This window comes from Natronincola ferrireducens (assembly GCF_900100845.1).
In the GTDB taxonomy this organism is placed as follows: domain Bacteria; phylum Bacillota; class Clostridia; order Peptostreptococcales; family Natronincolaceae; genus Natronincola_B; species Natronincola_B ferrireducens.
Genome location: NZ_FNFP01000010.1, coordinates 1 through 52,814, shown reverse-complemented (window position 1 = coordinate 52,814; position 52,814 = coordinate 1). Strand labels below are relative to the sequence as shown.

The window sequence follows — 52,814 nt, the reverse complement described above, 5'->3', positions numbered from 1 at the left end:
CATGACCGGCACTGATAACTATTAATGGATTCATTCTCTTCACCTGCTTTCTTAAAAATAAAATAACACCCCTGAGGGTGTTATTGGATCATGTTTTTTCTATATTCATGTTCGACGTTTTTGTCAGAAATTTTCGCATACACTAAAGTAGTAGATGGATCTTGGTGTCCTAATACCTGTTGTACAGTAACTAAATCAGCACCTCCATTTAACAAGTTTGTAGCAGTCGTATGCCTCATCAGATGGGGATAGACTCTCCTAGATAATGCTGCTAAATTAGCTAATTTATTGAACTCTCTCTGAATACTTCTCCTACCTAGTCTTGATATAGGGTTTCTTTCTGTTACAAACAAAGCTTCGCAAGTATCTAATCTACTCATAAGATACTTTTGGATGTATACTTTAGCTTTAGGACTAAGATATACAACCCTTTGCTTGTTGCCTTTGCCTATAACTTTAAGTTTTAAATTCTGCCAATCAATATCTTCTTTATTTAACTTCTCTACTTCTTCCAATCTACATCCAGTAGAATAGAAAAATTCAACAAGGGCACGTTGTCGATAAGTTTCACAAGCATCTCTAATCTTTTCTAATTCTTCAATAGTTAAAGCATCTCTTAATCTCTTCTCGACTTTAATTGTTTTAATTTTGTCCATAGGATTTTTATCAATGTATTCTTCGCTTTTTAGCCATTTAAAAAATCCTCTTAGATAGTTAATTTCCGTTGCTAGAGTTGTATTTTTCACACCAGTTTTAGAATATGAGGCTAAGTACATTCTGATATCCATAGCATTGATATCTTCAATATTCTTCCTCATATAATGGGCAAATCTGTTTAAATGCCGGCTGTATGCCTCAAGCGTTCTCTTTGCCAGTCCATCAATTTTCCTAGTTGCTAGATATAACATGATCTTATCATGCATATCATTAACAATAACAAGCTCTCTAGACGTTGAGACAAGTTCATAATCATATAAAACTTCTTCAATAATGGATCTAACCTTCTGTTGATCTACTATGCCATCGTACTCTAAGTCAATTTTCCCTACGATTCTAATAATAGCTTCTTCTTTTTTCAATACAATCTCCCCCTATGTTCTTCACATAGGAGACTAAATTTTTATTGATTAAATTGTAAAATGATGGTATAATATAGGCAAATCTCCTATGTGAGATGGTATTGAAAAGAGCCGGTTAACTTTGTCCGAGTTGCGGCTCTTTTCTCTGTTTTTGATACTACCTATATTATACCAAACATATGTTCCGAAAACAACCATTTTAAGAAGATTTTACCATTAATTTATGTCGCAAAAATTTCCTAATCCGACTTAAAGATAACCTAAGTCCTTTGCTATTTGTTCTAGTAATTCGTCTTTATCTTTAGCTAATAAACTCTTACCTTTAAACTTTTCTTTTTTAGCTTTCTTTTGTTCTTGTTCTAATTTTTCCTGCTCTATTTGAGATTTAGTCTTCCACTTAATCTTCATTAACTTCACCTGCCTCAAATAAGTGCTTTTCTTCTGCATCATAAAACCTAATTACAGTTACAGTGATTACATCGCCTGTTTTTTCTGCTGATACAATAGGGTTAATAGGTAATATTTCAACAATTATTTCCTCTGCTATGCCTTCTGATAGTCCTGTAAAATCAAATATTTCTGTTGATTCACCAATAGTCACTGTTAAAACATCATTTTCTATTACATATTCTGCTTTCATCTCAGCTCTTTGTGGAGTGTGATTTAAGCTAATCATTACTTCCACCTCCCTGTTGCTAACAAATGCTGATCAATATAATTACCAGCAAAAAAATCAATTTCTCTCTGAAATACACTGCATATACAGGTCGAAGGCGTAGGTACAGCTCTTGTAGATCCTGCAATAACAAAAGAATCAGAAGTCTGTGTTTCCGAACCTAATCTAGCTGCTGTACCACCTGTCATATGTACAATTATATTGTTATCTACAAACAATGCAGGAAATGTCCATGTGTTTCGTATGTCAGTTGCACCACTACTACCGTTTATAGTGTTTAATCGAAAATCTTTAATTGAGCATATCATTGTCCCATCATCAAACTTAATATATTTTCCATTTGCATTACTTCCGCTTTCTTTAATATGTTTAGACGCACTTTCTGCCTTATGCGCATCAGCGTCGGCCTTGGTTTCGAAAGCAGGATCATGAAAATCATTGCCATGTGGTTCCATTCCTGAAACTCTCTTCCAAACATTGTCTACAAGAAATTCAAGTTCTCCTTCTTCCACTCTAATTCCATGAATGCCTTCATTTTCAATTTTTTTATTAATATGTCCCTCAGTTTTTGATTCAATGAAATCAAGTCTATCTCCAAGTGTGGTAAATGTCATACCTTCTAGAAAACTATACCTAGCAGCAACGATTTCAGGATTACTGTCTCCAGCTGAAATAATTAGATTATCTAAAATGGTTTCTAGTCTTTGCATTTCCCTACGATAATCAGGTAAAGCATTGCCTGACACATGGGTTTCAGCATTATTAATGCTATCTCTAACCCTAAAGCCGAATAACTGACTGGTACATTTCATTTCTTCACCAGTATAAACAGCTACCTCAGCAAATACATTTCCTCTCTTTGCAATTATATCTACATCAAGAACAATCTCTATCTGTCCCTGTGCTGCATTAGTAATCGTTGCATACTGCTGATACCTTTCATCATCCTCACGCTTAAAATATAGTACTACGGTTGTTCCGGATAGCGTATAAGGTTCTAGGGTGCCATCTTTAACAAGAGTTATATTGAGTTTGTTGCTGTTTAAATCTTGACTCACTATTTCAAAAGGGAGAACCTTGAGAGCCTCCATAACACCTAACGTTAAATTAAATTCCTTCATACTATCACCTCTATTCTATCTTCCCAAGTATAATATATGTTCCACTGACTTCTACCATCAGGACCCTATCACCTACTGTAGGGCTATAGCTACTTAATCTTTTATATCTTTTTAATGTTGGGGTAGTCTCACCAGCAAAAGTGACACGTATTCCTTGGGCATTGATATTAAAAACTGTAGCTGTTTTATACGTAGTCATAGATATACCACCTTTCTAACTGTATGCCTCATCTCCCCACCTACCTGCAGGTCAATTTCCCATGATGTCTCCTGGTATATATCGCTTACTCCAAGGGGAGAGTATTGTATTTGAAGTGTATCTAAGTAATCATGCATAGGCATAATCGCTGTTGGAAAAGTTATATGGCTATAGATATTTGTAGCATTAATAGCAATTCTTCTAGTGTAAGAATCGAGGGCAGATTGGTCTGCTATATCCTCTAGTCTCCTGACATCAGCCAATCTCCTCCCCCTCGATTCTGTTGATGTAATACTATTAGGATTATCATTCACGTATATAGACCTTAAAGGCGGTTTATCTGGGTTATCTACAAACACTACAAACACATTTTTTACGCTGTACAAGTCAATATCTTCAGAAGCTCCAGCAACAATCACCGATTTTTTATCTGTTCTATAGACATAATCAATCGGCTTTGCGCTAGGCTCAATGTAAGGTTCTGATACATAATTACCCTCAACATCTACTCTTAAGGAGTAATAATTTAATTCCTCTAGAAGCTTATTAATAATATCTAGCTTTGTAAGCTCTAAATCAAATTCTTTATCTGTTAGTGTAGTTAGTGTAGTTGGCGTAATTTGTATAGAAGTCTCCCCAGCACTCATAATTATTGAAGATATGGCATTGACATAATTCTCACCTGCAGGTATAAAATAACGCTCTTCAAAGCTATCTTCCTCTAAAATCTGTAGTTTATCATAGGCCTCAATCTCTCTAAAAATGACATTCTTATCATCTTCACGTTTAGGAGAATTTAATAAAAAAACCCCCATAGGGAAACTGACCGTTTTCCCCATAGCGGTTATATCTATCCAGGGCTGGATCCTATCATTAAGATAATCTACTGTATTATCCTCAATCATTGTTATATTTGCACTTCTTTTAATTTTAGCTAGACTACTATAGCTAATCCTTGACCTCTGTACTGTATCTAACCATCCTTTTTCAATTTCATCTTTATCTAAGAGTCTATATCTAAATCCTTCCTGCCTATTTGAAGCATGCAGAATTTCTTTAACTTCTTCCTCACTATATCCGTTTCTTTCTAAGGAAAGCACTATACCGCCTCCTCATAATTAACTACCTGCAAGTTAAAAGATACTACATATAGGTCCATATGAGGGATTTCATCTTCAATGTTGATTCCACCTAATATAGTTACATATTGCTTTCTCCCCCTACTATCCCTATACAGCAAAGTTTCTTTCATCTGGTGAAGTTCATCTAATGCTAGGAGGTCTTCCTCCTTAATGGTAAACCGTACATTCATGCTATAATCTTTCTCGTCTCCCCACACCATACAAGGATGATTTCTTCCAGCATATCTTACTAGTTTTTGCTGTATATTCTTTTTCTCACTTTTACTTGGGTTCCAAGTTAATGTTACATATTTTGATGTATTAGTGGTAGACATAAGCTGACTATCTACCATAGACATTCTTCTCGATACTGTATCACTATCGCTATATCCTACTTCATCTATAGACCGTACCCTATAATCATAAAATACATCAGGAGCTATCATGTAGTCATTATGACTGCCATTTAAAGGAATATTCTTTGCTATTCTTACCCAGGCAGTGGTACCCGTTTTTCTTCGCCATACTTCATTTGTTACTCCACTTACAGGATTAATTATTTTGATTCTAATACCAAATTTAGTTGTATCCTCTGTTGCAATAATATTTGGTTGATCTGTTTGCACGAAGTCAATGTATATTTGTTGTTCTACCCATTCAGACCACAAAGGCACAGCATTTTTCACTCTCAGTCTAATAGTATAGGTTTCATAGTTTTCAAGAAATGTTTCTATTTTGTAATTTCTATGCTGCGTATTCCTTTCCCCTGTCTTAAAAACTAACTGTGAATTTTTAATAATCTCTAATTCAAAAGATACTTGGTCAGGACTACTCCAAGTAATCAAAGGAGCTGGTGTAGGAAATGTAGTGCCACTTGTAAAGATAGGATTTTGAGGGGGTATTGTGTAGGTCCATAATGCATATTCTGACCAAGGAGTAAAGAGATTAAAATATGAACTCTTAGCCCTTACGCGCCATTTGATCAATCCACCTCTTAATGAGATAGGGAACGCATATGACATATTACTTGTCACTTGGAAGACAGTTGTATAGGTTATTCCCCCATCATTACTATACTCCAGTTCAAAGGCTGTAGGTCCATCATCTTCATTGTATGAATTATATGCCCATGTAGCAGTAGGAAAGATGTTAGTTTGTATACCATCTGGATTTAAATTTTGTGGCCTTGTTGGGAGAATTTGTGTCCATGTAAATTGGGCATTTACCCAACTAGACCAAAGATTATCAGAATTTCTCGTTCTCACTCTCCAACGTAAGGATCCAGTAGTTAACGAAGCATAAGAAAAGGTATAATCCGTCCTTGGAGTAACTTCTGTTACTTTAGTCCAACTTTCTCCGCCATCTTGGCTGTATTCTAATTCAAAAGCTGTCTGTGTATCCTCGGCAAACGCTGGCCTAAATTCCCACTGGACTTTGATTTCTTTTTCTCTTTGTAAAGCAATGTTGTTCGGCACTAAATTTGTTGGAGAAACGGGTTGTATGTAATCAAAATCAACTTCCAAAATAGGCGGATTTGCTGAAGAAAAACCTCCTACCCCTCCGAAGCCCATATATGTGTAGTTATCAAGATGATGAAATATGATGATGTCCGTAGGTGTAACACCATTCACAAAATCTTTAATTAATCCAGTTAATACTACATTCACATATTGACCTACATTTGATGTTGCTATATTTCTTGTATCGTAAATAGACCAGGATATACCACTGCTGCTGTTGATTGACATTATATTTATGTTGCTTGTTACATGTCCTATCCTTAATGTTAACAGCTCAGTTAGATAATCTAAATGAAATTTTAATGTTGCTCTGTTAATTACTTTATTTTGAAGTTGTGTTAATCCGTTAAATCTTATGAATCCTCTAAATACTGCATTTTTTACACCACCACTTTGATAGGCACCACCTATTTGTACCTGCAAAGCTCCATACGCACTATCATAAGTGTACCGCCTATCATAATGATTATTTTCCCCTGTGGTTATCTGCATAATTGGCATCTAGTCTCACCTCCTTGCGCATTACACTGGAACCTCACCCATTCTTGAAAACCTTCTGTTATCTTCATATGCTTTTTGCATCTTTTCAGTAGCGGCTATCATTCTATCAAACCTTACTAGAAGTCTTTCGTATCTTTCATCATATTGAGATTGATTAAAATTATTATTGTCATCACTTAACATTTGTTTAGATTCTTCATTAGTAAATACTTGCGCTCCTTTTGGCAGATTTACTATTTCAGGCCCTTTTTCTCCAACCAATGCTAAGCCACCTGGATGATTTCTTGTTCCTGTTGCATAACTCGGCATATTTGGTACTTGGGGCATTTTAATATTTCCAACGCTATCTCCTACACTTTTCATAGATGCTTGCAAATCATTACTTCTACCCATAATTGTACTTATAACTATACCTAATGCTGTAAGTGCAGCTACAACAAGTAATATAATGCCAAGTGTCTTGTATACAACAGGATTGAATCCAGTAAAAAAGCCAGTTAGCGTGCTAACTGCTTTCCCTACAGTATTTAAACTGCCAGTTATATTGCCTACATTTTGCATTAACTTACCAACGATTGCTAGTATAGGGCCTATGGCTGCTACTAGCATAAGGGCTACAACAACAACTTTCCTAATTGGTTCTGGAAGCTTAGAAAATAAGTCGAATAGAAAACCCACGATATTTACCATCGGAGTTAGAATATCTATCATGTCACTAAGTACAGGTGCTATACTGCCCCCTATAGTTAACGCAACATCTTTTAGTTTATTAAGAAAAATTTCTATTTTACTAGTAAGAGTTTCATACCGCTGTTGAGCTTCCTCTGTAAGTGCTGTATTTTCTTCCCATGCCTTTGTTCCTGTTTCGATTGATTTTGTAAATAAATCACCAGCACCAGAAGCCCTTAATAAGGCATCTCTCATTCTTACTTCCGATATGCCCATATCATCAAGTACTTTTATAGCACTTCTGCCCTGTCCTTGCATATTTCCTAACCCTTCAATAAATGCTATTATGGCAGTTGTTGCATCCTCTTTAAACACCCTCTTAAATTCTCCTGCAGACATTCCTGAAACCCTAGCAAAATCTCTTAATTTATCTCCACCTTTTTCTACTGCCAACTGCATTTCTACCATTACTTTCGAAAATGCTGAACCCCCTGCCTCTGCTTCAATACCTACTGAACTAAGAGCGCCAGCAAACGAAAGTATTTGTGCCTCTGACATTCCTACTTGTTTTCCTGCTCCAGCAAGTCGAAGCCCCATATTTACGATTTCCGATTCCGTAGTAGCTAAATTATTACCTAGCGCAACTACAGTAGAACCTAATCTGTCAAACTGGTCTTGTGGCATTTGAGTTATATTTGCTAATCGAGCTAACGATGTTGCTGCTTCATTAGCACTCATATTTGTAGCTTGGCCTAAATCAATCATTGTTCTTGTAAAACCTAATATTGACTCTGTTTCAATACCTAATTGACCTGCTGCTTCAGCTACTCCCGCTATTTCTACGGCAGAAGATGGAATTTCCTTAGACATATCTCTAATACCTTTTTCTAATGCTTTGAACTGCTCTTCTGTTGCCTCTACAGTTTTTCTAACGCCTGTAAACGCATTTTCAAAATCCATGAAGGTCTTTGTGCTAATAGTTCCTAATGCAACAAGTGGTACCGTTATAGCAGCTGTCATTCCTGCTCCTAGTGTGTACAACCCTTTCCCAAATTCCTCTATGTTTATGTTATTTGCTTTTAGTTTATCTGAAAAACCTTCTATGTTATCAGCTGCTTTTGTAAAAAAATTATCTTGCTGTCCTAATTCTGCATTTATGTCTTCCAGTGATTTTTCATATTTCATCAACTGAGTTTCAGCATTTTTTAATGCTATTGTTTTATTAGCTATTGCCTTTTCATTTCTGACTTCTGTATTCTCAAGTTTCTCTAGTTCTTTTTTAAGAATTGCAACTTTATCTGCCTGTATTTTTACTTTGTTTGCATAAGCTTCTTGTTTCACCCCAAGCTTATCCATACTATTCCCTGTTTGACTGGCCTGTTCGCTTTGCTTTCTAAATTCAGCATTAAGGAGTGCCATTTGCTTGTTTACATCAGGCACCCCTTTTTTTACTTCGTCATAATTAAAATCTAAAATGATTGAGCGCCTGTAATTCTTAAATGAGGACATTTTACCACCCCTCTATCTGTTTCATTGAGGTTATATCCGCTGATTCTTCGTTTTGTCCATTTACGGCCAAATGAATATCAATTAAGCTAAATATTTTTGCCAATGAGCTATTCCAAAAACTTTTTTCGCTCATTTTCATGTGGACACAGTAAATATAAAGGAGATTCTCCCAGTCTATTTCATGTTCTGGAGAATCTCCTTTATAAAATCCTTTTTAAAAGCTCCTATATCCTTTTTATTCATCGTTTTACTCAGGTTGTTTGTAAATTCTTCAATAAGCTCCATTATGATGTCAAATGGCATCTCTACAGTAAGTGCTTTAACTTCATCTAACGTTATGCTATCATCACACACCTTCATCCCCGCATATATAATTTTAGCACCCGTTTCGTAGGGTTGTGTTTGGATTTTACTTACTACCTTTAATGCACCATCAAACTCTTCGTCAAGAGTTGCTACAGATGCAGCACTAAATAAAATATCTTTTTTTGTTCCATCAGCAAACTCTAATTCTATTCTTTCCACTGGTTTTACACTTATTTTTCTAGCCATATTCATTCCCTCCAAATAAAAAAACACCTCATTTACACGAAGTGTTTCTATTCAAATTTACCTATTAGATCTATATTTTTATAATCTACAACTACTAAGTCTTTGAATTTCTTCCAATTCACATTTTGCCTTTCTTCTTTCGTAGAAGTAAACATGATATATCTTGAAATCCCCTTATTTCCTTTTTTATCTATTGTTTCAACATACCCTATTATTCTTATTTCATTAATGTTTGGATACTTTTCAGCTTTCTCAGCTATTTCAACTACATACTCCGCAAACTTCCTTATTGCATGTTTTTTATCAATTATGGGTCTAACAATAATCTGCACTGTTAGAAAATCTGGTTCCTGATTAAGCACTCCCGTTAAGTTCACAGATTGCACATTTTTCTTCCCTACTATAGTTTTAATCTCATCTTCCATACTATTGTTGAAAAAACTCACAATATCAGGGATGTAATAAAAAGATACTATTACACAAGCTAATATAACTATAGTTAAACATCCTATTTTGATATTTTTCCTATCTTCAATCTGTCTAGGAGTAACATTGTTAATTTTTTCCTTATTTTCCATAGTGCCTTAATAGTCCCCTTTACTTTTTAACAATATTTTACAGCTTTTATTGTCAAAAGTAAAGGGGCTAAGCCTTACTTACTCTCCACCTGTTGTTCCTGGAACAGAACCAAACCAAGCAGCTGCCATTTCTGCAGTAAATGCATCATCTGCACTATCAGCTAAACGTTTAATCTCACCATCATAATCCCTTGGCACAAACTCCACTGTCACAGAATCAGTGCTGAAATTAATATTATCGGTTGCTTGCTGCACAGTACTGGCATATGGTTGCGCTCTACCCTTTAATAGCCATACATACTCCGATACACCTTCAACATCTTGTGGCACTTCATAACCTATAGCGATCCATGGAGCTACATCTTTTCCGCTTTCGACTAAAACTCCATTTTCATAAGTGTGTCCACAAATTTCTGCCTTAGCATCAATTGGTATCTTAGTTGCATCAATAACTGCAGTTATACCTGTTAATTTTGTCACCACTGACTGCTTTACACCATCTCCATAAAGCGTGCCTGTAGCAAGAGTCGGGGTTAATTGTATCTGCATAGCCTCTGATAATTTCTTTACTTCGCTATAGGATACTCCTGTAGGGGTATCTGACTCCAGCTTAGCATAAACAAGTTTCCTAAGATTGACTCTATACGCCTTTTTCATAGTCTATCATTCCTCACTTTCTCGATAATAAAAATTAAATACTAAAAAACAATGATGTAGTTTTACATCCTCTTCAAAATTCTCATCAGCATGTGAAAAAAGAAAGCCAGCTGATTTCATGGCTGACTTTACCTGTTTCTTTATATCTGTAAAATTGTTTCTTGACCATATATCTACTTGACAAGATATGCTTCCTGTCAATTCTTCACCGTCTCCATAAAGTATACCCTGCTCATTAAAGAAGTGATAACTTATGCAAGGAGGATTTTTCGGTCTGAGTTGCCATAACACTGGTATATTTAGAGGACTTAGAATAGAATGTACATGATTTATTAAGTCCATTTAGAACCCTCCTCTATTCATCTCTTCCTCAAATATTTTGTTAACTTCTGATTCAGATTGTGCTATTGCTTTATCCATGAAATGGGTTGCATCACTTCTATAAGTACCATCATTAACTAAATGCCATTTGGTACCTGTGCGCTTACCTCCCTTTATTCTAGCTACCTTGTACCCATATTTATCTCTTACTACATTAGCCTGTACATCATCGGCCATATGTTTATGTCCTGCTCTATTTGTAGAAGTCTTTATGCTGTTTAGTTGATCCTTGATATTCTTCTTGATTACTTCTGCAGAACGTTTTAGATAGTTTTCTTCTACTGCCTCTGCAGATGATATAATTCCTTCTAGAAAAACGTCTATAGTCTCACTATCTGTCATTCTGATTTTAGCTGCCAAATACATCACCTCTAAAACACCTCATTAGAGAAGTGCTCATATTTTATTTATTGACAACATAATCTTTCCTTTGACGGAATGTATTTTAAATTTGTATCCTCTACTTTCTGTTGTTTTGCCAAAGGCAAACTTTCCATTAAACATTCCTAGTCTTTCTAACACGCTATTTCTCCACTCTTGATTTTGTTCCGCATAGCTATCTATCGCTAAAGATATCACCTTTAGTATTTGGATCGAATCTTGAACTGTTTTACCTCCGCCAATAATTATCATGCCAGCAAGTAAATTCTCTTCTTCATATGAAGTCATAGCGATATCTTTAGTAATAATTAAAGATTTGCAATTTCCTTTTTCATCTGATTTAATTTCTTTTATTTCTAAGTCACTACCTATTTTTTTAATATTGGAATTGAACTTTTCAATAAATTTTTGTAATTGCATGAATGTATCTCCTTTTTGCTATAATTATATCCTTAGCTTTCAATGATTTCAATATCTTTGCCATATATGACTAGGTATGTCCTCTTAATATCCAAAGGAGCTATTGATGTGATTTCAAAATCTTTGTTGTCAAAATTTATTAACATGTCAGCTGCAATGTCTTTTCTGTACCTAATCACAAATTCTGCATTTGTTTCTACATTAGCGGCTTTTGCTGACCATAATTTTTTCCCTTTTAAATAGTCAACTTTTGCCCATACGGTGCAATAATCATCATAGTCAGTTAGGTTTTGTACAGGGCCATCTGTTTCTTTTTTTTTCTTGAAGTTAATTCTTTCCCTCATTTCTCCTATTTTCACGATGCTTCACCTGCTTCATCTTCGCTATCTTTATCATGATAATTTAATTGAGTTAACATCATACCTACTATCCCTCTTGTGCTCTCTCCTATTTTATCAACTGTCATTCCCTTGTTTTCAAATAAATCAGCAACAATAATCATGCATATTACTTTTGCTAATTGATTACTTTTAAATGTTTTACCAGTAGCATTTTGAATGAACTTTTCAGCTGCTAGTATTAAGATCTGTAAATATGAATCTTCTTCATTATATTCAATCTTCAAGTGCTCTTTTATTTCCTGTAATGATACAATCAAGGTTTTCACCACCTCATTAAAAGAATAGAGGGCTTTCGCCCTCTATTCTTTTATTAACCTGCTGCTTTCTTTGTCAGTAATAATACACCATTTTTATCTCCTAGCCTACCATCGCAAATCATAGTAGATTTACTAATCCACTCATCAGTATTTTCATCGAAGTAACGCTTAAATGTCATCTGCATATTGCTGTTTACAATGTAGTCGCTTAAGGTGCATACTATACCAATTACTTCACCAGCATTTGCATCGTCAATAGATGGTAGGTAATCTTCTACAGGAATAACCTCTTTACCAAGGAATCTTTCTTGCTGAATACCATCTAACCCATAAGTAGTACGTGCTACTGGTTGTCCTTGCCCATCTACCATACCCACGATGTATTTATTCCAATCTAGATCATTTAAGATAATAACTGCTCTATTTCTGTATTTACGTGGAAGCTTAGCAAGTAAAGCAGTCCAGTCTTGATACTTTGTTATTTCATCTGCAGCAACTTCAATTTTTTGTGCTGCTGGTATCTCCGTATCTTTAGTGATTCCTAATGGCTGACCTTCTCCACTTCCAGAAATAATTGCTTTTTCTAAGCCAATAACCATAGCCTCATAGATGTTGTCAGTAACAGTTTGTTCAAACACTGATAAAGAAACAGTATCAGCTTCAAGGGTAACGGCAACACGAATTTGTAACTTATGATAGGCGAATACTACCTTGCCGGTAACAGTTTTCTTTTGTTTACTTGCTACATTACCTTCTGCTATCCAATTTGCTGTAGGTTTTACGCTTGCAACTGGAAGTTCTACCCCACCCTTGATATTGGTCTTTGTTACCCTAGACCAAATCATTCCATAGTCTTTCATCTTTTCAATGATTTTATTAAGAATGGTTGTAGGAATTACGGCTCCAATATCTCCAGTTCCAGTGGTTGCATCTGCTCTAAGCTCAAGATTATCTGATTTTTTACCAGTTAGAACGAAGTCCATAAAAGCTGACCTGTACTCTGGTGTATCAAATTTTCCTACAGCTCTTTGTTCTTGCTGTGCCTGTCCTACCCCATATGTTCCAAGAACATTCACTCCACCTATAGGCTGATTTCTTTGTTCTCCTTGCTGGTTGTTTTCTTGATTATTCTCTGCTCCCTCGTTTTCATCTGGAAGAGAGTCAATCATGCTTCTTAATTCTGCTATCTCACCATTGATAGTTTCAAGTTCAGTATTAATACTTCTAAGCTCCTTAACGTCTTCTGTAGTATTAATTTTAGTTCCTAACTCTGTTTTTCTTGCTTCCTTTGCTTGAAGTAATTTTAATAATCTTTTTTTCATTGATATTCACCTTAACCTTTCAATAATATTTGCGCTTTTAACTTTAATACTTCTAACTGCCCGCCTTTAGAGTTCTCCAACTCCTGAGACCTAGCATTCTCCAATACTATTAGTGCATTATCCAATGCATCTTGGTCACGAGCATTTATATCTGTACCGGAGTAAGCTGGCATATTTACCGGGCCCACTTCGTATACTTTGCGAATTTTTATAATGTGCCTCGTCGGCATATCAGAATCTAAATCTGTCCATTTGGCATCAGCAATTTTAAATATAAAGCTCATACCATCAATATCTCCTCGGCTAACTGCACTATAAAGACTTTTGGCTTCAGTATTTCCTTCTGTATCAAGTCTAGCTTTTACTAGCAAGCCTTTTGAATCAACAGATAACTGCATAGTCGAATTCCCATTATTTCTCCGACTTCTTGCCAGTGGGATCTTTCTAAGATCATGGTTGACACACATAAGTACATCATCAAAATCTGTTCCATCAAATGCCCCTCTTTCAATAACCTCATAAAAATAGCCGCCTATATTTGTCTTTTGCTCAAATACGGCGGCATGCCCTTCTATCGTTTTTTCTTCATCGTTAGCCCTAAAATCTGCTATTCCATAACTTCTTACTGCAACATCTTCATTCTTAGGCAGTTTATTCTTCTTCACCTGCGTTGTCCTCCTTCCTTCTCGTACCAGCACGTTTCATTTGATAATCATTTGCTAGGGTAACATCTATATAATTTAAGCTCATGTTTCTAACATGTCCTCCCTCGTAAGGTGGATAACCAAATAGCTGTAGTAGTTCATTGTTTGTTAATGCCCCTCTATTACCTAAAATATCAGCAACAGCAATCTTGTTTTTGGTGTTAGTGAATAGTAGCATTTGCGGATAGAATGCAATTTCATTGCCAACATCAATCTCTCTTGGTGTAAATATTGTTTTACTAAAAGCCTGCCCTAAGCTTATGATTAATGGCTCCAATGTTTTCTCATAAAAGGCCTGATATTGTTCATCAGTAAAATCACCAGATATTATTGGAACCGACACACCGTAATAGCGCAATACTTTGTTTTCCAAGAATTCTAGCGTTTCTTTGTCTATTAGCTTAGGATCTACCTTTAGGTCTATATATTCTCCTTTGACATCCATAGGAAGTATTCCAGTTTTTCCACTAGCAATTGCATTTTCAAATCTTTGTCTCTCAGCTTGTTGTTTTTCATCATCAAGCATAGTATTTATTTTTAAAATGCCTCTAATTGATAAGGAGGTTTTGATTGCTTTTTCCAAGCCTTGAAGAACAGTATCATTTATTTGAAGCACTTTCAGTAGTGCTTGATTATCTGGTTGTCCATCTGCTCCCCCACCCATAATATTATTTACAGAAAATTTTTTTCTCAAATGAATGATATCTGAGTATGCCAACGTAAATTTATCTCCATTAGCAAATACCATGTCTGTAAATAACTTTCCAGTTGCATCTTGAAGAAAGGTGACACCCGTGGGATTAAGTGGATAAAAGGCTACATACTCCTTAGTTCCTATGTTTTTTTCGTTATATTTAATCCGGTACACAGGATATATAAAGCAATTGTAGTTCATATACAATAACCAAATAATCTTTTCTATAAAATCTCTAGTAGTCATAAGTTCATTTGGAGCAAATTTAAACAGCCTATTCAAGCTACCTTTAACGGTTATTTGCATATTGTCATTATCAGTTCTAATGTGTTTTGGGGTTAACTTGCTGCACTCGGTGGCAATAGCATCAATACACATTTGCACTACATCTGATGTATAAATATTTTCGCCAAATTGACTAAATACTGGGCTGTATCCATCAAGAAATTTAGCATATCGCATTTCACGTGCTGTTTCTTTGCTTTTCATAATACTTTGTAAAAGCATCCGCTATCACCCTCTTCCTGCCATAAGATAAGCAAATGCTATACAGCAAATACCTAGTACTATATATCCTGCTGGGTTATAAATCTTAAATACACCTGTCGAGATTAAAGCAATTCCACCTATAAATAAAATATCGTCTGCAAAATTTAAAATCTTTTTCAATTTATTCAACTCCCCACCTCCTATGCAGTCCTTTTCACTAATTCTAAAAATTCTATTTTATGGTCTATATACACTCTATAGCAGATCATCATAGTTACTGCTCCATCGATTTTGTTTTCATCTTTCCCCTGCACTTTGATTGGCATCATTTCTTCTTTTGAATTTACATTCATTCCTGTATTCTCAAGGCATGATTTATCAATAGGATGATTATTATAGACAGCTTTTTTGCTCTTTAGATCTGCCTCTAGGAGTTTCATTGGCTCCGACATGCTTCCCCAGCTTTGGTCTACTTTCTTCATATCGAATCCGTACTCTTCCATTTCTTTCTGCCAATAGATAGCTGACCATTTATCAAAGCCTGTCTTGAAAAATCTAATTCCATAGTTTTTAAATAGACTATAAAACCATTGTGTAACTAACCTGAAATCATTCTCATTTCCTTCCGATAAGGTAATTAATCCTTCTCTAACCCACTCTCTGTATTTCCTTTCCTCTTCCTTGTTAAGATTGTCCAACTTCGATTCTGGGATGAAATAATGCTGTAGAAAATATTTTTTATCACTTCTGGGCTTCATCAGAAGTGCCCTTGCACTACATAAATCGCCAGTTTTACTTAGGTCTCCTGCACCTATAGCGAAGCAATTTCTAAAGTCTTCTATGTCAAATGTTTCTGTGTTTTCAATATCCTCTGCCATTAACCATGCAGTGGCATTATTTTGTTTTATATTAAAGTCTTTTGATAAAACAAATACTCTTGTAGCTTTACTAGTTTTAGCTTCTTCTATCATTTGCCTTAGAAATGACCATTTTTTTATTGTGCCTAGTCCTGGATTACTCTTTACCCATGTTTCTTCCTTCTGCCATATCTCTTGCTCGTTGTCTTGAGTATATAGCCATATCCTCCAACGAGGTCTATCTAATTCACCATTAAGCACTTGCCTGCCATCTTTTAGCCGGTTATCTAGATATCCGTCATTAATTACACCTTCTGTTGTAAGTTCAAAGTATAAAGGTTCGTCCTGGGTAGATAAAGCCTGTCTAATAGGCATTACTGATGTATTGTTTTTCATTTCATGCACTTCATCAACTGCCCCTACCCCTATATTTCTTCCTTCTTTAGCACCAGTCTTAGCTGATATCTTTTTTATAGTTCCTTTATTTTTATATGAAAACTTTCCTGTGCTTTTAGGCTTTTTAGGGTTTCCAAAGAATATCCCTTTTACATTTTTTCTAGTAACCTTCTCAAGTGCTTTACTTTCTTCCCTCATAGCGTTTATAGCTTGGAACATCAAATCAGCCTGTTCATAATCATTGCTGGAGCATAATATCTTAATCCCCATAGGACCACAAAAAAATTCAGCTAGACATATAGCTGAAACTAATGGTGTTTTGCCATTTTTTCTTCCTACTAGAAAAAGCACATCTTGAATCAATCTTACTAATCTGCCAACTTCATCATCATAGATTTTGAAGATATAGATTGATTCTATAAAGGCTTTTTGAAAGAGTTCTAATATAAAAGGCTTCCCAGCAAAAGGAGCCTCAAAGTGCTTGCATTTCGTTTCTATAAATTTAATCCGTTTATGAGCATCAGCTAAATCTACAGTTATTAAAGGATCGTTAAAGTCCAATATTATTCTGTCTAATTCCATCATTAACTCGTGCCCAATGATAATTTCCCCAGATTTGCACCTATTGATATATTCAATAAGCCAAGAGTGCTCTCCATATCTTTTTTCATTTAATAACATAGCATCACCTATTCAAATTCATCTAGATCATCGTCTTCTTCAATGATTCCCTTGCTTAGTACTCCATTGAGGGCTTTAATCACTACCGCATATGAGTTAATATTCTTAAGATACTGCCTAGCGGTCTCTATTGGCTTCTGCATCTCTGGATTAGAAGGATGAATTTTAACCATGCCTGTCTCTGCTAAAGATTGCTTCAGTACATAATTTTCTGCTTTCAGAAAGGCGGCATCTTCGATAAGCCCTTCAACTAATTTCTTTTTAGACTCTTCAACTTCTTGAAAAATCTTGGTCAGTTTCTCAAGTTCTTTTTTATAAATTTCCCTTTTAGGCATATTTTTAGAGACCTCCTTCCGATTTCGATTTTTTTGCTGTGTGTGTAAACTGTGTCGTTTACTCGGTCAGGACGGATTTCCCTCGATTGGTTTATAGGGGGGAGTCACTCAACAAATCGTTCAAACCATTTGTCGATATAACTTTTCCATTCGTCCTTTCGATACTTTCTTTCTTCATCTACTTCTAGTCTACTTATACATTCTTCCTTACTCACATTGCAGAAGATAAGTTCAGCACCTAAATCATTAGCTAACTTCTCACGCTTATATTTATCTGCATAACCGCCAATGATCCATGCACTGTTCCATTTACCATAGCGAGTTTTTATATTATCTATTAATGCATTATGCATTGCCCTAACATTGTTTAATAAATTATCTGGTTTATCATAAGCAGGAAGTAATGATACTGCTGCATAAAGCCTATCCATATCAATTATTAAATCTCCACGTGCCATATATTCTTCAACGTAAGATGATTTCCCACTTAATGGTGGCCCATAAACAATATATACTCCACGCTCTGGTTTATATCCAAAGCGTTTATGGATCTTATTATGGCAATCATGATGAACAACCATGACATTATCTGGGTTCAGTGATATGGAAACATCATGTACATTTTCAGGAGTTAATTCTATTTTGCTATGATGTAAAGTTAATTCAGCTGGCCTTATAACAAACTCATTACAATACTCACACTTCAAACCTCGTTCATTAATAATAGCCATTCTGAACTTCTGCCATTTTTCAGAAGCATAAAAGCTTTTTAATATAGCATGCTTTGCCATGTTACCACGCCTTTAATTCATCATTTTTTATTTGTACTCTTAGTCTCTCAACTCTTAGTTTTTGTTCCTCAGTAGTTGTATCCCAATTAGCATGAAGCATCTCATCGTAACGCTTTAACATGTTTGTTAGTTGCCCCATTGCTTTTGATTGAGCATTTAAGAAAGTAGCATGCTTATCCCAAGCTTGTTGAATCTCATATTCTTCTTCTCTATAAACTTCAACAATATCAGGATTTGATTTAGTGCCCAGATTTTTAGATTCTGATTTGAGCTTTTTTAATTCTTTTGTCTTATCTTCTTTATTTTTTACAAACATTATCTTTTGTGCTCTAATAATAGCAATCCATTGTGTCATGATCTGAGCCCAAAGTATTTCTAAAGGAGTTTCGCCTGCTTCTTCCGCTTCTTTAATTAAATTTCTAGCTTTAGCAGGATAATATTTAGAATACCATCCATATGTTCTAGCATTTTGATTCTCTTGTGGTGCTCCTCCACCTTTATTTCCTACTGCATTTTGATTATTGTAAGGAGCTCCTACCTTGTTGAGAGACTTTCTCCATTTGTCTTTTACTCTCCAGGTGTTTATGTTTGATACTTTTTCATTTAATATTTCTGCTATCTCTTTTGATGTTATATTTCCATTATGGTTTTTATAAAGTTCATGAGCTGCATCTCTGTTAGGACTTCTTTGTCTACCCATGATTTGTACCTCCAATAAAATAAGATTTATTTTATATCTTAATAACCTGCATTATAATATTATTTTTATATTGTTTTATGAATTAATTGAGTTTGTCTCAACCTACTTTTTTATACTAAAATAGGGTGAATTTTATTTTAGTCGTACCCTGTTTTTTATGTCTATCTTTTAAAACCTTTGATATTACACTATTTAAATCACTTTTTTGCCCTAATTTTGAATGTCTTATTTTCATAGGGAATCGTACATTCAAAATAATTTTTTCCTACTTCTTATATGCTTTATTTTTGTACCTCAATGTGCATGTTCAAGGAAATGAAACATTCGAAGAAAAAATATTATGATACCCTTATTAAATTGTTTAGAGAATCACTATACTTATCATAAGTTTCTCTATCCAATCCTAAATATACTTTTGTTTCTTCTGTGCTGCTATGCCCTAACATTTCTTTCACTAGAAGGAGATCATATTTACTCTCAACATAAATTGAATAAGCGAATGTTTTTCTCAGTGAGTGAGCTGTTATATTTTTTAGACCAAATTCCTCTCCAGCTTCTTTTAAGATTCTACTAATCGAGCTAACAGTAATGTATTTACCTTTTCTTGAAGGAAACAGGTATTCATAGTCTTTTTTGCCTTTTATATATTTTTTCAGTAAAATTTCTAAATTATGAATTACTTTAACAATCCTGGGCTTAATGTTTTCTTTTCTTATGTTTTTACTGTTAACCTTTTTGCCCTCTAGAATTTCAAAATAGCCATTATTTAAAGCTGTTTTAATATCTCTTACTTTAAGCTTAACGAGGTCTCCAGCTCTATAACCTGTTGATATTCCTAAAATAAAAAAAATATAGTCTCTTTCTCTCTTGTACTTCAAATAATCCTGAATATCCAGTGCTGTTTCTTTGTTTTTTATAGGATCAGCAGGTTTCTTTTTAACCATAATTGTCACCTGCCTTTCATGCATCTAGGCATCATGCAAAACAATTTTGTTCCTGTAAAAGTGCTATATGGACATTTATAGTGTTTATTACTTTTGAGCTTATCCATTTTTCTCTTTTCTTTACGTCTTTCTTCTCTATCAATCTTATCTAAATGCTTTTCAAAAACTCTCCTACTTATTTCTTTCATATTATCATCTCCAAAATTAAAAACCCTGCAGCATAATTGCCAACAGGGTTTTTTGTGGGTTTTGGTGGGTGTTTGAACTTTTCCTCACTATCATACTATCATGGATACCTAGTGCCTACAAGGACAACTTTCGGACACGATTCGGACAACTAATCTAATGCATCCGCTCCAAATAGTAATACTTGTATTTTGTTTATAAATTTGTTCTTATGTCTTCTGACAGTTCTTTCACTTATGTTTAGTCTAATTCCTATTTCTGAATTGTCAAGTTTCTCATCGGTAAAGTACCTAAGTTCTATAATCTTATAATACTCATCATTCTCAACACTCTTTATAGCTCTCTCAATTTTATGGATTAGTCTTTCAGTTCTCTCTTTAGCAGCTTTGTAGGCTTCTAATAATTCTGCGTATTCCTCTTCTTCCCTTTTTCCTGTTCCTCCAGTAGTATAAAAAACGATTGACTTTGACCTATTTTGAGGTCCGTATTTTTGTAGGTATTCAATGTCCTTTTCCTTTTGTTTTACAGCTTCCTTCAAATTTGGATAATTGTATAGAAGTTTCTCTGTCTTTTGAAACAGAGTACTTCCATCGCTTTTTAGTAATCTTGCCTTTTCTAGTTCTTTAACAGTTTCCTGTGCAGTCTTTTTTATCACTTGCTCAATATTTACTTCTCTCTTTTTAGCTGCTCCCATTTTTATCTCTCCCTTCCTTAAAAACAAATAGACACTATCAATAATAACCCTATCGATAGTGTCCGCTGGATATCCAGTAGGACTTAATATGCTTTTTTTCTGTCTCTTAATGTGTAATCCATCTGCAGGTTCCCATTATGATTGGAAATCTCGATGTTGATATGATCTAGCTTCCCCTCAGATTCAGCCATATTTAAAACTGACTTAATGAATTCATTAATCTGTATTTCTATTTTTTCTTTTTTACTTGATTTCACTAGGATGTCCCCCTTTATCCTATGTTTAATTCTTTAATGCTGTATTCCTGAATCGTATACCCTCCATCCCAAACTTCTACAAAACATCTTGATCCTGAGCTAGTATAATATTTAGCTTCTTTGCCGGTCTTTTTAACTCTGATCCGTTTAATGCATTTGCTGCAGTAAGTCCTGGTTCCTATTACTGTTAGCTCTTTAGTGTTTCTGATAGATTTTTTACAGGTACAACATTTTAATCTTATCCCATGTTATCTCCACCTTGTTTAATAAAGCTTAACAACTTCGCCTATAACTCTTTCAATTAGCTTGTCCCTATTCCCTTTGTGTTCTGCATGGCTTCCATAAATCTCCCACGCTCTAGCCTGATACCTTCTCTTAAACCTTCCCGATATTCAAGAGAGTCTTTATTGATTTTTTTATTAATCCTTTGTGCATTTCTCCTTTCTGCTCTATTCATTTTTTCCTCCCCACTAAACGTTTTTATAATCTTTCAATTTGTAGGTTGTTTTCCTGGGTGTCATTACTTCAACCGCTCTCGATATATAATACAAATATCTTTTTTCTTCTTCTTTGGTAGCCTTAACTTTTTCTCTTTCATCTTTGTTAATATACCTTTCTCCTGGCCAAGGCATAAGCTTTTACCCCCTTATTAACATTGCATCAAAATATTGGAATGCGTAACTAATCTAAGTCTAAATTCTCTCCAAATTTCTCAATGTATTCATCCATTTCACTTTCAACATAATGATTTCCTAAATATTCACAAACCCCTCTATCTTCAAAGTCTTTTTGTGTAAGAATATGTTCTCTATATCCTTTGCCATCATTTGCATCCCAATATCCTAACGAATATACCATGAATGGTTCGGGCATAGGCATCCACGCCACTACTGGATTTTCAGTTAATTCTTTTTTTCTCATTCCTTCCAGAATAAAAAAGTTCTCATTTCCCCCGCCCCACCACATTTCACAAACGCATCCGTTTTTTAAGGTTGCTATTACACTTTGGTGATTGTAAAGTATTCCATCATCACAATACTTTTCCGGTAGCTTTTCACTTACTGGTATCCAATTCATTTCCATACGTCCTTACCTCCTTTAGTTCGCATAATCTAAACTAGGTGCAACATTATTGTTATTCAATCCGCAAACATTCTTCCTTGCCCTGTGCTACTCCATTGCAACCAAACGGATAAATTTTATAATCTCCTTCTTTTACAATCCTAGCAGGAAAGTGTTCGTCTAGCACTCTAACAGTAACCTTCATATCGTTAGGATAATTTAAAAGTAATTTCTGTAACATTCCCACTGTTAACCCGCCACCCGTCCTATAATCTTCAAAAATTTTTTTGCTCATTATTTACTCCTCTCTTAATTAGAATGGTACTCCTTCATCCTCACCATATACTGGCTGAAAATCTTGTAATTCTATATCACTTTCATTAGAGTTGTTAGTTTTTTCTTTCTTCCCATATTCTAAAAACTCTACCTGATTTGCTACAATTTCTGTAACATATCTTTTCTCACCTTTTTGAGATTCATAGGACCTAGATTGTAGCCTTCCTTCGATTCCTACTAACCTTCCTTTAGCTAAGTAGTTTGCACAGCTTTCAGCCACTTTTCCCCATACAACAATGTTGAAAAAATCCGCTTCATTTGTTTTGGAAAATGGTCTATTCACTGCAATACTAAAAGTTGCTACAGCTTTCCCACTTTGTGTAAACCTTAGTTCCGGATCTCTTGCAAGCCGACCAATTAATACAACTGTATTCAATGTAATTGCTCCCCCATCTGTGTTTTTTTTAGGTTTTTAATACCCCTCTATCTGCCTTTGATGATTAATTATATTCTTTTTAACGTATGCTTTGCAGATTTCCTGCCAATCTAATCCCAGCCTATCTACACCTAAGTTTGCAAATATGAAGAATGCAGCCTTATAATTGGACACCTTCAAATTTCTTGTTTCTGATAGTTCAATTTTCCCTACATGATGCAGTAATTCTGTAAATATTCTTGCTGTTGTTCCTATTAGATCATCATCATGTGTAAATAAATCCCCATCTTCCAATCCTAGCTGATTTGCTATGCTTAGAAAAAAGTGCAAACAATCAACATACTCCTTAAGGGCATTGTCGTAATTGTTCTTCTTATTGCTCCAATGTTTAAAAAACTCAGGCAATTCATTTGCTAACTCACCTATTTCCACTTGTAATGCCAATACTGAGTTTGTTAATAGGTCCTGTCCCTCTAATCCTTTCTCCTGGATGATGTGTCTGTCTAATTCCTTTTGCATTGCATATAATTTATCTAAATCCATAATTATCCCCCTTGAATTCTAGGTATAATAACTTCATATCTCCAATCACTTCATGAAACATCCTTCCATTCATGACAACTTCTTCTGTTAAAATTGCTAATCTCCATGCCAGTGAGTCCACGGTTCTCTACCTCCTTGTATAGCTTTTGAAAGTAAGCTTTGAAGGTACATACTCCATATAAAAATCTCCAGTGTTTCCATCCCTTTGTTTTGCCAAAATAACTTCTACCAGTTTGTTTTGTCTCTTTTTTATCTGCTCTATCAGATTGTCTGTAACGATGCTGTCTTTATCCTTGACTGCAGCTTCAATTTCGTTGCGGTTAGGCAGATGAAGAAATATTACATTGTTTGCATCCTGTTCAATGGCTCCTGATTCCCTCAGATCTGCTAATGAAGGTCTTCTTCCATCTGCAGCTCTGTTTAGCTGACTTAGTAATACTACTGGTATCTTGTAGTCAAGGGATATATTTTTTATCTCCCTGCTTAACTCAGATACTTGCTGTTCTCTATTGGCATTTTTGCTACTTGGCTCTAACAATTGCAAGTAATCTATAATCAAAACGTCAGCTTTAGTTTCCCTAACCTTGGCTTTTATTTCTGGGATAGATTTGGCTGTAGTGTTTATAAATAGTGATAAGTTTGATAATAACCCCATCCCTTTAGCTATCCTACTCCAATCTTCATCTTCCAATTTTCTGTTTCTCAATCTCATGCTATCGATGGCGCATTTTGCAGCAAGTATTCGTTTAGCCATCTGCTTTTGACTCATTTCCCTAGATATGAGTAAGACTTTTAATTTTTTAGCAGCTATATGCATTGCTATCTGCAATGCAAAAGCTGTTTTACCAGTAGCTGGTCTTGCTGCTACTACTGTAACCTCTTCCTGATGTAACCCTGCCATTAATCTGTCCAAATCAGGTAACCCAGTATAATATTTTTCTGCTTCCTTAGGATCATAAGTCTCCAATTCATCATAAAGCTTAGAAAATATATCTTGGAGCCTATCCGATACTTGTGATTCTTCAAAACTAATATTATCTAAAGTTTGAGCTAAATTGGATTTTATACTGGTTGGGTCCTCCTCTGTTTTTAATGCCCTATTAAGAGCAGATTTACATTCTTGAATCAACTGCCTCCTTACTGCCTTTTCCTTCAAAATTTTTATGTAGTATTCTATATTGATCGTAGTCGCTACCATTGAAAGTGTTTCGTTTAAATATACCAAGTCTATAGGCTTGATGTTTTTTGTCTCTTCAAAGACTTGGATGTAATCAATAGGCTGATCCTTCTCATGTAAATTTTTCATGGCTTGAAAAATTATCTGATGTATATCTATATAAAAATCTTCATTTTTCAACTTTTGAATCCCAAACCACGTATTCTTATCTAGCAAAAATGCCCCTAGAACAGCTTGCTCCGCTTCTGCGCTATGTGGTAACTGCATCCCCCTTACCTCCCGTTCACATTGTACCTATCATCGGCATCTGCCCCCTGCTGGCTAAACCTACTACCAAACTCACTGTAGTTAATCCATTTCTGACCCTCATCTAACCAGTCTGTATACCCGTTCCCTTGTGTAAGAAATTTATCTAAAGTCATCTTGTAACTGCAAAACCTATAATTTGTATCAGCATAGGCTTGTCCGTACCTTTTTATGGCATCTATAATCTCTTCCTCTGTGTTATTCTTTAGAGCCTTATTAATTGCTTGCTGCATCTTCGAGGTCAACTGTCGATGGATGATAATATTTTGGAGATTATAGGCTTCAAAAATACTATTATTATTAATATATATATTCTTTTCATTCTTGTTTGTGTTTTTTCTTGGTTTTTGCATGGTTTTCTTGTGGTTTTCTTGTGGTTTTTCTGTGATTTCTCTATCTTGATAAATACTGTAGTTTTCAATCTTTATCGTGGTTTTTTTACGGTCTTTTTTTAGAGTGAGCATTTTTTCATTTTGAAGAGTATGCAAAAAATTGCGCACCTTGGTTTTGCTCCACCCCCATCTATCCGACAGCTTAATTTCTGACGTAACAAATTCCCCGCGTTCAACAAAAATGATTTCGTTTCCTAAAGGAAATTGGTTATCTTCGTGATTAGCTTGAAGCATTAAGTCTATCCAAGCTTGTCCTTTAGAAAAAGGTTTTTCCTTCCATGTCCAGTGAAATTGGATCTCCCTATGTAGCTTTATCCACCCTTGCATCTTTATCCCCCCTTTTTATAAAGATGGACTTATTTCTAACCTGCTGACCTAAATAAATTAATTTTCATATGATCACCCTTTCTCTATATTTTGTGGTATAATAATATAAAATAATTTTTTATAAATGTTTTCTAGATAGCCGATACAGTTGCAGCTGTACGGTTATTTTCTTTTTTGACGTATCCTCTTTCTTGGCACTTCTCATTGTGCTCATAGATTAGTTGTTGCACATCAAGAAAATCCCACAACCTCAATTTAAATGTTTCTATTACATGCTCTAGATCAAGCAGCTCATGGCCACAACGACGGATTTCATCTAGCTCTGTTTGACTACAATCATTCTTATCTTTTTTATTTAACATTAATTCTGTTAATTGGTCTAATGCTTCGTGAGCTTCTTTGGCCTCTTGCCTATATTTTGCAAAAATAGCCATAGGAGATAAATCTACATTATCTAAGATTTCATAGCAGTATTTTTGCCCTATTGGACATTCTTCTTTGCAATACCACATACTAAGATGCCGTACTTCATAGACTTCATTCATTCTTTCTGCTATTTCTGGAGCAGGTGTGACTTCACCACTTTCGATTTTTGCTAATGTCCTCTCGGATATGTAAAGCTCTTCTGCTGCCTTTGCTCTTGATTTGCCGGAGCTATTTCTTGCATTTCTATACATGTTTTCACCATCCTTTATGTACTTTTATTCATAGGCACCTGCAGTGCCAAATGTTATACTAGAAGTAGCTAATGTAACCGCCGAACCTTCTCTTCTTGAATAACTTCTCTTAAATAGATTTTCAAATCTCTGACTTTCCCACTAAAACAGTATATTTTAATAAGATCTCCCTTTATCTCAGGTGTCTTATCGAAGAAGATCATAGGGCACCCCCTTCTTTAAATATTTCTAGTAGTTGGCCACTATAGCATCCTGATTTTAGGTTTTTAGCTAGTACTCCATTACTACAATCTTGATTACCATTGATTCCTCTAGTACACTCCATGCAAGCTACCCACCACTCACCACTCTTATTTTTAAAACTCCCTTTTGGCTGCAAGACTATGCCCCCTCTCTAATAACCAGTACAATAGCAGGTCCTTTTTCCTTAATTCTCTTCTGACCATTTTTCACCTGAAACTGCTGATTAGAGTTCATCTTCAAGATACTGCTATTTTTTCTAGTAGCTAGCTCCTTCATTAATTCCTCTGAGCTAAAATTACTTAAACTGCTTGTCTTTTTAATAAACATTGATTATCCCCCTCTGTAATCCCCATATATTCAGCTAACAATTTAGGACTGATATGATAGGTCCATTTACTACTTAGCTTCACTGCTGTTCCTATAGGTAGTAATTGCCTTTGAAGTCCAACTCTTACAAATTGTTGTGATTTTCCCATGATTTCAGCAGCTTCTTTAACTGATATATTTTTTCTGTTAGTTAATGGCATGCTTTTCGTCCCCCTTGTTTTTGCTATTAAATTTTAATTATTAAATGCAAATTAACCCCATGTGCCACTTGAATAGTAATGATACCATTCACCATTAGACAGCCTAACACAAACTGTATTAGATGTATCAACCCATGCTTCTACGATCTCCATGTTTTTCTGTCTTTCAGTACCATTGCAGGCAACATGATTTCGATGCACATTAAACATGTGTTTCTGCTGTTCTTCTGTTAATTTTGATAGTCCTTTAATTTTCATAACGTACAACTCCCCCCTTTTTAGGCTAGTTTCCCTTTGTGGCTTATTGTATCATTTGATATAAAAAAAATATCCTCTATTTTGACCTTAAAATATTCTGCGATACGTTTTGCTACAATAACATTTGGCGTTCTAATTCCATTTTCATAATGAGAATAAACAGCTCTATTAATTCCTATACCTTTAGCTGTCATTTCTTGAGTCTCTTTTTTCTTTTTTCTCAATTCTTTTAATGTCATCTTACTTCTCATACAAACCCTCCTTTGATACGTTTTGTATCTTGATTATATGATACACTTAGTATCATTGTCAACCCCTTTCATAAAAATAAATATACTTTTTGTATCATTTGTTTCTTTTTGTATCAAAATTAGTTAATATTAACATGAGGTGGTATATATGAAATTACCAAGTATATTAAAAGAATTAAGAGCAGAAAAAGGGCTCACTCAGGATGAACTTAGTAATAAGCTTAGTATTAACAGAGCTACGTATGCTCATTATGAAACTGGTAGAAGACAACCTGATGCAGAAACATTGCAATTGCTAGCTGATTGTTTTTCAGTTTCTGTGGATTATCTTCTTGGTAGAACCGATGTAAAAAATCCAGACAAGTTTAAATCTAATTATCAACATAGCAAAGAAGATTTAGAAAAATTAAATGTTCTCACATCTAAAGACGAAAAGGAGATAGAGAAAAAAATAAGCGAGATAAAAGAATCATTGACTAAACAAGATGGGTTAATGTTATCCGGAGAGCCTGCATCCGAAGAAGCATTGGAAAGTATACTGGATGCTCTAGAATATGGTATGAGACAAGCAAAACGAATCAATAAGAAGTACACCCCAAAGAAGTACCGCAAAGAAGATAAAGAATAAAATTTGCATTCTGGGGATTGGGGGATTTACATGGAGATTAAAACTATAGTTAATAGGCTAGTAGAAAAATACCAAACTAAAGATCCTTTTGTATTGGCTTCCTGCCTCAATATATCCACTAATCTATGGCCACTACATGAAAATATACAAGGTCTTTATCAAAACTTTAAAAGAAACAAATTCATTTTCATCAATGACAACTTGTTATACGAGCAGCAGAAGATAGTATTAGCACATGAAATTGGACATGCGGTTCTACATAAAGGGCTAAATGTATGTTTTTTAGAAGCTAATACTTTTTTTATAAAAAACAAATTTGAGACAGAAGCCAATAGGTTTGCGGTAGAATTATTAATTACTGATGAAATGATTTATAGGTTTGAAGGCTATACCGTGGAGCAAATAGCAACTGCTATGGAAATAGATGTAAATATGTTAAAATTAAAGTTATAAGGGGGATATAACATGTCTAAGTTAATGGAAAAAGATGGACAATCAATATTTGAAAGCATCAAGAAAATTAATGAGTATGGTGCCGAATATTGGTCTGCTAGAGATTTAGCCAAAGTTCTTGATTATAAGGATTTCAGAAATTTTGAAACCGCTATAGAAAAAGCTAAGAAATCTTGCGAAACTAGCGATCACAATGTGTCAGACCATTTCGTTGAAGCCACCAAAATGGTTCAACTTGGCTCAAATTCAGAAAGAGAAGTAAAAGATTACCATCTCTCAAGATATGCTTGCTACCTATTAATACAGAATGCAGATCCATCCAAATCAATGGTTGCTCTTGGACAAACTTATTTTGCAGTCCAAACAAGAAAACAGGAATTGCAAGAAGAGTTTGAGCTTATGGATGAAGAAAAGAAAAGATTAGCTATTAGAAATGAATTAAAGGAACATAATAAGAAGCTAGTCGATGCTGCTAACAGTGCTGGAGTTAAATCTAATATGGAATATGCTATTTTTCAAAATCATGGTTATCAAGGATTATATGGTGGTTTAAATGCTAAAGACATTCATGAAAGGAAACAATTGAAAAAGTCGCAAAAAATATTAGATCATATGGGAAGTACAGAACTCGCTGCAAACTTATTTAGAGCTACTCAAACTGAGGAAAAATTGAAAAGAGATAAAGTAAAAGGTAAGCATAATGCTAATAAAACTCACTTTGAAGTAGGTAAGAAGGTTAGAGATACTATTGAAGAACTCGGAGGAACAATGCCGGAAGATCTTCCTGTTTTAGAAGATATAAAGAAAGTTGAAAAGAAGCATAAAAAACTAACAAGAAATACGTAACTCTTGAAGCTACTGAAAAGTAGCTCTTATTTTCAAATTACATGAGAACATACGTTTCTTTTTATGGTATAATATGGATTAATAAAGGGGTGGTGATTGCTATGAGATTACCTAACGGATACGGTTCAGTTTATAAGTTATCTGGCAATAGAAGAAAGCCTTGGATAGCCAGAAAGACAATCGGTTGGAACGATGAAGGAAAACAGTTATATCAAACGATAGGCTATTACGAGAGTAGAAAAATAGCTCTACAAGCTCTTGCTGATTTTAATAAAAATCCTTATAGTGTTGAGGTATCAACTGTTACATTCTCAGAGATATTTGAAAAATGGTCTACTGAAAAGTTTCCTAAAATATCAAGATCTAACCAAAGTGGATACAACTCCGCATACAACCATGCTCTATCTTTACATGATCTAAAATTTGTAGACATTAGAACAGCACACCTACAGGGAGTAATTGATAATTGCACTAAAGGACATGGTACGCTAAGAAAAATAAAAGTTTTATTCAGCCAGTTATATGCTTATACCATGGCCAATGATATTATTAATAAGGATTATTCGAACTATATAGATATTGGAAAAAATGAAGATGAGTCTACCAGAGAACCTTTTACTAAAGAAGAGATTCAGGTACTGTGGGACAATGTAGGTAGAATGGACTTTATAGATACAATCCTAATCATGATTTACACTGGATTAAGACCCGGGGAGTTGCTTTTAATTAATGCTGCAGATATAAATCTGGAAAATCGAACTATGCGTGGCGGTATTAAAACAAGTGCTGGTAAAAATAGACTTATACCTATTAGTAAAAAAGTTATGCCATTTATTGAAAAGCGGGTTTCGAAAGGTAATGAGTTTCTAGTTGCTAATCATGAGCAAAAACAAATGAGATACTGGAACTACTATGAAGAAAAATGGAAGAAAATAATGGAGCAATTAGAGATGAATCATAAGCCTCATGACTGCAGACATACCTTTGCCTCTTTAATGGATTCAGCAGGTGCAAATAAGCTTTGTATAAAACGTATTATGGGCCATGCTAGCAAGGATATAACTGACAAAATTTATACCCATAAGGACATTGAAGAGTTAAAAGAAGCTATAGATTTATTATAATTTACTTGTTAGTTATATGTTAGTTTAATGTTAGTTGTAACTAAATTTCAATGGATTTCTACAGGTTCTAAAGAAACAACAAACCCCCAAACATAAACGTTTGAGGGTTTTTCTTTGACTTGCTTTTTATCTTTTTGAGAACTGTGGTGCACGTCTCGCAGCTTTTAAACCGTATTTCTTTCTTTCCTTCATTCTTGCATCTCTAGTTAAGAAACCAGCTTTTTTTAAGATTCCTCTCAACTCTTCATCTGCTTTGATTAGAGCTCTTGAGATACCATGTCTTAAAGCACCAGCTTGACCAGTGAAGCCGCCACCTTTTACAGTTGCGATAACGTCGTATTTACCAAGAGTGTTAGTTAATTCTAATGGACGTCTAACTTCTCTCTTTAATGTTTCATAGTCTAAATATTCATCAATGTCACGTTTATTTATAGTTACGTTTCCTTCACCAGGAACTAATCTTACTCTAGCAATTGATTTTTTTCTTCTACCAGTTCCGTAATAAGCTACTTTTGCCATCTTTTTCTCCTCCTTTCGTATCCGATAAAGCTATATATCTAATACTTCTGGTTTTTGAGCTTCGTGATTATGGTTAGGACCAGCGTATACTTTTAATTTATTAATCATTTGTCTACCTAGTCTAGTTTTTGGAAGCATACCTTTTACTGAGTTTTGAATTAGCTTTTCAGGTTTCTCTGCAAGCATTCTTCTAAAGCTGATTTGTTTTAAACCACCTGGATGTCCTGTATGATAAGTATAGAACTGTTGATCTAATTTCTTTCCAGTTAAATTAACCTTTTCTGCATTCACAATGATAACAAAATCACCTGTATCAACGTGAGGTGTATACTCTGGTTTATTCTTTCCTGTTAAGATCTTAGCAACTTCTGTACATAATCTACCTAATGTTTTACCTTCAGCATCAACTACAAACCATCTTTTTTCTACTTCATTTGGTTTTGCCATATATGATTTCATCGTTTTCCCTCCTTCTTGATTTCTAAAATTCACTATCTTCTTCTGGAAGTTTTAATTCATATTTACTCACGTCATATTATATATGCATAAGATCCGGGGCTAGTGGATCATTTTTACATACACACACTCATATATTGTAATACAACCAGCCTAGTGTGTCAAGGGGTAAAATACGTTATCTAAAAATAATCCTTGGGGAGGGGCTGTATGTCCTGCCTGTCTTCTGTCCCCCTCTTCTAAGGCCACTTTTACAGTGTTTAGATTTCTTTTATGGTTGGCTACTTCAACCAATGTTCCTACCATAATTCTCACCATATTGTACAGAAACCCATTCCCTTCGAAGGTTATCCATATACTGTTGTTTTCCTTATTTACTTTTATTGCATGTATAGTTCTAATCGTATCCTTAACATTGCTACCACTAGACATAAATCCTTTAAAATCATGGGCTCCTATAAAGATGTTGGCTGCTTCCTTCATCTTATCTAAATCCAAGCTATAGGGGATATGATAGCTATAATTTCTTAGCAGAGCACTTCTTTGGGGATGATTATAGAGGTGATAGGAGTACCTTTTCCCTTTCGCCCAGTACCTAGCATGAAACTCATTTGAGACTTCTCTGGCCTCTAAAATAGTAATATCCTCTGGTAGAAAGTGATTCATGGCTATAGGGAACCGCTCAATTGGAATACTCGAAGCAGTATAAAAATTTGCTACCTGCCCCCTAGCATGGACTTTAGCATCTGTTCTGCCAGAGCCATTGATATTAGCATTCTCTCCTGTTAGGTTTTTGAGGGCTACCATGATTTCTTGTTGTATCGTTCTCCCATTAGGTTGTATCTGCCATCCATTGTAGTTTGTACCATCATACTCTATTTTAATCATAATGTTTCTCATGAAACCAACTCCGTTTTTATGAGGTTAAGGTCAAGGTTGAGGTCTAGCTTTTGTAATATATTTGTTATATAGAAATTAATCTGTATAGATAACTACTTAAGGTTAAATGAAAGTATCCACTATGTTTATTTAGTAAAACATCGCTTATAGAAGCTATTAATATGCTATGACTTGACTATACTAGTAAATTCTATTTATTATCTTATTCTCATGAAAATTAATATTCCAATTAACCCAGTAGTTATACCCAAACTAATAAAGTCCCGTTTTTCTACTTTTAATTGTTTCATTCTCGTACGGTTGTCTCCTCCACGATAGCATCTTGCCTCCATAGCCATAGCCAACTCATCTGCCCTTCTAAAGGCACTAATAAACAAAGGCACCAGTAAGGGTACTAAGCTTTTAGCGCGATTAATAATATTACCACTTTCAAAATCTGCCCCTCTGGCAATTTGTGCCTTCATGATTTTATCGGTTTCTTCTAATAGCGTTGGTATAAATCGTAGGGCTATCGTCATCATCATGGCTAATTCATGGGCTGGAACACCAATCTTTTTAAAGGGATTTAACAGATGTTCAATGCCATCAGTTAACATAATTGGAGAAGTGGTTAAGGTTAATAAAGAGGTTCCCACCACTAAAAGTATTAATCTTATTGCCATAAATACCGCTTGATATAGTCCTTCTCTAGTGACCTGTAAGGGACCTATTCCAAATAAAATTTCTCCCCTTGTCATAAATACATTAATAAAGAAGGTAATCATAATCAAAATGTATAAAGGCTTTAGACCCTTAAGCATATATTTGAAGGGAATTTGGGAAATAGCAATGGAAGTAGCAATAAAGGCGACTACATAGATATAACCTATAAAGTTTTCAACCAAAAACAACCCTGCAATTATAGCAAAAGTAATTAAAATTTTGGTCCTAGGGTCTAGCTTGTGTATAACTGATCCTGTTGGATAGTGTTGTCCTATAGTAATATCTTTAAGCATTTTCCTTACCTCTTATCCATTTCAATATTTCTTCTTTTGCTTCTTCCACCGTTAAGATGTCGTCTTTTAAATGAATACCTCGTTGTTTTAGTTTGTCCATTAGATAAGTAATCTGAGGAACACCCAATCCTATAGCCTCTAATGTAGCGGACTCTCTAAATACTTTTCTGGGGGTTCCAGTTAAAGCAACCTTCCCCCTATGCATAACGATAATTCTATCTACAAGTCTAGCTATGTCCTCCATACTATGGGATACTAAAATAACAGTATTTTTATATATTGTATGCAAATATTTAATCTGCTCCAGTATCTCATCTCTAGCCCTTGGATCTAAGCCTGCTGTTGGTTCATCTAATATTAATACCTCTGGTTTCATAGCCAGAACTCCTGCAATAGCAACTCTTCTTCTTTGGCCTCCACTTAGTTCAAATGGTGATCTATCCTTTAAGGCTTTATAGGACAAATTAACTAATTCCATAGATTCTTTAACTCTAGCCTCTACCTCCTCTTTGGATAAACCTAAATTCATTGGGCCAAAGGCTATGTCCTTATAAACTGTTTCTTCAAATAGTTGGTGTTCAGGATATTGAAAAACCAGTCCTACCTTTTTCCTCACCTCAGGCAGCTTAACGTTGGTTCCAGTTATATCAAGTCCATTGATGATAATTTTACCACTAGTAGGTTTAATTAATCCATTTAAATGCTGAGTTAAAGTGGATTTACCTGAACCAGTATGTCCAATTAATCCAATAAATTCTCCATCGAAAATCTCCAGGCTTACATCATCCAATGCCTTTGTTTCAAAGGGGCTTTTGGGATTATAAATATAGGTTAAGTTTTCTATTTTAATTGACATAATTCCATCACCATCTCATCTACCGTCAGAATATCCTTTGGTATGTTGATGCCTTCCTTTCTCAATTCATAGGCCAAATCTGTAACCTGAGGAACATCTAAGCCTAATGTCTTTAGCTTATCTACCTGAGAAAACACTTCTATTGGACTTCCTTGTAAAACAATTTCCCCATCCTCCATCACAATCACCCGATCGGCATTTACTGCCTCCTCCATAAAGTGGGTAATGTGAATAATAGTTATATTCTCTTCTTTGTTCAATTTTTTGATGGTGTTGATGACCTCTCGTCTTCCTGAAGGATCTAGCATGGCTGTTGGTTCATCAAATATGATACACTTAGGCCGCATAGCAATAACGCCAGCTATGGCAATTCTCTGCTTTTGTCCCCCTGACAGAAGATGGGGCCCCTTATGACTATATTCCGTCATATCAACAATTTTAAGGGCTTCATCTACCCTTCTGCGAATTTCTTGAGAAGGTATGCCTAGGTTTTCTGGCCCAAAGGCCACATCCTCCTCTACGATGGTGGCAACAATTTGATTATCGGGATTTTGAAAAACCATTCCTGCAGTTTGTCTTATATTCCATAAATATTCTTCTTCTTTAGTATTCATCCCTTGAATCTTTATATCACCTTCTGTAGGAAGTAATAAGGCATTAATATGCTTTGCCAAAGTGGATTTTCCAGAGCCATTGTGGCCAATAATAACCAGAAATTCTCCTTCCTCCACCTGTAGATTAACCTTCTTTAGTGCGTTAAATTCTTCTTCATTATTTTTATACTGAAATGTAACCTCTTCTACTTCTATTATAGGTTTCATACAAATCTCCTTCTTGCACCAATATTAGCTTAATACTGAAGTTAAAGTTAACTAAGTTTAACCTTAACCTCAGCCTTAACCTCCATCTAAAACCTAGTTTTATTTAGTTTGTTTCATCCATCATATATTATAACTTATTTTATCTTGAAAGACTATTATTTATAAAAAAGTTCTCCTTTTGGAAATTCATCGACTAACTTTTTTGAAACCAATTACGGAAATTATATTTATCTACAGGATAGCATTGCATATAGTTTCCTGTTGGTTTTCACAGAAAAACAGGGATCAAGCTTAAACACTTAATCCCTTATCCCTGTATTATACTAATTCAAGAATTACTATTTCAGCAGCGTCCCCTCTTCTAGGGCCCACCTTGATAATTCTTGTGTATCCACCATTTCTGTCTTGGTATTTTGGTGCCAATTCAGTAAACATATTATTTACAACTGTTTCGTCTGTTATAAAAGCTAAAGCTTGACGTCTAGCGTGTAAATCGCCTTTTTTAGCTAATGTAATCATTTTCTCAGCTAATTTTTTTGTTTCCTTAGCTCTTGTTTCAGTAGTTTGTATGCGGCCACTTTTAATTAAGCTTGTTACTAAGTTTCTTAGCATCAAGTCCCTATGGGCGCTTACACGTCCTAATTTTCTATATCCAGCCATAACTATCCCTCCTTACTACTAGTTACTCATCACTAGGTTTTAAGCCTAATCCTAACTCGGCTAATTTCTTCTGTACTTCCTCAAGAGATTTTTTTCCTAGATTTCTAACCTTCATCATATCTTCCTCTGATTTTAGAGTAAGCTCTTGTACAGTATTAATTCCAGCTCGCTTTAAACAGTTATAAGAACGGACAGAAAGGTCTAGTTCTTCAATTGTCATCTCCAACATCTTTTCTTTTTTATCTTCTTCTTTATGAACCATAATTTCTACATCATTAACATGTTCTGTTAAAGTGATAAATAAATTAAGATGCTCGTTCATAATCTTTGCAGCTAATGAGATGGCTTCATCTGGCTTAATGCTTCCATCAGTAAATACTTCGATAATTAATTTATCATAGTCGGTTACTTGACCTACTCTTGTATTACCAACAGAATAGCTTACTTTCTTAACAGGCGTAAAGATAGAGTCAACAGGCAATACACCTATAGGCATCCCTTGAGTTTTATTGTTTTCAGCAGCTACATATCCTCTACCCTTAGATACATAGATTTCCATCATTAGCTTTGCATCTGTATCTAGTGTAGCAATGTGCAATTCAGGATTTAAAATCTCTACATCTGCATCGGCAATAATGTCTCCAGCTGTTACAACACCTTCACCATCAGCTTCAATTCTAATGGTTTTGGGTTCTTCACCATGAACTCTTATGGATAAACTTTTGAGGTTTAGAATGATTTCTGTTACATCTTCCTTTACTCCAGGAATTGTAGAGAACTCATGTAATACCCCTTCAATTTTCACAGAAGTTACTGCAGCACCTGGTAGGGATGATAGCATTATTCTTCTTAGGGAATTGCCTAGTGTTGTACCATAACCTCTTTCCAGAGGCTCCACTACAAATTTACCATAGGAAGCATCTTCACTTAATTCAGCAACTTCCACTTTAGGTTTTTCCATTTCTATCATTGAATTAAACCCTCCTTTTAATATCTTCTCTACTATATTGAGGGTAACTGATTCTAATCATTTATTATTTAGAATATAACTCTATTATTAGATTCTCTGCTATTGGTATGTCTATATCTTCTCTTGTAGGCAGTGAAACAATTTTTCCCTCTAGCTTTTCTACATCAACACTTAACCAATGAGGTACAGTTCCTTTGAAGATTTCTTTAACCTCTTTAAACTTAGGAGAACCTTGGGACTTCTCTTTTGCTTGGATAACATCTCCTACGTTTACGATATAAGAAGGAATATCCAATTTCTTACCATTTACTGTAAAGTGACCATGTACAATTAGCTGTCTTGCCTGTGCTCTAGAAGAAGCAAAGCCTAATCTGTAAACGACATTGTCTAATCTGCTTTCTAAAATTCTTAAAAGATTTTCACCTGCAATACCAGGTTGCTTTTCTGCCATTTCAAAATATTTTCTAAACTGTGCTTCTAGAACACCATAGAATCTCTTTGCTTTTTGTTTCTCTCTTAACTGCATACCATAGTTAGAAAGTTTCTTTCTGCTTTGTCCATGTTGTCCTGGAGCAAAGTTTCTCTTTGTTACAGCACATTTATCTGTATAGCATCTCTCGCCTTTAAGGTATAGCTTCATACCCTCACGACGACATAATCTACATACCGCATCTGTATATCTTGCCATTCTTGCACCTCCTAATCCTTAAAATCTATATTATACTCTTCTACGTTTTGGTGGTCTACAACCGTTGTGAGGTACTGGAGTTACGTCTTTAATCATAGTAACTTCAAGTCCACTTGCTTGTAAAGAACGAATAGCAGCTTCTCTTCCAGCTCCTGGTCCTTTAACATATACATCTACTGATTTTAATCCATGCTCCATAGCAGTTTTCGCTGCAGTTTCAGCAGCCATTTGTGCAGCAAAAGGTGTTGATTTTCTTGAACCTTTAAACCCTAATTGTCCTGCACTAGCCCATGAAATTGTATTACCTTGAGTATCTGTCAAAGTAACGATGGAGTTGTTAAATGTAGATTGAATATGGGCTTCACCACGTTCTATATTTTTACGTTCTCTTCTCTTACGAGTTGTTTTTCGTTTTGCTACTTTTGCCATACTTGCGCCCCTCCTTGCCTATTATTTCTTCTTCTTACGACCAACAGTTTTCTTAGGACCTTTTCTTGTTCTAGCATTTGTCTTGGTTTTTTGTCCCCTTACAGGTAAACCTTTGATATGACGCATGCCTCTATAGCATCTGATTTCTTTTAATCTTTTAATATTTAGGGAAATTTCTCTTCGTAAATCCCCTTCTACTTGATGGGCTTCATCAATGATTTTTCTTAAAGCATTGATTTCTTCTTCTGTTAAGTCCTTGATTCTAGTATCAGGATTTACACCAGCAGCGGCTAGTATGTCATTAGAAGTTTTTCTGCCTATACCAAATATATAAGTTAAGCCAATTTCTACTCTTTTATCTCTTGGTAAGTCAACACCAGCAATTCTGGCCATAGTAATTACACCTCCTAGTTCTCTTGTAACATCATTATTCGTAACAGTTATTTTGTCTGTATTAAAAGCTTTCCTTGATGAAAATTATATTTATATTTATCCTTTAGAGATCAGTTTTCAACTGATGCAGCCGCTCCAAAGAACAAATTTCAACAATATTATATTATACTATAAAATTCATAAAAATACTAGTATTTATCCTTGTTTTTGTTTGTGTTTAGGATTTTCACAAATTATCATTACTCTACCTTTTCTTTTGATAATCTTACACTTTTCACAAATTGGTTTGACTGATGGTCTAACCTTCATTGTTATCCCTCCTTCTAGCAGAACACCTAGAAATTTCCAATATATAACTACTTTTTACGCCATGTTATTCTACCACGAGTCAAGTCATAGGGAGATAATTCTACAGTAACCTTATCGCCTTCTAAGATTCTAATAAAGTGCATTCTTAGTTTTCCAGATATATGAGCTAAAATCTCATGACCATTTTCCAATTGTACGATAAACATAGCATTAGGTAAAGCTTCTTTTACTGTACCTTCTACTTCAATTACATCTTGTTTCGACATGCGGCAATCAAACCTCCATTCGCAGCCTAAGCATTTGCACCTAACCTTTCAAGCTCTTTTCTTATAAAGGCATTGTTAATTTTTTTTTCCTGTGTAATCCGTTCTTTTACCTCTTCAGATATTATGTTGAGCTTTGCAAGGTGCTTTAATTTTTTCTTTTTAGGTCTATCTATTTTCCTAATATGGCCGTCTACAATGAGGACAAATTCTTTATCTATTTGTTCTAAAATGATAAAGAACTTTCCTTTATCTCTACCTTGGGTAGATTTCACTACTTGGCCTATATTTATATCGCTTTGTTCCACAAAATGTCACCTCGTTCACTGGATTGTTATAATGCGGTTAAAATTTCAGGTTCTCCTTGTGTAATAGCGACGGTGTGTTCATAATGAGCTGAATACTTCCCATCCAGTGTTACCACGGTCCAACCATCGGTTAACACCTTCACTTCGTAGGTTCCTGCATTGATCATTGGTTCTATGGCTAAGACCATTCCTGCCTTCAGCCTCGGTCCCTTTCCTGGTGGTCCATAATTAGGTACCTGAGGTTCTTCATGCATTTTTGTTCCAATGCCATGACCAACATAATTTCTAACGACAGAAAATCCTTTTTCCTCTACGTAAGTTTGAATAGCATGGGAAATATCAGAAAGTCTATTACCTTCAGATGCATACTTTATTCCTTCGTAAAAGCTTTGTTTAGTTACATCTATTAGTTTTTGAGCTTTCTCACTAATTTTTCCTACACCATGGGTCTTAGCAGCATCTCCATAATACCCATCATAGAGAGCACCAATATCTATACTAATAATATCGCCATCTTCAAGGTGTTTTAATCCAGGAATTCCATGAACTACTTCATGATTTATTGATGTACATATGCTAGCTGGAAACCCGCCATAGCCTTTGAATGCAGGAATAGCACCACTTTTTTTAATATAGGCTTCTGCCATTTCATCTAACTCCCTGGTGGTTACTCCTGGCTTAATTGCCTCTTTTAATAGTTCATGCGTTTCTGCTACAATTTTTCCAGCCCTGTGCATTATTTCAATTTCTTGACGAGACTTAATATAGATCATTAGGATACTCCCCTTAAAATACGAACGATCTCTTGAGAGACATCCTCTATATCTTGTTCTCCTTCAATTACAGCTAATATGCCTCTTTTTTGATAATATTGAATTAATGGTTGGGTTTCCTTTGAATAAACTTCTATTCGTTTAGATACAGTTTCTTCTGTATCATCTGGTCTTTGATATAATTGTCCTTCACATTGATCACAAAGTTCTCCCTTTACAGAAGGATTGAAATCAATATGATAGGTTGCACCACAGTCTTTGCATATTCTTCTTCCAACAACCCTTTTGATAAGATTATCTTTATTCACTTCTATATTGATAACTTTATCTAAAGATATGCCCATGTTCTTGAGGACATCATCTAAAGCTTCGGCTTGAGGTACTGTACGAGGAAATCCATCTAATAAAAATCCTTTTTCACAGTCTTCCTGCTTTAAACGATCTTCTACAATGGCAACAACCAATTCATCAGGAACCAATAAACCTTGATCCATATAATCCTTTGCTTTTTTGCCTAGCTCTGTTCCCTGCTTAATATTATTTCTAAATATATCCCCAGTTGAGATGTGGGGTACATGAAATTCATTTACAATGACCGCAGCCTGGGTGCCTTTACCAGCACCTGGAGGGCCGAGTAAAATTGTTCTCATTTAACCATCTCCCAGCATAAATTTTGATGTATCATGGGGAAGATACCCCATGACAGACATCTATGAGAATAAAGGATTATTTCAAGAACCCTTGGTAATGTCTCATTAACATTTGTGCTTCTACTTGTTTCATTGTTTCTAATGCAACACCCACAACAATCAGTATAGCTGTTCCACCGAAAGCAATAGGCATTCCTATTAGATTAAGGGTAATTGTTGGAAGTATAGCAATAGCAGCTAAAAACACTGCACCAGCTAATGTAACTCTGTTGAGTACTTTTGTTAGATAATCTGATGTTGGTTTACCAGGACGAATTCCTGGGATAAACCCACCATTTTTCTTCATATTAGAAGCGACTTCCACTGGGTTAAAGGTAACTGCTGTATAGAAATAAGTGAAGAATATAATCAGTAAAGCACTTAATGCATTATAAATAAACATACCAGGTCCACCAGCAGGAGATAACCATTTTTGTACAAATAATGCAAATCCACTGGTTTCCCCAAAGAAGTAAGCAATTGTTTGTGGGAATGCCAATAGGGACATTGCAAAGATTACTGGAATAACCCCTGATTGATTCACCTTTAATGGAATGTGGGAGCTTTGTCCCCCATACATTTTTCTACCTACTACTCTTTTTGCGTATTGTACTGGAATTTTTCTAGTACCCTCTTGAATGGCTACAACTCCAGCAATAATAGCAATAGCAATCACTAGGAATATGATAATTGTTATAATGGAAACCTCACCTTGTGCTGTTAACGCATAGGTTCTGTATATCCCATCTGGAATTCTTGATACAATTCCAGCAAAAATAATTAAAGAAATTCCATTACCAATTCCCTTTTCAGTAATTTGTTCTCCTAACCACATTAAAAATGCTGTACCAGCTGTTAATGTCAATACAACTACAACAATACTGAAGGCGCCTCTGTCTATTAGTGCTCCTCTGAAAAGACCAGCGCTGATTCCTGTAGCTTGAATTAATGCTAGGATAACTGTTCCATATCTTGTGTATTGGGCTATTTTCTTTTTGCCTTCTTCTCCTTCTTTCGCCAACTCTTCTAAGCTAGGAATAGCTATGGTTAACAGTTGGATAATAATAGAAGCAGTAATGTAAGGTGTAATACTAAGAGCAAAAATTGTCATGTTTCCAAAGGCTCCTCCGGAAAACATGTCAAACATCGCCAATAGCCCAGCATTTTCTACAATTTGTCTAACGTAGTTGATATTAATACCTGGTACAGGTATAACTGAACCAAGTCTAAAGATGATTAACATCATAAAGGTGTATAAGATCCTGCTTCTCAAATCAGGAATTTTCCAAGCATTTCTTAGAGTTGATAACACCTTAAATCACCTCTACTTTTCCACCAGCGGCTTCTATTTTCTCGACAGCTGATTTCGTGAATTTTTGAGCTTTAATTGTCAAGTTTTTCTCAAGATTTCCATTTCCTAAGATCTTTAAGCCGTCTTTTTCAATCTTTTTAATAACACCTGCTTCTTTTAGCATTTGTGCAGTAATTTCTGTTCCGTTTTCAAATCTATTTAAATCTTCAATGTTTACAATTGCAAATTGTTTTTTGAAGATGTTGGTGAACCCACGTTTTGGTATACGTCTGATTAGAGGCATTTGGCCACCTTCAAATCCTAGTCTAGTACCACCGCCACTACGAGAGTTTTGTCCATTGCTACCTCTGCCTGCAGTTTTACCAAGGCCACTTCCAGTACCTCTACCTTTTCTCTTAGTCTTTCTTACAGCACCCACAGCAGGTCTAAGTTCATGTAACTTCATCTTTACACCTCCTTAATTACGCTTCTACAACTTCTACTAAATGTTTAACTGTTTCGATCATGCCTCTGATTTGAGCATTATCAGGCTTTTCTACTACTTGACCAACCTTTTTCAACCCTAATGCTTCAACAGTTTTTCTTTGATTTGGTAATGTTCCAATAACACTTTTAGATAATTTTATAGTTAAGTTTGCCATAGTATTTTCCCTCCTATCCTAAGAGTTCATCTATGGATTTGCCTCTTAGTTTAGCTACATCCTCTGCTCTTTTTAAGTTTCTTAAGCCATCCATTGTAGCATTTACCATATTCCTAGAATTGTTAGAGCCTAAAGACTTAGCCCTTACATCTTTAATACCGGCTAATTCCAATACAGCACGAACTGGACCTCCAGCAATAATACCTGTACCTTCTTTAGCAGGCATAATTAATACATTACCAGCACCAAAGTGTCCAATTACTTCATGTGGAATTGTTGTATTTACAATTGGTACTTTGATTAGGTTTTTCTTAGCATCTTGGATGCCTTTTCTAATAGCATCTGGAATTTCCATAGCTTTACCAGCACCTACACCAACATGTCCGTTCTCGTCTCCAACAACTACTAAAGCAGCAAATCTAAAGTTTCTACCACCCTTTACAACCTTAGTAACACGTCTTATATCAACAACTTGCTCTTTAATGTCAAGTTGACTAGCATCTATACGCTTGCCTAGCATGCAGTTCCCTCCTTCTATTAAAATTCTAATCCAGCTTCTCTGGCACCTTCAGCTAATTCCTTTACTCTTCCATGGTAAATATATCCTCCACGATCGAAGGTTACGCTTTTGATGCCTTTGTCTAAAGCTCTTTTAGCAACCAACTCGCCTACTAATTTAGCAGCAGCTTTGTTACCTGCAGCTTTTCCTTCGGCTTTAATTTCTTTATCTAAAGTAGAAGCAGCAACAATGGTTTGGCCTGTTTCATCATTGATGATTTGAGCGTACATATTGTTCAAGCTTCTGTATACATTCAATCTTGGACGTTCAGCTACGCCTTGAACCTTGTTACGTACTCTTTGGTGTCTCTTCTTTCTTGTAAGGTTTTTGCTTACCTTTTTAATCACCTTGCTCACTCCTTTCTATTACTTACCTGTCTTACCTTCCTTACGTCTGATTATTTCATCAGCATATTTAACCCCTTTACCTTTGTATGGCTCAGGCTTTCTTAGTTCACGAATTTTTGCTGCATAGTTTCCTACAGCTTGCTTGTTAATTCCTTTAACAAGAATTTCCGTTTGGGAAGGTACTTCAGTTGTAACACCCTCTGGATCCACCATTTCTACTGGGTGGGAGAAACCTAAACTAAGAACTAATTTGTTTCCTTGTTTGTTTGCTCTGTATCCAACACCTACTAATTGTAGTTTCTTCTCATATCCCTTTGCTACACCTTCTACCATGTTAGCTACAAGGGTTCTAGATAAACCATGTAAAGATTTATGTTTTTTGTTTTCAGTAGGTCTTTCAACTAAAATTGTGTTTTCTTCTTGACGAACAACAATATCTTTATGAATTTGTTCTGTTAATGTTCCCTTAGGTCCTTTAACAGTAACAAGATTTTTTTCATCAACCTTCACTTCAACATCTTTTGATAGTTCTATTGGCTTAACACCTATTCTTGACATGTTTGCACCTCCTTCAAGTTATTACGATTACCAGATGTAAGCAATAACCTCTCCGCCAACGCCTTGTTTTCTTGCAGTTTTATCTGTAATGATTCCCTTTGATGTAGAAATAACCGCTATTCCTAATCCACCTAATACCCTTGGGATCTCATCTTTTTTTGCATAAACCCTTAACCCTGGCTTTGAAATACGTTTGATTCCTGTAATAACTTTTTCCTTGTTTTTTCCATATTTTAATTGCATTCTAATAATACCTTGTTTCCCGTCTTCGATTACATCGAACCCTTTTATAAAACCTTCATCTAGAAGAATATTTGCAATTTCCTTCTTCATATTAGAAGCTGGAATGTCTACTGTTTCATGCTTTACCGCACTGGCATTTCTAACACGGGTAAGCATATCCGCAATTGGATCTGTCATTGTCATAACTTTTACCTCCTTCCTAAGATTACCAGCTAGCCTTTTTAACACCTGGTATTTGGCCTTTATAGGCTAATTCTCTAAAGCATATACGACATATACCAAATTTTCTTAAATAAGCATGTGGTCTTCCACAGATTTTACATCTAGTATATTCTCTTGTTTTATATTTTTGTTTTCTTTCTTGTTTTACTTTCAGAGATTGTTTTGCCACTACTTCTACCTCCTTACCTTATTTTACGAAAGGCATTCCCATTAACTTTAATAACTCACGACTTTCTTCATCTGTTTTAGCAGTGGTAACAAAGATAATATCCATTCCCCTTACTTTTTCTACTTTATCATACTCAATTTCTGGGAAAATCAATTGTTCTTTGATCCCTAACGCATAGTTTCCTCTACCGTCAAAGGCTTTAGCACTTACACCTCTAAAGTCTCTTACCCTTGGTAGTGCAATATTTAATAATCTATCTACAAATTCGTACATCTTCTCGCCTCTTAACGTCACCTTAGCACCGATAGACATACCCTCACGAAGTTTAAAGTTAGAAACAGATTTTTTAGCTTTTGTAATAACAGGTTTTTGTCCTGCAATTGTAGTTAATTCTTTGATAGCAAGCTCTAATCCCTTTGGATTGTCCTTTGCTTCACCGATTCCCATATTGATAACAACTTTTTCAAGTTTAGGAATTTCCATAACGTTTTTATAACCGAATTTTTCCATCATTGCTGATGCAACTTCATTTTTGTATTTTTCTCTTAATCTAGCCATTACTAGACTTACCTCCCTTCTTCACTTTAGTCTAATACTTCGCCAGTCTTTTTGCTTACTCTTACTTTTTCACCATTATTTAATACTTTATATCCTACTCTAACCCCTTGGTTAGCTTTTTTATCAAAAATCATGACGTTTGATACATGAACAGGAGCTTCTTGTTGAATAATCCCACCCTGTTGTGTTTTAGGATTTGGTTTTTGGTGCTTTGTTACCATGTTCACACCTTCAACAATAACTCTTTCTTCTTTAGGCAGCACTTGAAGCACTTTACCTACTTTTGTTTTATCTTTTCCAGAAATTACTACGACCGTGTCGCCTTTTTTTATACGTGCCATTCATCACACCTCCTGCTTTATAATACTTCTGGAGCTAGTGAAACTATTTTCATAAATTCTTTATCTCTTAATTCTCTTGCCACTGGTCCAAAGATACGTGTCCCTACTGGTTGCTTATCTTCTTTAACGATTACAGCAGCATTCTCATCAAATCGAATATAAAAACCGTCTTTACGTCTTACAGAAGCTTTTGTTCTAACAACAACCGCTCTTACAACTTGGCCTTTTTTAACAACACCTCCTGGTGTTGCACTCTTAACTGAACAGATGATTTCGTCACCTATTTTGGCATATCTTCTTTTCGTTCCGCCTAATACACGAATGCAAAGTAACTCTTTTGCGCCTGAGTTGTCTGCTACAGCAAGCCGTGATTCCTGTTGGATCATAGCAATACCTCCTTTTTCTCTTCTATCCTACTTCGCTTGTTCGATAACTTTAACAAGTCTCCATCTCTTATCTTTAGATAGGGGTCTTGTTTCCATAATCCTAACTTTATCGCCAATATTACATTCATTCATTTCGTCATGTGCTTTATATTTAGTGGTTCTCTTAACAGCTTTTCCGTATAGTGGATGACGAACAAAATCTTCTACTAATACTACAATAGTTTTATCCATTTTGTCACTTACTACACGACCTGTTCTAATCTTTCTTTTTCCTCTTTCCACGAATTTGGCCTCCCTTCTCACCTACATCATAATCCAATTATGCATTTGTTTTAGTGATTTCCCGTTCCCTAATAATTGTTTTTAATCTAGCAATATCCTTGCGAACATTTCTGATTCTCAAAGGGTTTTCGAGCTGGCCGGTCGCTAATTGGAAACGCAGGTTAAATAATTCACTTTTTGAATCAGCTAATTTTTGTTGTAATTCAACATCTGTCATATCTCTTAATGTATTAGCTTTCATCAGCTTCACCACCCTTTACTTCTGATTCTTGACGTGTTACAAACTTACATTTAATTGGTAATTTATGCATAGCAAGCCTCATAGCTTCTCTCGCTTTTTCTTCGGATACACCAGCTATTTCAAACATTACTCTGCCTGGTTTAACTACTGCAACCCAAAACTCTGGTGAACCTTTACCGGCACCCATACGAGTTTCAGCTGGTTTCTTTGTTACTGGCTTATGAGGGAAAATTTTAATCCAAACTTTACCCCCTCTTTTAATGGATCTAGTCATAGCAATACGTGCAGCTTCTATTTGATTAGAGGTGATCCATGCTGGTTCTAAAGCCATAATACCATATTCTCCATAAGAAACCTTGTTTCCTCTGGTGGCTTCACCTGCCATTTTACCTCTATGCACTCTACGGCGTTTTACTCTTTTAGGCATTAACATGCGCTATTCCTCCTTCCTTCAAGGCATAACTGTTACTTGTTTTCAGATTTGTTTTTATTTTCTTCGACTTTGTTTACATTTCTCTTTGTAGGTAATACTTCACCTTTGTAAATCCAAACCTTAACACCTAATTTACCATAGGTTGTCATGGCTTCTGCAAAACCATAGTCAATGTCAGCTCTTAATGTGTGTAATGGAACATTACCTTGGTTATAGCCTTCTGAACGAGCCATTTCTGCTCCACCAAGTCTACCTGATGTCAATACCTTGATACCTTTAGCGCCAGAACGCATAGCTCTTTGCATAGCTTGCTTCATAGCTCTTCTAAAGGAAACCCTTCTTTCCAGTGAGAAGGCAATGTTTTCTGCTACTAATTGTGCATCCGTTTCAGGTGTTTTCACCTCTATTACATTAACAGCAACATTTTTCTTTGTTAACTTCTCTAATTCTTTTTTTAGATCTTCAACACCTTGACCACCTTTACCAATAACCATTCCTGGTTTTGCGGTGTAAACATTTATTTTAACCCGATTGTTAGCTGCTCTTTCTATTTCAACTCTAGAAATACCAGAAACAAAAAGTTTTTCTTTAACGTACTTACGGATTTTATGGTCTTCAATTAGTAGGTCTGAAAAATCTTTTTTATTAGCGTACCATTTTGCGTCCCAATCTTTGATAATACCTACTCTCAATCCGTGTGGACTCACCTTTTGACCCATTATTTTCCCTCCTTAAATCCTATTTTTCCTTTAATACAACTCCGATGTGACTAGTTCTTTTTCTAATAGTAGTAGCACGTCCCATAGCTCTTGGTCTAAAACGTTTCATTGTTGGGCCCTGGTCTGCGTATATTTCTGCTATATATAAACTTTCTCTATCCATGTCATAGTTGTTTTCTGCATTAGCTAAAGCTGATTTTACAACCTTTTCTACTATCGGCGCAGCTGCCTTTGGTGTGTATTTTAAAATCGCTAAGGCTTCATCAACTTTTTTTCCTCTAACTAAATCAACAACTTGTTGAGCTTTTCTAGGAGCTATTCTAACAAATCTTGCTATTGCTCTTGCTTCCATGGAATGACCTCCTTTCATAATCTAGATCAAACAACTAAATAATTCCATTAAACGCTATATTATTTTCTCTTGGTTGTTTTATCGTTATCGTCATGTCCTCTATAGGTTCTGGTTGGAGCAAATTCTCCTAATTTATGTCCCACCATATCTTCTGTCACATATACTGGAATGTGTTTTCTTCCATCATGCACAGCAATTGTATGTCCGATCATTTGTGGAAAAATAGTAGATGCTCTTGACCATGTTTTGATAACTTTTTTCTCATCCTTTGCATTCATTTCTTCTATTTTTTTCAATAAACCAGAATGAACGAAAGGTCCTTTTTTAAGTGATCTACCCATTACTTTTCCTCCCTTCAGAAGTATATCTATTTATCCAATAGATTTTAGGCTATCTTATTTCTTTCTTCTTGATACAATGAATTTATTTGAAGCTTTTTTCTTGTCTCTAGTTTTGTATCCTAATGCAGGTTTACCCCATGGTGTAACTGGTGAAGGTCTACCAATAGGTGTTCTACCTTCCCCTCCACCGTGTGGATGGTCGTTAGGATTCATCGCGGAACCTCTTACTGTAGGTCTGATACCCATAAGTCTTTTTCTACCTGCTTTACCGATGGTGATGTTTTCATGTTCTTGATTTCCAACTTCACCAACTGTCGCTTTACACTCAATAGCAATCTGTCTAATTTCACCTGAAGGTAATCTTAATAGTGCATATTTACCTTCCTTTGCCATTAATTGAGCTGAATTCCCCGCAGCCCTTGCGATTTGACCACCTTTACCAGGCTTCATTTCAATGTTGTGTACTATTGTACCAACCGGGATATTTTTTAATGGCAGTGCATTACCTATTTTAATATCTGAATCTGGACCTGATTCTATCATATCTCCAACCTTTAAATGGTTTGGTGCAATGATATATCTTTTTTCTCCATCTGCATAATGTAACAATGCAATGTTAGCAGTTCTATTTGGATCGTATTCAATGGTTGCAACCTTTGCTGGAATACCATCCTTGTTTCTCTTAAAATCAATAATTCTATATTTTCTCTTTAAACCACCGCCCCTATGGCGTATAGTTATTTTACCTTGAGCATTTCTTCCACCAGTTTTTGAAAGGGTTTCAACTAATGATTTTTCAGGCTCTACTCTTGTAATTTCTTCAAACGTAGAAACTGTCATTTGTCTTCTAGCTGGTGAAGTAGGATTAAATTTTTTAATACCCATTGCTATTTCCCTCCTTCGTATTACAAATCAATCATTACATTCCTTCAAAAATTTCAATTTCCTTGCTATCTTGAGTTAAAGTAACAATGGCTTTTTTCCAGTCAGGTCTTTTGCCAACGTTTCTTCCCATTCTTTTAAATTTACCCTTCATGTTCATAGTGTTTACTTTTTCCACTTTAACACCAAAGATTTTTTCTATTGCTCTTCTAACTTCTGTCTTGTTAGCTCTTCTATCTACTACAAAAGCATACTTCTTATCAGCAATATCTGTCATACTTTCTTCAGTCACTAACGGTCTAATAACAATATCGTGTGGATTTGTCATTACGCGTACACCTCCTCCACTTTTTGAACAGCATCTTTTGTAATGATGAACTTATCATACTTTAAGATGTCATATACATTTAATGTGTTAACGGAAGCTGTTTCTACTCCTGGGATATTTCTAGCTGATTTGATTACAGCTTCATTTTTGTCTCCCAACACGATTAGGGCTTTTTTATCAACCTTTAGGTTGCTTAAGATATTGATCATTTCTTTCGTTTTTGGTGCATCTAATGCTAACTCATCTAATACAATGAACTCATTGCTACTTACTTTAGATGTAAGGGCTGACTTCATTGCAAGTCTTCTTACTTTTTTCGGTAATGTATAGCTATAATCTCTTGGCTTCGGTGCAAAAACAGTACCTCCACCAACCCATAGTGGTGAACGAATACTACCATGTCGGGCACGGCCTGTTCCTTTTTGTCTCCATGGCTTTCTTCCGCCACCTCTTACTTCTGCTCTTGTTTTAGCAGACTGAGTTCCTTGTCTTTTGTTTGCCAATTGATTTTTTACTACTTCATAAAGGACATGTTGGTTTACTTCTACACCAAACACGTTGTCATTTAACTCTATTTCACTCACTTGTTCTCCAGACACATTATATACAGCTACTTTAGGCATAGCAAATCCTCCTTTCTGCAATCAGCTTATTTCCCTTGCTTTACTGTCTCTTTAATAATTAACAGTCCTTTTTTAGGACCTGGTACAGCACCTTTTACTAAAAGTAAATTTCTTTCAATATCTACTTTTACAATTTCAAGATTTTGAATAGTTACCTGTACAGCACCCATATGTCCTGGTAATTTTTTACCTTTAAAAACTCTTGCTGGGTAGGAAGACGCTCCCATTGAACCAGGTCTTCTATGATATCTAGAACCATGGGTTTCTGGCCCTCTGCTTTGTCCGTGTCTTTTAATAACACCTTGAAAACCCTTACCTTTAGAAATGCCAGTGATATCAACTTTTTGTCCCTCTTGGAAAAGATCTACTTTAATCTCTTGACCAACAGTGAAATCAGTTGCATTTTCTACTCTGAACTCCTTTAATCTTCTTCTAGGAGCTACTCCTGCTTTTTCATAGTGACCTTTTAAAGGTTTGTTTGCTCTTTTTTCTTTAATTGTATCAAAGCCTACTTGAACGGCACTGTAACCGTCTGCGTCATTTGTTTTTACCTGTGCTACTACGTTAGGCTCTGCTTGGATAACTGTAACTGGTACAACTATTCCATTTTCATTAAAAATCTGGGTCATTCCAATTTTTCTTCCGATTAAACCTGTCATTTATTACACCTCCTATTAATCTTACAGCGGATTATACTTTATTAAGTATAATCATACTAAGATAGGATGAATTTCATCTCTTTATCTTAGCCAAACCGACATTATAATTTAATTTCGATGTCAACGCCTGCTGGTAAATCTAGTCTCATTAAAGCGTCAACTGTTTTAGATGTTGGATTTAAGATGTCAACCAATCTTTTATGGGTTCTCATCTCAAATTGTTCTCTAGAATCCTTGTACTTATGAACCGCTCTTAAGATAGTAATAATTTGCTTCTCTGTTGGTAATGGAACTGGTCCAGAAACCTCAGCACCACTTCTTTTAGCAGTTTCAACAATTTTTTCAGCAGATTGATCTAATAACTTATGATCATACGCCTTTAATCTAATTCTAATTTTTTGTTTCGCTTTTGCTGTTGCCATTTGCTTTCCCTCCCTTTCATCGCACGTGATTTCTTTTTACGTACGACTCAGACCACCTATACACTGTTCCGGGTGTGTTGAATTTTTTTAAAAAAAACAGTGAAGACAATCTTGTCGCCCGATTCTTAGATCTAGACATTGCTCAGCGAAAATTTCCTTTTGCAGCAACCTTTCGCTTCATCGCCTTCAGAACAACTAAACATACATGTCAAACAGACACTAATATATTTTATACTATTCCTCAACAAATATCAAGCCTATTTACAACATTTGTTGAGCTATATTGTAAAAAAAATATTATATAATGCAAATTTAGAAGAAGAGAAAAACTCTTCTTCTAAATTTATTCAATAGGGTCTAATTATTCAATAATAGAAGCAACTACTCCAGCACCTACAGTTCTTCCACCTTCACGGATAGCGAATCTTAGTCCTTCTTCTGTAGCAATCGGGCTAATTAATTCGATTTCCATTGTAATGTTGTCTCCTGGCATTACCATTTCTACTCCTTCTGGTAATTTGATGCTTCCTGTTACGTCTGTTGTTCTAAAGTAAAACTGTGGTCTGTATCCATCAAAGAATGGTGTATGTCTTCCACCTTCTTCTTTCTTTAATACGTATACTTCAGCTTTAAACTTTGTATGAGGTTTGATTGTACCAGGCTTTGCTAATACTTGTCCTCTTTCGATTTCTGTTCTTTGGATTCCTCTTAATAGGATTCCTACGTTATCTCCTGCTTGGGCTTGATCAAGAAGCTTTCTGAACATCTCTACTCCTGTTACAATTAGCTTTCTTGATTCTTCTGCCAATCCTACTAACTCTACTTCGTCTTGTACCTTTACGATTCCTCTTTCTACTCTTCCTGTTGCAACTGTTCCTCTACCTGTAATAGAGAATACGTCCTCTACTGGCATTAGGAATGCTCTGTCTACATCTCTTTCTGGCTCTGGGATGTATTCATCAATAACTTCAAACATTTTTACAATCTTGTCTCCCCATTCGCTATCTGGTTCTTCGATGGCTTTTAAAGCAGAACCTTTGAATACTGGTGTGTCGTCTCCTGGGAATTCGTATTCATTTAATAGGTCTCTAATTTCCATTTCTACTAACTCTAATAATTCTTCATCGTCTACCATGTCACACTTGTTCATGAATACTACGATGTATGGTACCCCTACCTGTCTTGATAACAGAATATGCTCTCTTGTTTGTGGCATTGGACCATCTGCTGCTGATACTACTAAAATAGCTCCGTCCATTTGTGCTGCTCCTGTAATCATGTTTTTTACATAGTCAGCATGGCCTGGGCAGTCTACGTGGGCGTAGTGTCTATTTGGTGTCTCGTATTCAACGTGGGATGTTGAAATCGTGATTCCTCTTTCTCTTTCTTCTGGTGCTTTGTCGATTTGGTCATAGGCTATTGAAGAACCTGTACCGAATTTCTTGTTTAATGTCATAGTGATTGCTGCTGTTAATGTTGTTTTACCATGGTCAACGTGTCCTATTGTTCCTATGTTTACATGGGGTTTATTTCTTTCAAATTTTGTTTTTGCCATTTTTTATTCCTCCT

General features: G+C 35.3%; 88 protein-coding genes (1 of these 88 running past the window's edge). 4 read left to right on the top strand and 84 right to left on the bottom strand.

Annotated features, from left to right (window positions below):
* The 45 genes from BLS22_RS13675 to BLS22_RS13490 form a co-directional block, all read right to left on the bottom strand.
* Positions 1 to 34, bottom strand: the 5' end (the start) of a protein-coding gene (locus BLS22_RS13675; RefSeq protein ID WP_090554750.1) for an N-acetylmuramoyl-L-alanine amidase. Its footprint begins 1,313 nt before the window's first position; the window shows 34 of its 1,347 coding nt (coding positions 1–34); it begins with the start codon at positions 32 to 34; its stop codon lies beyond the left edge, outside the window.
* Positions 35 to 80: 46 nt separating this feature from the next.
* Complete coding sequence (locus BLS22_RS13670; protein ID WP_090554748.1) at positions 81 to 1,079, bottom strand: tyrosine-type recombinase/integrase; 999 nt, start codon at positions 1,077 to 1,079, stop codon at positions 81 to 83.
* A gap of 249 nt (positions 1,080 to 1,328) precedes the next feature.
* On the bottom strand, positions 1,329 to 1,487 hold the full coding sequence (locus BLS22_RS15235) for a hypothetical protein (RefSeq protein ID WP_176762192.1): 159 nt from the start codon (positions 1,485 to 1,487) through the stop codon (positions 1,329 to 1,331).
* Positions 1,477 to 1,755, bottom strand: a complete 279-nt coding sequence (locus BLS22_RS13665; protein WP_090554747.1) for a hypothetical protein — start codon at positions 1,753 to 1,755, stop codon at positions 1,477 to 1,479. Before BLS22_RS13665 ends, BLS22_RS15235 begins: the two co-directional genes overlap by 11 nt.
* On the bottom strand, positions 1,755 to 2,846 hold the full coding sequence (locus tag BLS22_RS13660; RefSeq protein WP_176762191.1) for a BppU family phage baseplate upper protein: 1,092 nt from the start codon (positions 2,844 to 2,846) through the stop codon (positions 1,755 to 1,757). The genes BLS22_RS13665 and BLS22_RS13660 overlap by 1 nt, the downstream gene beginning before the upstream one ends.
* Positions 2,847 to 2,886: 40 nt before the next feature.
* On the bottom strand, positions 2,887 to 3,075 hold the full coding sequence (locus BLS22_RS13655; RefSeq protein WP_090554744.1) for a hypothetical protein: 189 nt from the start codon (positions 3,073 to 3,075) through the stop codon (positions 2,887 to 2,889).
* A complete protein-coding gene (locus BLS22_RS13650; protein WP_090554742.1) occupies positions 3,072 to 4,175 on the bottom strand; it encodes a hypothetical protein in 1,104 nt (367 codons plus the stop codon). The genes BLS22_RS13655 and BLS22_RS13650 overlap by 4 nt, the downstream gene beginning before the upstream one ends.
* Positions 4,175 to 6,217, bottom strand: a complete 2,043-nt coding sequence (locus tag BLS22_RS13645) for a fibronectin type III domain-containing protein (protein ID WP_090554740.1) — start codon at positions 6,215 to 6,217, stop codon at positions 4,175 to 4,177. Before BLS22_RS13645 ends, BLS22_RS13650 begins: the two co-directional genes overlap by 1 nt.
* Positions 6,218 to 6,238: 21 nt before the next feature.
* The gene (locus BLS22_RS13640; RefSeq protein ID WP_244269557.1) at positions 6,239 to 8,395 is read right to left on the bottom strand and encodes a phage tail tape measure protein; all 2,157 of its coding nucleotides are present in this window, start codon (positions 8,393 to 8,395) and stop codon (positions 6,239 to 6,241) included.
* A 174-nt stretch (positions 8,396 to 8,569) separates the two neighbouring features.
* Positions 8,570 to 8,947, bottom strand: a complete 378-nt coding sequence (locus BLS22_RS13635) for a hypothetical protein (protein ID WP_090554739.1) — start codon at positions 8,945 to 8,947, stop codon at positions 8,570 to 8,572.
* A gap of 47 nt (positions 8,948 to 8,994) precedes the next feature.
* Complete coding sequence (locus BLS22_RS13630; protein ID WP_090554737.1) at positions 8,995 to 9,525, bottom strand: hypothetical protein; 531 nt, start codon at positions 9,523 to 9,525, stop codon at positions 8,995 to 8,997.
* 78 nt (positions 9,526 to 9,603) lie between these two features.
* On the bottom strand, positions 9,604 to 10,182 hold the full coding sequence (locus tag BLS22_RS13625) for a major tail protein (protein ID WP_090554735.1): 579 nt from the start codon (positions 10,180 to 10,182) through the stop codon (positions 9,604 to 9,606).
* Positions 10,183 to 10,188: 6 nt separating this feature from the next.
* Positions 10,189 to 10,524, bottom strand: a complete 336-nt coding sequence (locus BLS22_RS13620) for a hypothetical protein (RefSeq protein WP_090554733.1) — start codon at positions 10,522 to 10,524, stop codon at positions 10,189 to 10,191.
* A complete protein-coding gene (locus BLS22_RS13615; RefSeq protein ID WP_090554731.1) occupies positions 10,525 to 10,929 on the bottom strand; it encodes an HK97-gp10 family putative phage morphogenesis protein in 405 nt (134 codons plus the stop codon).
* A 30-nt stretch (positions 10,930 to 10,959) separates the two neighbouring features.
* Positions 10,960 to 11,364, bottom strand: coding sequence for a hypothetical protein (locus tag BLS22_RS13610; RefSeq protein ID WP_090554729.1), 405 nt, complete (start codon positions 11,362 to 11,364; stop codon positions 10,960 to 10,962).
* A gap of 32 nt (positions 11,365 to 11,396) precedes the next feature.
* Positions 11,397 to 11,723, bottom strand: coding sequence for a phage head closure protein (locus BLS22_RS13605; protein ID WP_090554728.1), 327 nt, complete (start codon positions 11,721 to 11,723; stop codon positions 11,397 to 11,399).
* Entirely contained in the window at positions 11,720 to 12,022 is a 303-nt protein-coding gene (locus BLS22_RS13600) for a head-tail connector protein (RefSeq protein ID WP_090554725.1), read from the bottom strand. Before BLS22_RS13600 ends, BLS22_RS13605 begins: the two co-directional genes overlap by 4 nt.
* A gap of 53 nt (positions 12,023 to 12,075) precedes the next feature.
* Positions 12,076 to 13,344 carry a phage major capsid protein gene (locus BLS22_RS13595; RefSeq protein WP_090554723.1) on the bottom strand — a complete coding sequence of 423 codons (1,269 nt, stop codon included), beginning with the start codon at positions 13,342 to 13,344 and terminating at the stop codon, positions 12,076 to 12,078.
* An 11-nt stretch (positions 13,345 to 13,355) separates the two neighbouring features.
* Positions 13,356 to 14,009 (bottom strand): HK97 family phage prohead protease, encoded by a 654-nt coding sequence (locus tag BLS22_RS13590; protein ID WP_090554721.1) that lies wholly within the window; start codon positions 14,007 to 14,009, stop codon positions 13,356 to 13,358.
* Positions 13,996 to 15,249 (bottom strand): phage portal protein, encoded by a 1,254-nt coding sequence (locus tag BLS22_RS13585; RefSeq protein ID WP_090554720.1) that lies wholly within the window; start codon positions 15,247 to 15,249, stop codon positions 13,996 to 13,998. The genes BLS22_RS13590 and BLS22_RS13585 overlap by 14 nt, the downstream gene beginning before the upstream one ends.
* A gap of 6 nt (positions 15,250 to 15,255) precedes the next feature.
* Positions 15,256 to 15,420, bottom strand: coding sequence for a hypothetical protein (locus BLS22_RS15230; RefSeq protein ID WP_176762190.1), 165 nt, complete (start codon positions 15,418 to 15,420; stop codon positions 15,256 to 15,258).
* Between the two features lie 11 nt (positions 15,421 to 15,431).
* On the bottom strand, positions 15,432 to 17,165 hold the full coding sequence (locus BLS22_RS13580; RefSeq protein WP_090554718.1) for a terminase large subunit: 1,734 nt from the start codon (positions 17,163 to 17,165) through the stop codon (positions 15,432 to 15,434).
* An 8-nt stretch (positions 17,166 to 17,173) separates the two neighbouring features.
* Positions 17,174 to 17,500 (bottom strand): hypothetical protein, encoded by a 327-nt coding sequence (locus BLS22_RS13575; protein WP_090554717.1) that lies wholly within the window; start codon positions 17,498 to 17,500, stop codon positions 17,174 to 17,176.
* A gap of 104 nt (positions 17,501 to 17,604) precedes the next feature.
* The gene (locus BLS22_RS13570; protein ID WP_090554715.1) at positions 17,605 to 18,291 is read right to left on the bottom strand and encodes an HNH endonuclease family protein; all 687 of its coding nucleotides are present in this window, start codon (positions 18,289 to 18,291) and stop codon (positions 17,605 to 17,607) included.
* A 1-nt stretch (position 18,292) separates the two neighbouring features.
* Positions 18,293 to 18,991: a phage terminase small subunit gene (terS, locus tag BLS22_RS13565; protein WP_090554714.1), complete on the bottom strand. Its 699-nt coding sequence runs from the start codon at positions 18,989 to 18,991 to the stop codon at positions 18,293 to 18,295.
* A gap of 338 nt (positions 18,992 to 19,329) precedes the next feature.
* On the bottom strand, positions 19,330 to 19,935 hold the full coding sequence (locus BLS22_RS13560) for a tyrosine-type recombinase/integrase (protein WP_090554712.1): 606 nt from the start codon (positions 19,933 to 19,935) through the stop codon (positions 19,330 to 19,332).
* Positions 19,936 to 19,940: 5 nt separating this feature from the next.
* Positions 19,941 to 20,123, bottom strand: a complete 183-nt coding sequence (locus BLS22_RS13555; RefSeq protein WP_090554711.1) for a hypothetical protein — start codon at positions 20,121 to 20,123, stop codon at positions 19,941 to 19,943.
* A 149-nt stretch (positions 20,124 to 20,272) separates the two neighbouring features.
* Complete coding sequence (locus BLS22_RS13550; RefSeq protein WP_090554709.1) at positions 20,273 to 20,815, bottom strand: sigma factor-like helix-turn-helix DNA-binding protein; 543 nt, start codon at positions 20,813 to 20,815, stop codon at positions 20,273 to 20,275.
* 83 nt (positions 20,816 to 20,898) lie between these two features.
* Positions 20,899 to 21,072 carry a hypothetical protein gene (locus tag BLS22_RS15225; RefSeq protein WP_176762189.1) on the bottom strand — a complete coding sequence of 58 codons (174 nt, stop codon included), beginning with the start codon at positions 21,070 to 21,072 and terminating at the stop codon, positions 20,899 to 20,901.
* Positions 21,073 to 21,373: 301 nt separating this feature from the next.
* The gene (locus tag BLS22_RS15220) at positions 21,374 to 21,529 is read right to left on the bottom strand and encodes a hypothetical protein (RefSeq protein ID WP_176762188.1); all 156 of its coding nucleotides are present in this window, start codon (positions 21,527 to 21,529) and stop codon (positions 21,374 to 21,376) included.
* Between the two features lie 13 nt (positions 21,530 to 21,542).
* Positions 21,543 to 21,704, bottom strand: a complete 162-nt coding sequence (locus BLS22_RS15215) for a hypothetical protein (protein WP_176762187.1) — start codon at positions 21,702 to 21,704, stop codon at positions 21,543 to 21,545.
* 49 nt (positions 21,705 to 21,753) lie between these two features.
* Entirely contained in the window at positions 21,754 to 22,155 is a 402-nt protein-coding gene (locus tag BLS22_RS13545; RefSeq protein WP_090554708.1) for a DUF551 domain-containing protein, read from the bottom strand.
* A gap of 52 nt (positions 22,156 to 22,207) precedes the next feature.
* The gene (locus BLS22_RS13540) at positions 22,208 to 22,429 is read right to left on the bottom strand and encodes a hypothetical protein (protein ID WP_090554706.1); all 222 of its coding nucleotides are present in this window, start codon (positions 22,427 to 22,429) and stop codon (positions 22,208 to 22,210) included.
* Between the two features lie 18 nt (positions 22,430 to 22,447).
* A complete protein-coding gene (locus BLS22_RS13535; RefSeq protein ID WP_090554704.1) occupies positions 22,448 to 22,846 on the bottom strand; it encodes a single-stranded DNA-binding protein in 399 nt (132 codons plus the stop codon).
* A 36-nt stretch (positions 22,847 to 22,882) separates the two neighbouring features.
* A complete protein-coding gene (locus tag BLS22_RS13530) occupies positions 22,883 to 23,389 on the bottom strand; it encodes a dUTP diphosphatase (protein ID WP_090554702.1) in 507 nt (168 codons plus the stop codon).
* Positions 23,376 to 23,510: a hypothetical protein gene (locus BLS22_RS15545; protein WP_280139590.1), complete on the bottom strand. Its 135-nt coding sequence runs from the start codon at positions 23,508 to 23,510 to the stop codon at positions 23,376 to 23,378. The genes BLS22_RS13530 and BLS22_RS15545 overlap by 14 nt, the downstream gene beginning before the upstream one ends.
* A 6-nt stretch (positions 23,511 to 23,516) precedes the next feature.
* A complete protein-coding gene (locus BLS22_RS13525) occupies positions 23,517 to 24,833 on the bottom strand; it encodes a replicative DNA helicase (RefSeq protein ID WP_090554700.1) in 1,317 nt (438 codons plus the stop codon).
* A gap of 5 nt (positions 24,834 to 24,838) precedes the next feature.
* Positions 24,839 to 25,591, bottom strand: a complete 753-nt coding sequence (locus BLS22_RS13520) for a hypothetical protein (protein ID WP_090554699.1) — start codon at positions 25,589 to 25,591, stop codon at positions 24,839 to 24,841.
* 131 nt (positions 25,592 to 25,722) lie between these two features.
* Positions 25,723 to 26,268: a helix-turn-helix domain-containing protein gene (locus BLS22_RS13515; RefSeq protein WP_090554697.1), complete on the bottom strand. Its 546-nt coding sequence runs from the start codon at positions 26,266 to 26,268 to the stop codon at positions 25,723 to 25,725.
* Positions 26,269 to 26,336: 68 nt separating this feature from the next.
* Entirely contained in the window at positions 26,337 to 26,471 is a 135-nt protein-coding gene (locus BLS22_RS15540; RefSeq protein ID WP_280139589.1) for a hypothetical protein, read from the bottom strand.
* The gene (locus BLS22_RS13510; protein WP_090554695.1) at positions 26,468 to 26,647 is read right to left on the bottom strand and encodes a hypothetical protein; all 180 of its coding nucleotides are present in this window, start codon (positions 26,645 to 26,647) and stop codon (positions 26,468 to 26,470) included. The genes BLS22_RS15540 and BLS22_RS13510 overlap by 4 nt, the downstream gene beginning before the upstream one ends.
* 2 nt (positions 26,648 to 26,649) lie before the next feature.
* Positions 26,650 to 26,838: a BC1881 family protein gene (locus BLS22_RS13505; RefSeq protein WP_090554693.1), complete on the bottom strand. Its 189-nt coding sequence runs from the start codon at positions 26,836 to 26,838 to the stop codon at positions 26,650 to 26,652.
* Entirely contained in the window at positions 26,811 to 27,038 is a 228-nt protein-coding gene (locus tag BLS22_RS13500; protein ID WP_090554691.1) for a hypothetical protein, read from the bottom strand. The genes BLS22_RS13505 and BLS22_RS13500 overlap by 28 nt, the downstream gene beginning before the upstream one ends.
* 51 nt (positions 27,039 to 27,089) lie before the next feature.
* Positions 27,090 to 27,305 (bottom strand): hypothetical protein, encoded by a 216-nt coding sequence (locus BLS22_RS13495; protein ID WP_143011293.1) that lies wholly within the window; start codon positions 27,303 to 27,305, stop codon positions 27,090 to 27,092.
* A gap of 11 nt (positions 27,306 to 27,316) precedes the next feature.
* Positions 27,317 to 27,547, bottom strand: coding sequence for a helix-turn-helix transcriptional regulator (locus BLS22_RS13490; protein ID WP_176762186.1), 231 nt, complete (start codon positions 27,545 to 27,547; stop codon positions 27,317 to 27,319).
* 148 nt (positions 27,548 to 27,695) lie between these two features.
* Between BLS22_RS13490 and BLS22_RS13485 the strand changes: the two genes are divergently transcribed.
* The 4 genes from BLS22_RS13485 to BLS22_RS13470 all read left to right on the top strand — a co-directional run bounded on the left by BLS22_RS13485 (position 27,696) and on the right by BLS22_RS13470 (position 30,598).
* Complete coding sequence (locus tag BLS22_RS13485) at positions 27,696 to 28,175, top strand: helix-turn-helix domain-containing protein (protein WP_090554687.1); 480 nt, start codon at positions 27,696 to 27,698, stop codon at positions 28,173 to 28,175.
* Positions 28,176 to 28,205: 30 nt separating this feature from the next.
* Positions 28,206 to 28,628 (top strand): ImmA/IrrE family metallo-endopeptidase, encoded by a 423-nt coding sequence (locus BLS22_RS13480; protein WP_090554684.1) that lies wholly within the window; start codon positions 28,206 to 28,208, stop codon positions 28,626 to 28,628.
* Between the two features lie 12 nt (positions 28,629 to 28,640).
* A complete protein-coding gene (dinD, locus tag BLS22_RS13475; RefSeq protein WP_090554682.1) occupies positions 28,641 to 29,474 on the top strand; it encodes a DNA damage-inducible protein D in 834 nt (277 codons plus the stop codon).
* A 101-nt stretch (positions 29,475 to 29,575) separates the two neighbouring features.
* On the top strand, positions 29,576 to 30,598 hold the full coding sequence (locus BLS22_RS13470) for a tyrosine-type recombinase/integrase (protein WP_090554680.1): 1,023 nt from the start codon (positions 29,576 to 29,578) through the stop codon (positions 30,596 to 30,598).
* 126 nt (positions 30,599 to 30,724) lie between these two features.
* Here BLS22_RS13470 and rpsI read toward each other — a convergent pair whose 3' ends face one another.
* From rpsI to tuf, 39 genes are all read right to left on the bottom strand, one after another.
* On the bottom strand, positions 30,725 to 31,117 hold the full coding sequence (gene rpsI, locus BLS22_RS13465) for a 30S ribosomal protein S9 (protein ID WP_090554678.1): 393 nt from the start codon (positions 31,115 to 31,117) through the stop codon (positions 30,725 to 30,727).
* Between the two features lie 30 nt (positions 31,118 to 31,147).
* The gene (gene rplM, locus BLS22_RS13460) at positions 31,148 to 31,576 is read right to left on the bottom strand and encodes a 50S ribosomal protein L13 (protein WP_090554676.1); all 429 of its coding nucleotides are present in this window, start codon (positions 31,574 to 31,576) and stop codon (positions 31,148 to 31,150) included.
* 150 nt (positions 31,577 to 31,726) lie between these two features.
* Positions 31,727 to 32,473, bottom strand: coding sequence for a tRNA pseudouridine(38-40) synthase TruA (gene truA, locus BLS22_RS13455; RefSeq protein ID WP_090554674.1), 747 nt, complete (start codon positions 32,471 to 32,473; stop codon positions 31,727 to 31,729).
* A gap of 197 nt (positions 32,474 to 32,670) precedes the next feature.
* The gene (locus BLS22_RS13450) at positions 32,671 to 33,468 is read right to left on the bottom strand and encodes an energy-coupling factor transporter transmembrane component T family protein (protein ID WP_090554672.1); all 798 of its coding nucleotides are present in this window, start codon (positions 33,466 to 33,468) and stop codon (positions 32,671 to 32,673) included.
* Positions 33,461 to 34,324 carry an energy-coupling factor transporter ATPase gene (locus BLS22_RS13445; RefSeq protein WP_090554670.1) on the bottom strand — a complete coding sequence of 288 codons (864 nt, stop codon included), beginning with the start codon at positions 34,322 to 34,324 and terminating at the stop codon, positions 33,461 to 33,463. Before BLS22_RS13445 ends, BLS22_RS13450 begins: the two co-directional genes overlap by 8 nt.
* Positions 34,309 to 35,145, bottom strand: coding sequence for an energy-coupling factor transporter ATPase (locus BLS22_RS13440; RefSeq protein ID WP_090554668.1), 837 nt, complete (start codon positions 35,143 to 35,145; stop codon positions 34,309 to 34,311). Before BLS22_RS13440 ends, BLS22_RS13445 begins: the two co-directional genes overlap by 16 nt.
* Positions 35,146 to 35,463: 318 nt before the next feature.
* Positions 35,464 to 35,805: a 50S ribosomal protein L17 gene (gene rplQ, locus BLS22_RS13435; RefSeq protein ID WP_090554666.1), complete on the bottom strand. Its 342-nt coding sequence runs from the start codon at positions 35,803 to 35,805 to the stop codon at positions 35,464 to 35,466.
* A gap of 22 nt (positions 35,806 to 35,827) precedes the next feature.
* Positions 35,828 to 36,775 carry a DNA-directed RNA polymerase subunit alpha gene (locus BLS22_RS13430; protein ID WP_090554664.1) on the bottom strand — a complete coding sequence of 316 codons (948 nt, stop codon included), beginning with the start codon at positions 36,773 to 36,775 and terminating at the stop codon, positions 35,828 to 35,830.
* Between the two features lie 64 nt (positions 36,776 to 36,839).
* Positions 36,840 to 37,463: a 30S ribosomal protein S4 gene (gene rpsD / locus BLS22_RS13425; protein ID WP_090554662.1), complete on the bottom strand. Its 624-nt coding sequence runs from the start codon at positions 37,461 to 37,463 to the stop codon at positions 36,840 to 36,842.
* Between the two features lie 30 nt (positions 37,464 to 37,493).
* Entirely contained in the window at positions 37,494 to 37,892 is a 399-nt protein-coding gene (gene rpsK, locus BLS22_RS13420; RefSeq protein ID WP_090554660.1) for a 30S ribosomal protein S11, read from the bottom strand.
* Between the two features lie 21 nt (positions 37,893 to 37,913).
* A complete protein-coding gene (rpsM, locus tag BLS22_RS13415; protein ID WP_090554658.1) occupies positions 37,914 to 38,285 on the bottom strand; it encodes a 30S ribosomal protein S13 in 372 nt (123 codons plus the stop codon).
* 195 nt (positions 38,286 to 38,480) lie between these two features.
* Positions 38,481 to 38,594 (bottom strand): 50S ribosomal protein L36, encoded by a 114-nt coding sequence (gene rpmJ, locus BLS22_RS13410; protein WP_069978764.1) that lies wholly within the window; start codon positions 38,592 to 38,594, stop codon positions 38,481 to 38,483.
* A gap of 47 nt (positions 38,595 to 38,641) precedes the next feature.
* Entirely contained in the window at positions 38,642 to 38,860 is a 219-nt protein-coding gene (infA, locus tag BLS22_RS13405) for a translation initiation factor IF-1 (protein ID WP_090554656.1), read from the bottom strand.
* Positions 38,861 to 38,886: 26 nt separating this feature from the next.
* On the bottom strand, positions 38,887 to 39,165 hold the full coding sequence (locus tag BLS22_RS13400) for a KOW domain-containing RNA-binding protein (protein ID WP_090554654.1): 279 nt from the start codon (positions 39,163 to 39,165) through the stop codon (positions 38,887 to 38,889).
* A gap of 26 nt (positions 39,166 to 39,191) precedes the next feature.
* On the bottom strand, positions 39,192 to 39,938 hold the full coding sequence (gene map, locus BLS22_RS13395) for a type I methionyl aminopeptidase (RefSeq protein ID WP_090554652.1): 747 nt from the start codon (positions 39,936 to 39,938) through the stop codon (positions 39,192 to 39,194).
* Positions 39,938 to 40,588, bottom strand: a complete 651-nt coding sequence (locus tag BLS22_RS13390) for an adenylate kinase (protein WP_090554650.1) — start codon at positions 40,586 to 40,588, stop codon at positions 39,938 to 39,940. The genes map and BLS22_RS13390 overlap by 1 nt, the downstream gene beginning before the upstream one ends.
* 76 nt (positions 40,589 to 40,664) lie before the next feature.
* A complete protein-coding gene (gene secY / locus BLS22_RS13385; RefSeq protein WP_090554648.1) occupies positions 40,665 to 41,939 on the bottom strand; it encodes a preprotein translocase subunit SecY in 1,275 nt (424 codons plus the stop codon).
* 1 nt (position 41,940) lies between these two features.
* On the bottom strand, positions 41,941 to 42,384 hold the full coding sequence (rplO, locus tag BLS22_RS13380; protein WP_090554646.1) for a 50S ribosomal protein L15: 444 nt from the start codon (positions 42,382 to 42,384) through the stop codon (positions 41,941 to 41,943).
* 16 nt (positions 42,385 to 42,400) lie between these two features.
* The gene (rpmD, locus tag BLS22_RS13375) at positions 42,401 to 42,580 is read right to left on the bottom strand and encodes a 50S ribosomal protein L30 (protein WP_090554645.1); all 180 of its coding nucleotides are present in this window, start codon (positions 42,578 to 42,580) and stop codon (positions 42,401 to 42,403) included.
* Between the two features lie 13 nt (positions 42,581 to 42,593).
* Positions 42,594 to 43,100, bottom strand: a complete 507-nt coding sequence (rpsE, locus tag BLS22_RS13370; protein ID WP_090554644.1) for a 30S ribosomal protein S5 — start codon at positions 43,098 to 43,100, stop codon at positions 42,594 to 42,596.
* Between the two features lie 17 nt (positions 43,101 to 43,117).
* Complete coding sequence (gene rplR / locus BLS22_RS13365; RefSeq protein ID WP_090554642.1) at positions 43,118 to 43,486, bottom strand: 50S ribosomal protein L18; 369 nt, start codon at positions 43,484 to 43,486, stop codon at positions 43,118 to 43,120.
* 18 nt (positions 43,487 to 43,504) lie between these two features.
* The gene (rplF, locus tag BLS22_RS13360; RefSeq protein WP_090554640.1) at positions 43,505 to 44,044 is read right to left on the bottom strand and encodes a 50S ribosomal protein L6; all 540 of its coding nucleotides are present in this window, start codon (positions 44,042 to 44,044) and stop codon (positions 43,505 to 43,507) included.
* A gap of 27 nt (positions 44,045 to 44,071) precedes the next feature.
* A complete protein-coding gene (rpsH, locus tag BLS22_RS13355; RefSeq protein WP_090554638.1) occupies positions 44,072 to 44,470 on the bottom strand; it encodes a 30S ribosomal protein S8 in 399 nt (132 codons plus the stop codon).
* A 22-nt stretch (positions 44,471 to 44,492) separates the two neighbouring features.
* Complete coding sequence (locus tag BLS22_RS13350; protein ID WP_090554636.1) at positions 44,493 to 44,678, bottom strand: type Z 30S ribosomal protein S14; 186 nt, start codon at positions 44,676 to 44,678, stop codon at positions 44,493 to 44,495.
* Between the two features lie 18 nt (positions 44,679 to 44,696).
* A complete protein-coding gene (gene rplE, locus BLS22_RS13345; RefSeq protein ID WP_090554635.1) occupies positions 44,697 to 45,236 on the bottom strand; it encodes a 50S ribosomal protein L5 in 540 nt (179 codons plus the stop codon).
* Between the two features lie 26 nt (positions 45,237 to 45,262).
* Positions 45,263 to 45,577 carry a 50S ribosomal protein L24 gene (gene rplX / locus BLS22_RS13340; protein WP_090554633.1) on the bottom strand — a complete coding sequence of 105 codons (315 nt, stop codon included), beginning with the start codon at positions 45,575 to 45,577 and terminating at the stop codon, positions 45,263 to 45,265.
* Positions 45,578 to 45,594: 17 nt separating this feature from the next.
* Positions 45,595 to 45,963, bottom strand: a complete 369-nt coding sequence (rplN, locus tag BLS22_RS13335; protein WP_090554631.1) for a 50S ribosomal protein L14 — start codon at positions 45,961 to 45,963, stop codon at positions 45,595 to 45,597.
* A gap of 27 nt (positions 45,964 to 45,990) precedes the next feature.
* Positions 45,991 to 46,245: a 30S ribosomal protein S17 gene (rpsQ, locus tag BLS22_RS13330; RefSeq protein ID WP_090554629.1), complete on the bottom strand. Its 255-nt coding sequence runs from the start codon at positions 46,243 to 46,245 to the stop codon at positions 45,991 to 45,993.
* 37 nt (positions 46,246 to 46,282) lie between these two features.
* On the bottom strand, positions 46,283 to 46,486 hold the full coding sequence (gene rpmC, locus BLS22_RS13325) for a 50S ribosomal protein L29 (protein ID WP_090554628.1): 204 nt from the start codon (positions 46,484 to 46,486) through the stop codon (positions 46,283 to 46,285).
* Positions 46,476 to 46,919 (bottom strand): 50S ribosomal protein L16, encoded by a 444-nt coding sequence (rplP, locus tag BLS22_RS13320; protein ID WP_090554626.1) that lies wholly within the window; start codon positions 46,917 to 46,919, stop codon positions 46,476 to 46,478. Before rplP ends, rpmC begins: the two co-directional genes overlap by 11 nt.
* A 32-nt stretch (positions 46,920 to 46,951) precedes the next feature.
* On the bottom strand, positions 46,952 to 47,638 hold the full coding sequence (rpsC, locus tag BLS22_RS13315; protein ID WP_090554625.1) for a 30S ribosomal protein S3: 687 nt from the start codon (positions 47,636 to 47,638) through the stop codon (positions 46,952 to 46,954).
* A 19-nt stretch (positions 47,639 to 47,657) separates the two neighbouring features.
* On the bottom strand, positions 47,658 to 47,990 hold the full coding sequence (rplV, locus tag BLS22_RS13310; RefSeq protein WP_090554623.1) for a 50S ribosomal protein L22: 333 nt from the start codon (positions 47,988 to 47,990) through the stop codon (positions 47,658 to 47,660).
* Between the two features lie 59 nt (positions 47,991 to 48,049).
* Positions 48,050 to 48,331: a 30S ribosomal protein S19 gene (gene rpsS, locus BLS22_RS13305; RefSeq protein ID WP_090554621.1), complete on the bottom strand. Its 282-nt coding sequence runs from the start codon at positions 48,329 to 48,331 to the stop codon at positions 48,050 to 48,052.
* A gap of 54 nt (positions 48,332 to 48,385) precedes the next feature.
* On the bottom strand, positions 48,386 to 49,216 hold the full coding sequence (rplB, locus tag BLS22_RS13300; RefSeq protein WP_090554619.1) for a 50S ribosomal protein L2: 831 nt from the start codon (positions 49,214 to 49,216) through the stop codon (positions 48,386 to 48,388).
* Positions 49,217 to 49,250: 34 nt separating this feature from the next.
* Entirely contained in the window at positions 49,251 to 49,541 is a 291-nt protein-coding gene (gene rplW, locus BLS22_RS13295) for a 50S ribosomal protein L23 (RefSeq protein ID WP_090554617.1), read from the bottom strand.
* Complete coding sequence (gene rplD / locus BLS22_RS13290) at positions 49,541 to 50,164, bottom strand: 50S ribosomal protein L4 (RefSeq protein WP_090554615.1); 624 nt, start codon at positions 50,162 to 50,164, stop codon at positions 49,541 to 49,543. The genes rplW and rplD overlap by 1 nt, the downstream gene beginning before the upstream one ends.
* Before the next feature lie 26 nt (positions 50,165 to 50,190).
* Positions 50,191 to 50,823, bottom strand: a complete 633-nt coding sequence (gene rplC / locus BLS22_RS13285; RefSeq protein WP_090554613.1) for a 50S ribosomal protein L3 — start codon at positions 50,821 to 50,823, stop codon at positions 50,191 to 50,193.
* Between the two features lie 101 nt (positions 50,824 to 50,924).
* Entirely contained in the window at positions 50,925 to 51,245 is a 321-nt protein-coding gene (rpsJ, locus tag BLS22_RS13280) for a 30S ribosomal protein S10 (protein ID WP_090554610.1), read from the bottom strand.
* Between the two features lie 361 nt (positions 51,246 to 51,606).
* Entirely contained in the window at positions 51,607 to 52,800 is a 1,194-nt protein-coding gene (gene tuf, locus BLS22_RS13275; protein WP_090554606.1) for an elongation factor Tu, read from the bottom strand.
* Positions 52,801 to 52,814: the final 14 nt, after the last annotated feature.

Bases quoted from the DNA above. Each gene is read 5' to 3' on its own strand.
- BLS22_RS13620 (WP_090554733.1), bottom strand. From the start codon at position 10,524: ATGGACTTAATAAATCATGTACATTCTATTCTAAGTCCTCTAAATATA.
- BLS22_RS15215 (WP_176762187.1), bottom strand. From the start codon at position 21,704: ATGCCTTGGCCAGGAGAAAGGTATATTAACAAAGATGAAAGAGAAAAA.
- BLS22_RS13585 (WP_090554720.1), bottom strand. From the start codon at position 15,249: ATGCTTTTACAAAGTATTATGAAAAGCAAAGAAACAGCACGTGAAATG.
- rpsK (WP_090554660.1), bottom strand. From the start codon at position 37,892: ATGGCAAAAGTAGCAAAACGAAAAACAACTCGTAAGAGAAGAGAACGT.
- BLS22_RS13480 (WP_090554684.1), top strand. From the start codon at position 28,206: ATGGAGATTAAAACTATAGTTAATAGGCTAGTAGAAAAATACCAAACT.
- tuf (WP_090554606.1), bottom strand. From the start codon at position 52,800: ATGGCAAAAACAAAATTTGAAAGAAATAAACCCCATGTAAACATAGGA.
- BLS22_RS13390 (WP_090554650.1), bottom strand. From the start codon at position 40,588: ATGAGAACAATTTTACTCGGCCCTCCAGGTGCTGGTAAAGGCACCCAG.
- BLS22_RS13540 (WP_090554706.1), bottom strand. From the start codon at position 22,429: ATGAGCAAAAAAATTTTTGAAGATTATAGGACGGGTGGCGGGTTAACA.
- infA (WP_090554656.1), bottom strand. From the start codon at position 38,860: ATGTCGAAACAAGATGTAATTGAAGTAGAAGGTACAGTAAAAGAAGCT.
- BLS22_RS15540 (WP_280139589.1), bottom strand. From the start codon at position 26,471: ATGATCTTCTTCGATAAGACACCTGAGATAAAGGGAGATCTTATTAAA.
- rpmJ (WP_069978764.1), bottom strand. From the start codon at position 38,594: ATGAAGGTTAGACCATCAGTCAAACCAATTTGTGAAAAGTGTAAGATT.
- BLS22_RS13660 (WP_176762191.1), bottom strand. From the start codon at position 2,846: ATGGAGGCTCTCAAGGTTCTCCCTTTTGAAATAGTGAGTCAAGATTTA.
- BLS22_RS15220 (WP_176762188.1), bottom strand. From the start codon at position 21,529: ATGAATAGAGCAGAAAGGAGAAATGCACAAAGGATTAATAAAAAAATC.
- BLS22_RS13440 (WP_090554668.1), bottom strand. From the start codon at position 35,145: ATGAAACCTATAATAGAAGTAGAAGAGGTTACATTTCAGTATAAAAAT.
- BLS22_RS13630 (WP_090554737.1), bottom strand. From the start codon at position 9,525: ATGGAAAATAAGGAAAAAATTAACAATGTTACTCCTAGACAGATTGAA.
- BLS22_RS13525 (WP_090554700.1), bottom strand. From the start codon at position 24,833: ATGCAGTTACCACATAGCGCAGAAGCGGAGCAAGCTGTTCTAGGGGCA.
- BLS22_RS13450 (WP_090554672.1), bottom strand. From the start codon at position 33,468: ATGCTTAAAGATATTACTATAGGACAACACTATCCAACAGGATCAGTT.
- BLS22_RS13560 (WP_090554712.1), bottom strand. From the start codon at position 19,935: ATGGTTAAAAAGAAACCTGCTGATCCTATAAAAAACAAAGAAACAGCA.
- BLS22_RS13625 (WP_090554735.1), bottom strand. From the start codon at position 10,182: ATGAAAAAGGCGTATAGAGTCAATCTTAGGAAACTTGTTTATGCTAAG.
- rplD (WP_090554615.1), bottom strand. From the start codon at position 50,164: ATGCCTAAAGTAGCTGTATATAATGTGTCTGGAGAACAAGTGAGTGAA.
- rpsE (WP_090554644.1), bottom strand. From the start codon at position 43,100: ATGCTAGGCAAGCGTATAGATGCTAGTCAACTTGACATTAAAGAGCAA.
- rpsM (WP_090554658.1), bottom strand. From the start codon at position 38,285: ATGGCCAGAATTGCTGGTGTTGACTTACCAAGAGATAAAAGAGTAGAA.
- BLS22_RS13615 (WP_090554731.1), bottom strand. From the start codon at position 10,929: ATGTATTTGGCAGCTAAAATCAGAATGACAGATAGTGAGACTATAGAC.
- BLS22_RS13580 (WP_090554718.1), bottom strand. From the start codon at position 17,165: ATGTTATTAAATGAAAAAAGATATGGAGAGCACTCTTGGCTTATTGAA.
- rpsJ (WP_090554610.1), bottom strand. From the start codon at position 51,245: ATGGCAACAGCAAAAGCGAAACAAAAAATTAGAATTAGATTAAAGGCG.
- BLS22_RS13610 (WP_090554729.1), bottom strand. From the start codon at position 11,364: ATGCAATTACAAAAATTTATTGAAAAGTTCAATTCCAATATTAAAAAA.
- BLS22_RS13665 (WP_090554747.1), bottom strand. From the start codon at position 1,755: ATGATTAGCTTAAATCACACTCCACAAAGAGCTGAGATGAAAGCAGAA.
- BLS22_RS13430 (WP_090554664.1), bottom strand. From the start codon at position 36,775: ATGATAGAAATGGAAAAACCTAAAGTGGAAGTTGCTGAATTAAGTGAA.
- BLS22_RS13505 (WP_090554693.1), bottom strand. From the start codon at position 26,838: ATGTTTATTAAAAAGACAAGCAGTTTAAGTAATTTTAGCTCAGAGGAA.
- rpsI (WP_090554678.1), bottom strand. From the start codon at position 31,117: ATGGCAAAAGTAGCTTATTACGGAACTGGTAGAAGAAAAAAATCAATT.
- terS (WP_090554714.1), bottom strand. From the start codon at position 18,991: ATGGGTAGACAAAGAAGTCCTAACAGAGATGCAGCTCATGAACTTTAT.
- BLS22_RS13485 (WP_090554687.1), top strand. From the start codon at position 27,696: ATGAAATTACCAAGTATATTAAAAGAATTAAGAGCAGAAAAAGGGCTC.
- rplV (WP_090554623.1), bottom strand. From the start codon at position 47,990: ATGGAAGCAAGAGCAATAGCAAGATTTGTTAGAATAGCTCCTAGAAAA.
- rpmD (WP_090554645.1), bottom strand. From the start codon at position 42,580: ATGGCAAACTTAACTATAAAATTATCTAAAAGTGTTATTGGAACATTA.
- rpmC (WP_090554628.1), bottom strand. From the start codon at position 46,486: ATGAAAGCTAATACATTAAGAGATATGACAGATGTTGAATTACAACAA.
- map (WP_090554652.1), bottom strand. From the start codon at position 39,938: ATGATCTATATTAAGTCTCGTCAAGAAATTGAAATAATGCACAGGGCT.
- rplC (WP_090554613.1), bottom strand. From the start codon at position 50,823: ATGACAGGTTTAATCGGAAGAAAAATTGGAATGACCCAGATTTTTAAT.
- BLS22_RS13490 (WP_176762186.1), bottom strand. From the start codon at position 27,547: ATGAGAAGTAAGATGACATTAAAAGAATTGAGAAAAAAGAAAAAAGAG.
- rplM (WP_090554676.1), bottom strand. From the start codon at position 31,576: ATGAAATCATATATGGCAAAACCAAATGAAGTAGAAAAAAGATGGTTT.
- rplE (WP_090554635.1), bottom strand. From the start codon at position 45,236: ATGGCTAGATTAAGAGAAAAATACAAAAATGAAGTTGCATCAGCAATG.
- rpsC (WP_090554625.1), bottom strand. From the start codon at position 47,638: ATGGGTCAAAAGGTGAGTCCACACGGATTGAGAGTAGGTATTATCAAA.
- BLS22_RS13550 (WP_090554709.1), bottom strand. From the start codon at position 20,815: ATGGGAGCAGCTAAAAAGAGAGAAGTAAATATTGAGCAAGTGATAAAA.
- BLS22_RS13470 (WP_090554680.1), top strand. From the start codon at position 29,576: ATGAGATTACCTAACGGATACGGTTCAGTTTATAAGTTATCTGGCAAT.
- rplX (WP_090554633.1), bottom strand. From the start codon at position 45,577: ATGGCACGTATAAAAAAAGGCGACACGGTCGTAGTAATTTCTGGAAAA.
- BLS22_RS13520 (WP_090554699.1), bottom strand. From the start codon at position 25,591: ATGCAAGGGTGGATAAAGCTACATAGGGAGATCCAATTTCACTGGACA.
- BLS22_RS13570 (WP_090554715.1), bottom strand. From the start codon at position 18,291: ATGGCAAAGCATGCTATATTAAAAAGCTTTTATGCTTCTGAAAAATGG.
- rpsH (WP_090554638.1), bottom strand. From the start codon at position 44,470: ATGACAATGACAGATCCAATTGCGGATATGCTTACCCGTGTTAGAAAT.
- truA (WP_090554674.1), bottom strand. From the start codon at position 32,473: ATGAGAAACATTATGATTAAAATAGAGTATGATGGTACAAACTACAAT.
- BLS22_RS13655 (WP_090554744.1), bottom strand. From the start codon at position 3,075: ATGACTACGTATAAAACAGCTACAGTTTTTAATATCAATGCCCAAGGA.
- BLS22_RS13595 (WP_090554723.1), bottom strand. From the start codon at position 13,344: ATGAAAAAAAGATTATTAAAATTACTTCAAGCAAAGGAAGCAAGAAAA.
- rplB (WP_090554619.1), bottom strand. From the start codon at position 49,216: ATGGGTATTAAAAAATTTAATCCTACTTCACCAGCTAGAAGACAAATG.
- dinD (WP_090554682.1), top strand. From the start codon at position 28,641: ATGTCTAAGTTAATGGAAAAAGATGGACAATCAATATTTGAAAGCATC.
- rpsD (WP_090554662.1), bottom strand. From the start codon at position 37,463: ATGGCAAGATATACAGATGCGGTATGTAGATTATGTCGTCGTGAGGGT.
- rplQ (WP_090554666.1), bottom strand. From the start codon at position 35,805: ATGGCTGGATATAGAAAATTAGGACGTGTAAGCGCCCATAGGGACTTG.
- rplF (WP_090554640.1), bottom strand. From the start codon at position 44,044: ATGTCAAGAATAGGTGTTAAGCCAATAGAACTATCAAAAGATGTTGAA.
- BLS22_RS13640 (WP_244269557.1), bottom strand. From the start codon at position 8,395: ATGTCCTCATTTAAGAATTACAGGCGCTCAATCATTTTAGATTTTAAT.
- BLS22_RS13635 (WP_090554739.1), bottom strand. From the start codon at position 8,947: ATGGCTAGAAAAATAAGTGTAAAACCAGTGGAAAGAATAGAATTAGAG.
- BLS22_RS13645 (WP_090554740.1), bottom strand. From the start codon at position 6,217: ATGCCAATTATGCAGATAACCACAGGGGAAAATAATCATTATGATAGG.
- rplN (WP_090554631.1), bottom strand. From the start codon at position 45,963: ATGATCCAACAGGAATCACGGCTTGCTGTAGCAGACAACTCAGGCGCA.
- BLS22_RS13545 (WP_090554708.1), bottom strand. From the start codon at position 22,155: ATGGAAATGAATTGGATACCAGTAAGTGAAAAGCTACCGGAAAAGTAT.
- BLS22_RS13530 (WP_090554702.1), bottom strand. From the start codon at position 23,389: ATGGATTTAGATAAATTATATGCAATGCAAAAGGAATTAGACAGACAC.
- BLS22_RS13445 (WP_090554670.1), bottom strand. From the start codon at position 34,324: ATGTCAATTAAAATAGAAAACTTAACCTATATTTATAATCCCAAAAGC.
- rplW (WP_090554617.1), bottom strand. From the start codon at position 49,541: ATGACAAATCCACACGATATTGTTATTAGACCGTTAGTGACTGAAGAA.
- BLS22_RS13500 (WP_090554691.1), bottom strand. From the start codon at position 27,038: ATGCCATTAACTAACAGAAAAAATATATCAGTTAAAGAAGCTGCTGAA.
- rpsS (WP_090554621.1), bottom strand. From the start codon at position 48,331: ATGGGTAGATCACTTAAAAAAGGACCTTTCGTTCATTCTGGTTTATTG.
- rplP (WP_090554626.1), bottom strand. From the start codon at position 46,919: ATGTTAATGCCTAAAAGAGTAAAACGCCGTAGAGTGCATAGAGGTAAA.
- BLS22_RS13555 (WP_090554711.1), bottom strand. From the start codon at position 20,123: ATGAAAGAAATAAGTAGGAGAGTTTTTGAAAAGCATTTAGATAAGATT.
- rplO (WP_090554646.1), bottom strand. From the start codon at position 42,384: ATGAAGTTACATGAACTTAGACCTGCTGTGGGTGCTGTAAGAAAGACT.
- BLS22_RS13515 (WP_090554697.1), bottom strand. From the start codon at position 26,268: ATGTATAGAAATGCAAGAAATAGCTCCGGCAAATCAAGAGCAAAGGCA.
- BLS22_RS15235 (WP_176762192.1), bottom strand. From the start codon at position 1,487: ATGAAGATTAAGTGGAAGACTAAATCTCAAATAGAGCAGGAAAAATTA.
- BLS22_RS13575 (WP_090554717.1), bottom strand. From the start codon at position 17,500: ATGCCTAAAAGGGAAATTTATAAAAAAGAACTTGAGAAACTGACCAAG.